Annotated in this window: 44 protein-coding genes (1 of these 44 cut by a window edge); 23 read left to right on the forward strand and 21 right to left on the reverse strand. The window is 45.9% G+C overall.

The window, feature by feature from the left end:
• The 6 genes in view from flgG to flgB are tightly spaced (at most 22 nt apart) and all read right to left on the reverse strand, a layout consistent with a single transcriptional unit that may run on beyond the window.
• On the reverse strand, positions 1-778 hold the 5' portion of the coding sequence (gene flgG / locus L5M49_RS18195; protein ID WP_006083393.1) for a flagellar basal-body rod protein FlgG. The gene continues 8 nt to the left of window position 1, outside the view; the window shows 778 of its 786 coding nt (coding positions 1-778); its start codon is at positions 776-778; its stop codon lies off the left edge, out of view.
• Positions 779-789: 11 nt separating this feature from the next.
• Entirely contained in the window at positions 790-1,524 is a 735-nt protein-coding gene (locus L5M49_RS18200; protein ID WP_131523393.1) for a flagellar basal body rod protein FlgF, read from the reverse strand.
• Between the two features lie 14 nt (positions 1,525-1,538).
• The gene (flgE, locus tag L5M49_RS18205; RefSeq protein WP_263266601.1) at positions 1,539-2,741 is read right to left on the reverse strand and encodes a flagellar hook protein FlgE; all 1,203 of its coding nucleotides are present in this window, start codon (positions 2,739-2,741) and stop codon (positions 1,539-1,541) included.
• Between the two features lie 22 nt (positions 2,742-2,763).
• The gene (locus L5M49_RS18210) at positions 2,764-3,426 is read right to left on the reverse strand and encodes a flagellar hook assembly protein FlgD (RefSeq protein ID WP_263148206.1); all 663 of its coding nucleotides are present in this window, start codon (positions 3,424-3,426) and stop codon (positions 2,764-2,766) included.
• A gap of 2 nt (positions 3,427-3,428) precedes the next feature.
• Entirely contained in the window at positions 3,429-3,845 is a 417-nt protein-coding gene (gene flgC / locus L5M49_RS18215; protein ID WP_113940825.1) for a flagellar basal body rod protein FlgC, read from the reverse strand.
• Between the two features lie 8 nt (positions 3,846-3,853).
• Positions 3,854-4,204, reverse strand: coding sequence for a flagellar basal body rod protein FlgB (gene flgB, locus L5M49_RS18220; protein ID WP_113940826.1), 351 nt, complete (start codon positions 4,202-4,204; stop codon positions 3,854-3,856).
• A gap of 96 nt (positions 4,205-4,300) precedes the next feature.
• Here flgB and flgA point away from each other — a divergent pair, with 96 nt between their 5' ends.
• The 3 genes from flgA to L5M49_RS18235 all read left to right on the forward strand — a co-directional run bounded on the left by flgA (position 4,301) and on the right by L5M49_RS18235 (position 5,868).
• Entirely contained in the window at positions 4,301-5,038 is a 738-nt protein-coding gene (gene flgA, locus L5M49_RS18225) for a flagellar basal body P-ring formation chaperone FlgA (protein ID WP_131523391.1), read from the forward strand.
• A 100-nt stretch (positions 5,039-5,138) separates the two neighbouring features.
• A complete protein-coding gene (flgM, locus tag L5M49_RS18230; protein WP_113940828.1) occupies positions 5,139-5,420 on the forward strand; it encodes a flagellar biosynthesis anti-sigma factor FlgM in 282 nt (93 codons plus the stop codon).
• Complete coding sequence (locus tag L5M49_RS18235; RefSeq protein ID WP_028761850.1) at positions 5,413-5,868, forward strand: flagellar protein FlgN; 456 nt, start codon at positions 5,413-5,415, stop codon at positions 5,866-5,868. The genes flgM and L5M49_RS18235 overlap by 8 nt, the downstream gene beginning before the upstream one ends.
• 85 nt (positions 5,869-5,953) lie before the next feature.
• On the opposite strand, the gene L5M49_RS18240 is transcribed toward L5M49_RS18235, so the two are convergent.
• Genes L5M49_RS18240 through L5M49_RS18270 form a run of 7 tightly spaced genes read right to left on the reverse strand, consistent with a single transcriptional unit; the run spans position 5,954 to position 12,763 of the window.
• On the reverse strand, positions 5,954-6,379 hold the full coding sequence (locus L5M49_RS18240) for a hypothetical protein (protein ID WP_263266602.1): 426 nt from the start codon (positions 6,377-6,379) through the stop codon (positions 5,954-5,956).
• Positions 6,357-7,706 (reverse strand): FliI/YscN family ATPase, encoded by a 1,350-nt coding sequence (locus L5M49_RS18245; protein ID WP_113940831.1) that lies wholly within the window; start codon positions 7,704-7,706, stop codon positions 6,357-6,359. The genes L5M49_RS18240 and L5M49_RS18245 overlap by 23 nt, the downstream gene beginning before the upstream one ends.
• Positions 7,684-8,394, reverse strand: a complete 711-nt coding sequence (gene fliH, locus L5M49_RS18250) for a flagellar assembly protein FliH (RefSeq protein WP_113940832.1) — start codon at positions 8,392-8,394, stop codon at positions 7,684-7,686. Before fliH ends, L5M49_RS18245 begins: the two co-directional genes overlap by 23 nt.
• Entirely contained in the window at positions 8,394-9,380 is a 987-nt protein-coding gene (locus tag L5M49_RS18255; RefSeq protein WP_049821660.1) for a flagellar motor switch protein FliG, read from the reverse strand. The genes fliH and L5M49_RS18255 overlap by 1 nt, the downstream gene beginning before the upstream one ends.
• Positions 9,381-9,396: 16 nt before the next feature.
• Entirely contained in the window at positions 9,397-11,073 is a 1,677-nt protein-coding gene (gene fliF / locus L5M49_RS18260; protein WP_263183104.1) for a flagellar basal-body MS-ring/collar protein FliF, read from the reverse strand.
• 12 nt (positions 11,074-11,085) lie between these two features.
• Positions 11,086-11,424 carry a flagellar hook-basal body complex protein FliE gene (gene fliE / locus L5M49_RS18265; protein WP_113940834.1) on the reverse strand — a complete coding sequence of 113 codons (339 nt, stop codon included), beginning with the start codon at positions 11,422-11,424 and terminating at the stop codon, positions 11,086-11,088.
• A gap of 28 nt (positions 11,425-11,452) precedes the next feature.
• Positions 11,453-12,763 (reverse strand): sigma-54 dependent transcriptional regulator, encoded by a 1,311-nt coding sequence (locus L5M49_RS18270; RefSeq protein WP_113940835.1) that lies wholly within the window; start codon positions 12,761-12,763, stop codon positions 11,453-11,455.
• A 1,066-nt stretch (positions 12,764-13,829) separates the two neighbouring features.
• Here L5M49_RS18270 and L5M49_RS18275 point away from each other — a divergent pair.
• The 14 genes from L5M49_RS18275 (at position 13,830) to L5M49_RS18340 (ending at position 26,575) form a co-directional block, all read left to right on the forward strand.
• Positions 13,830-14,711, forward strand: coding sequence for a FliM/FliN family flagellar motor C-terminal domain-containing protein (locus L5M49_RS18275; RefSeq protein WP_263164614.1), 882 nt, complete (start codon positions 13,830-13,832; stop codon positions 14,709-14,711).
• Complete coding sequence (locus L5M49_RS18280) at positions 14,704-15,063, forward strand: FliM/FliN family flagellar motor switch protein (RefSeq protein ID WP_263164617.1); 360 nt, start codon at positions 14,704-14,706, stop codon at positions 15,061-15,063. Before L5M49_RS18275 ends, L5M49_RS18280 begins: the two co-directional genes overlap by 8 nt.
• Complete coding sequence (fliP, locus tag L5M49_RS18285; protein WP_131523383.1) at positions 15,060-15,794, forward strand: flagellar type III secretion system pore protein FliP; 735 nt, start codon at positions 15,060-15,062, stop codon at positions 15,792-15,794. Before L5M49_RS18280 ends, fliP begins: the two co-directional genes overlap by 4 nt.
• 4 nt (positions 15,795-15,798) lie before the next feature.
• The gene (locus L5M49_RS18290) at positions 15,799-16,068 is read left to right on the forward strand and encodes a flagellar biosynthetic protein FliQ (RefSeq protein WP_006083412.1); all 270 of its coding nucleotides are present in this window, start codon (positions 15,799-15,801) and stop codon (positions 16,066-16,068) included.
• A 1-nt stretch (position 16,069) separates the two neighbouring features.
• The gene (gene fliR, locus L5M49_RS18295) at positions 16,070-16,849 is read left to right on the forward strand and encodes a flagellar biosynthetic protein FliR (protein ID WP_168825895.1); all 780 of its coding nucleotides are present in this window, start codon (positions 16,070-16,072) and stop codon (positions 16,847-16,849) included.
• The gene (gene flhB / locus L5M49_RS18300) at positions 16,846-17,976 is read left to right on the forward strand and encodes a flagellar biosynthesis protein FlhB (RefSeq protein ID WP_173496194.1); all 1,131 of its coding nucleotides are present in this window, start codon (positions 16,846-16,848) and stop codon (positions 17,974-17,976) included. The genes fliR and flhB overlap by 4 nt, the downstream gene beginning before the upstream one ends.
• A gap of 15 nt (positions 17,977-17,991) precedes the next feature.
• Positions 17,992-20,073 (forward strand): flagellar biosynthesis protein FlhA, encoded by a 2,082-nt coding sequence (gene flhA, locus L5M49_RS18305; protein ID WP_263266603.1) that lies wholly within the window; start codon positions 17,992-17,994, stop codon positions 20,071-20,073.
• A 390-nt stretch (positions 20,074-20,463) separates the two neighbouring features.
• Positions 20,464-21,015 carry an NAD(P)H-dependent oxidoreductase gene (locus tag L5M49_RS18310; protein WP_263266604.1) on the forward strand — a complete coding sequence of 184 codons (552 nt, stop codon included), beginning with the start codon at positions 20,464-20,466 and terminating at the stop codon, positions 21,013-21,015.
• Entirely contained in the window at positions 21,012-22,217 is a 1,206-nt protein-coding gene (locus L5M49_RS18315; RefSeq protein WP_263266605.1) for a NupC/NupG family nucleoside CNT transporter, read from the forward strand. The genes L5M49_RS18310 and L5M49_RS18315 overlap by 4 nt, the downstream gene beginning before the upstream one ends.
• Before the next feature lie 70 nt (positions 22,218-22,287).
• The gene (locus tag L5M49_RS18320; protein ID WP_263266606.1) at positions 22,288-23,013 is read left to right on the forward strand and encodes a nucleoside phosphorylase; all 726 of its coding nucleotides are present in this window, start codon (positions 22,288-22,290) and stop codon (positions 23,011-23,013) included.
• 264 nt (positions 23,014-23,277) lie between these two features.
• Positions 23,278-23,994 (forward strand): Crp/Fnr family transcriptional regulator, encoded by a 717-nt coding sequence (locus tag L5M49_RS18325; RefSeq protein WP_248068817.1) that lies wholly within the window; start codon positions 23,278-23,280, stop codon positions 23,992-23,994.
• Between the two features lie 303 nt (positions 23,995-24,297).
• The gene (locus L5M49_RS18330; protein WP_198573127.1) at positions 24,298-24,801 is read left to right on the forward strand and encodes a hypothetical protein; all 504 of its coding nucleotides are present in this window, start codon (positions 24,298-24,300) and stop codon (positions 24,799-24,801) included.
• 382 nt (positions 24,802-25,183) lie between these two features.
• Positions 25,184-25,939 carry an iron-sulfur cluster repair di-iron protein gene (gene ric, locus L5M49_RS18335; RefSeq protein ID WP_263266607.1) on the forward strand — a complete coding sequence of 252 codons (756 nt, stop codon included), beginning with the start codon at positions 25,184-25,186 and terminating at the stop codon, positions 25,937-25,939.
• A gap of 132 nt (positions 25,940-26,071) precedes the next feature.
• Positions 26,072-26,575, forward strand: coding sequence for a helix-turn-helix domain-containing protein (locus tag L5M49_RS18340; RefSeq protein WP_105250431.1), 504 nt, complete (start codon positions 26,072-26,074; stop codon positions 26,573-26,575).
• Positions 26,576-26,592: 17 nt separating this feature from the next.
• Here L5M49_RS18340 and L5M49_RS18345 read toward each other — a convergent pair whose 3' ends face one another.
• The 7 genes from L5M49_RS18345 to lptM all read right to left on the reverse strand — a co-directional run bounded on the left by L5M49_RS18345 (position 26,593) and on the right by lptM (position 32,028).
• Positions 26,593-27,171, reverse strand: a complete 579-nt coding sequence (locus L5M49_RS18345; protein WP_263266608.1) for a HupE/UreJ family protein — start codon at positions 27,169-27,171, stop codon at positions 26,593-26,595.
• Positions 27,172-27,295: 124 nt separating this feature from the next.
• Entirely contained in the window at positions 27,296-28,027 is a 732-nt protein-coding gene (locus tag L5M49_RS18350; protein ID WP_263266609.1) for an HAD-IA family hydrolase, read from the reverse strand.
• Entirely contained in the window at positions 28,027-28,947 is a 921-nt protein-coding gene (gene xerC / locus L5M49_RS18355; RefSeq protein WP_212601590.1) for a tyrosine recombinase XerC, read from the reverse strand. The genes L5M49_RS18350 and xerC overlap by 1 nt, the downstream gene beginning before the upstream one ends.
• A gap of 57 nt (positions 28,948-29,004) precedes the next feature.
• Positions 29,005-29,634 (reverse strand): DUF484 family protein, encoded by a 630-nt coding sequence (locus L5M49_RS18360; protein WP_131523371.1) that lies wholly within the window; start codon positions 29,632-29,634, stop codon positions 29,005-29,007.
• Positions 29,631-30,458 carry a diaminopimelate epimerase gene (gene dapF / locus L5M49_RS18365; protein WP_105250436.1) on the reverse strand — a complete coding sequence of 276 codons (828 nt, stop codon included), beginning with the start codon at positions 30,456-30,458 and terminating at the stop codon, positions 29,631-29,633. Before dapF ends, L5M49_RS18360 begins: the two co-directional genes overlap by 4 nt.
• Positions 30,459-30,534: 76 nt before the next feature.
• Entirely contained in the window at positions 30,535-31,779 is a 1,245-nt protein-coding gene (lysA, locus tag L5M49_RS18370; protein ID WP_173496191.1) for a diaminopimelate decarboxylase, read from the reverse strand.
• A gap of 57 nt (positions 31,780-31,836) precedes the next feature.
• Entirely contained in the window at positions 31,837-32,028 is a 192-nt protein-coding gene (lptM, locus tag L5M49_RS18375) for an LPS translocon maturation chaperone LptM (protein ID WP_168825920.1), read from the reverse strand.
• A gap of 79 nt (positions 32,029-32,107) precedes the next feature.
• Between lptM and cyaY the strand changes: the two genes are divergently transcribed.
• Entirely contained in the window at positions 32,108-32,437 is a 330-nt protein-coding gene (gene cyaY / locus L5M49_RS18380; RefSeq protein ID WP_105250439.1) for an iron donor protein CyaY, read from the forward strand.
• An 83-nt stretch (positions 32,438-32,520) separates the two neighbouring features.
• On the opposite strand, the gene L5M49_RS18385 is transcribed toward cyaY, so the two are convergent.
• Entirely contained in the window at positions 32,521-34,932 is a 2,412-nt protein-coding gene (locus L5M49_RS18385; protein ID WP_105250440.1) for a class I adenylate cyclase, read from the reverse strand.
• Positions 34,933-35,134: 202 nt separating this feature from the next.
• Here L5M49_RS18385 and hemC point away from each other — a divergent pair, with 202 nt between their 5' ends.
• The 5 genes from hemC to L5M49_RS18410 all read left to right on the forward strand — a co-directional run.
• Positions 35,135-36,067, forward strand: coding sequence for a hydroxymethylbilane synthase (gene hemC / locus L5M49_RS18390; RefSeq protein ID WP_131523367.1), 933 nt, complete (start codon positions 35,135-35,137; stop codon positions 36,065-36,067).
• A gap of 4 nt (positions 36,068-36,071) precedes the next feature.
• Positions 36,072-36,812 (forward strand): uroporphyrinogen-III synthase, encoded by a 741-nt coding sequence (locus L5M49_RS18395; RefSeq protein WP_263142975.1) that lies wholly within the window; start codon positions 36,072-36,074, stop codon positions 36,810-36,812.
• Between the two features lie 60 nt (positions 36,813-36,872).
• Positions 36,873-38,054, forward strand: coding sequence for a uroporphyrinogen-III C-methyltransferase (locus L5M49_RS18400; protein ID WP_263197086.1), 1,182 nt, complete (start codon positions 36,873-36,875; stop codon positions 38,052-38,054).
• Complete coding sequence (locus tag L5M49_RS18405) at positions 38,051-39,217, forward strand: heme biosynthesis HemY N-terminal domain-containing protein (protein WP_263266610.1); 1,167 nt, start codon at positions 38,051-38,053, stop codon at positions 39,215-39,217. The genes L5M49_RS18400 and L5M49_RS18405 overlap by 4 nt, the downstream gene beginning before the upstream one ends.
• Positions 39,218-39,655: 438 nt before the next feature.
• Positions 39,656-42,055, forward strand: a 2,400-nt coding sequence (locus L5M49_RS18410) for a retention module-containing protein (protein WP_263266611.1), incomplete at its 3' end; no start/stop codon positions are given.

Below are 42,055 nucleotides of genomic sequence, written 5' to 3' on the forward strand. Positions count from 1 at the left end.
ATTGATTGAGGAACTTGAGCATATCGTCTGAGGCTGACACAACTTTGGCATTCATCTCATATGCTCTCTGCGTGGAAATCATTTCGACCATTTCTTCCACCACGTTGACGTTTGCGCCCTCTAGCGCACCCTGTCTTAAAGCACCTAAAGCTTGATCACCCGCCACACCTTCAACCGCCACACCCGATGCCGCCGTTTCACGGTAAAGGTTGTCACCTCGAGCTTCTAACCCTGCTGGATTAGTAAAGTTAACAAGCGTGATTTGACCTAAATCTTGAGGTTCAGCTTCACCCGCCATTTTCGCTGTGACTACACCATCGTTGGCAATAGTAACGGTTAGCGCATCTTCAGGGATCACGATATTAGGCACTAAAGGTAAACCTTGTGATGTGACCATCATGCCTTCGCTGCTGCGATAAAACTGACCGTCACGGGTATAAGCAAGATCGCCATTTGGCTCTTCTACTTGGAAAAAACCATGACCTTCGATCGCTAAATCCAACTGCTGACTGGTATTTTGCATATCCCCAGTAGTGAATATTTTTTGAGTACCAACGACTCTCGTTCCTGCACCTAATTGCAGACCCGATGGCAGATTATTCAGTGCATCAACCTGTCCACCTGGCTGACGTTGAACCTGATAAAACAGATCATTAAACGCAACACGGTCACGCTTAAAACCAGTGGTATTCACGTTTGCCAAGTTGTTGGCAATCGCAGTCATTTTCGTATCTTGTGCTGTTAGGCCGGTTTTACTTACCCATAACGCTGATTGCATACCAATAATCCTTAAACATTGCCCAGCAGACGATTACCAGCCTCGGCCAGCTTTTCTGCACTTTTCATTAACTTAACTTGAATCTCAAATTGACGACTCAAATCCATAGATGCAATAAGCTCTGACACGGCCTGCACGTTACTCGACTCAAGGAAGCCACTATCCACTAACACACCTTCATCTTGTGGCACTGCTTGGCCATCACGACGATAGAGCAACCCATCTTGCCCCTTTTGCATTAAGGCAAAGTCAGGATTCACTAGCTTTAATCGGCCCACTTCCTCAATGATCCCGCCTTCAGAGGGTAAAACACTGACTGTGCCGTCTTCACCCACAAAGACATCTTTATGCTCAGGCAACGCTATCGGCCCATCAACGCCTAATACAGGTCGGCCATCGATAGTCAGTTGCCCCTCGGCATTTGTCTCAATTGCACCTGAACGGGTGTATGCTTCAACACCGTCAACAGCCACACTGAACAAGCCACGATCGCGGATCGCTAAATCCAATGAACGGCCCGTAGGATTGATCACCCCACTTTGCTGGCTAAAACCACTACTTTCAGTCTGTGCCATGACCCTTGTGTTCAAACTATTACCTTGAACAGCTAAAGGCACTGCATTAACACGCTCAAGGTCGGCTTTAAATCCTGCAGTTTCAGCGTTAGCCAAGTTATTCGCGCGAATACTTTGCGCCTCAAGAATACGAACTGCACCACTGGCGGCGGTATAAAGCATCTTCTCCATGTCAGTGTCTCTTCTTAAATGGCATTAAGTAATGCTTGTTGCATAGTCGAGTTCACATCAAGAACTTTGGCGTTAGATTGATAATTACGTTGTGCCGACATGAGGTTAACCATTTCAGCGGTCGTATCCACATTCGAGCCCTCTAAATACCCCCCCGTTACAGTGCCCATAGTTCCTGTAGATGGCGCCCCCATAATCGCTTGCCCAGCGGTATTTGTAGCCACCCAAGCATTGTTACTCACGGCCGATAAACCGTTGGGATTACTAAAGTTTGCGAGGACGACCTGACCTTGTAATTGATCTTGGCCGTTAGTATAAGTGCCATACAACATGCCATTGTCATCCAGACGCACACCTTTCAATTCACCCGAGGTGTAACCATCTTGAGATAAGCTGGAGTTGTTGTATTTGGCTGCATACTGAGTGCTTTTATCGAAGTTGATATCAAATTTAAGCGGTGATGCCCCATTACCCAATGTAAGGTCGAAGGTATCCTTTGTTGTAGTTGGATCTAAAATGCCTTTTGAATCAAATTTTAATGTTGTTTGGTCTGGCAGAAGAGTCCCATCCAGAGTGTAATTAATCGTCCACTCATTCGGCGCTGTTTTTACATAATACTGAGTCACCACATGCTCAGTACCCAAAGAGTCGTAGACACTGGTGGTACCAATAGAGTGATAACTATCAATATTTTTAGGATCAAATGGCACGGCTGGGACAGCTGGTGGAATAACATCGACTCTCGCATCGAGATTTAAAACCATGCTGACATTCGTTGTGGCTTTGGCCGCTAAAGAAGCCGTTTGTACCTGTAAATCACCCGCATTACCAGTTTGCAATCTTCCCGTCGCATTCACAGAATATCCCTGTAAACGATTACCGACTGGATCGGTTATAAAGCCTTGATTGTCCTTATGGAACATCCCTGCTCTAGCATACATGGCGCCGCCATCATTCCCCTTGAGAACAAAAAAGCCTTCGCCTTGGATCCCCATATCAAGCTGACGACCGGTATAAGTTAAGCTGCCACCTTTAGAGAAGTTTTGGCTCGTTGACATCACGCCAACGCCACCCGCCTGACCACCATTATAAATTGATGCAAATTCACTACGGCCACCGCGAAACCCACTCGTTGATGCGTTAGCAATGTTATTACTGATAGTGTTGAGGTCTTGAGTCGTCGCCTGTAAACCACTTAAAGCTATGTTAAATGACATCTTAATATCCTATAAAAATAATTTACGAAACTTCAGAAATATTGAGCACAGAAACAACCCCAACACCATGACCCATTTCAGCCATCATCATGCCGGATGCACTGGAGAAATGGATTCTCTCGATCGGTGCCTTAATATACGTTGGCGCAACTAAACTATTTTCACCTAGTGTCGCCTTAGCTTTGATTTCATATTTGCCTGCAGACAACCCCAGCTCAGCAGGATCGATAGAGAACCGAACATCACCAACATCCTGAGCACCGAGTTGAATAGTGCTAACGACCTGACCTTGTGCATCGATAATTTCAAGATCTAAGCCTTCAGCTGCATTCTCTAAATACACTTTGCCTTCAACCGCTTCACCATCGAGCTGAAACTCAGACACAGGCACCATGGCATTCTTACCAATCAAAGATGCCGACTGTACTATGCCCAAATTTTCCATCATGACCATTTGGCTTGATTGATTCTTCCGCATTCCCTCTAAGCTTTCGACCTGCGAAAACTGCGCTAATTGAGAGATATACTCAGCACTGTTAAGCGGTTTAGTGGGATCTTGATTCTTGATTTGTGCAATCATTAAGGTCATAAATTCATTCTTTAATGACGCAGCATCATTCCCTGGTGCCGCTAATGCACCTGCAGGATTCTGAATCGAGTTGTTACCAGAGCGAGCCAATTCCATTGCTATTTATTCCCTAGTTGCAATAAACCTTGCTGCATAGAACGCGCACGATTCATGATTTCAACACTGGTTTCAAATGAACGACTTGCCGCCATCATGTCAGCCATTTCTTCAATCGTGTTCACATTAGAGTAAGCAACATAGCCTTGTTCATTGGCAAAGGGATGATTCGGCTCATAACGCATATCCAATGGGGCATCCGCTTGGACTATGTCGCTCACTTCAATCGAAGCACCAATCGCACCTTGTTGAGTCGCATCGTAAATAGTCGCAAATACGGGTTTTAATGCTCGATAGGCCGACTCAGGGTTTTCGGCGGCAGTTCCAGCGTTAGCTAAGTTACTCGCGACCGTATTTAAACGTATGGTCTGAGCATTCATGCCAGCACCCGCTATTTGATAAATATCGCCAAATGACATACAGGCTCCTAACGACCTTCAATAGCAGACTTTAGACCGGCTATTTTCATGTTTAAAAATGTCAAACTCGTTTGATAATCCATCGCATTCTGTGAATATCTTGCCTGTTCCTTACCGAGTTCCACGGTATTATCATCGGCAGAATTTTGATAAGGCATGCGATAAGCGAGGCTGTACTCTTGATTCATCTGCATGCCTGCTTCAACTTGCTTCATGGCCGCTTTGAAATCCAAATCTCTCGCTTTGTACCCCGGAGTTTCGGCATTGATTAAATTACTCGCTAATACCTTGCTTCTCTCCACTCTAAAATCGAGTGTCTGAGGATGTATTCCTAATGCTTTATCAAGGTTGATAGCCATCTCAACTCCTAGTACTGTATGCGTAATTAATTTAGATGGCCGAGCAGCTTACAATTAGCATGCCAATATACTTATTCATATAAAACAGTTGGTTAAATGAAATCGCTATTGATATACGGAAAGTTCTTTTCCCTCACTTTCTTACTGAGCATAGGGTTACTTCCGCTCAATGTGCACGCGAAAGGGAAGATCACGGCGACAGAACAAATATCTCAGCAAATGACAAACTCCGTAGCCGCAGAGATAGCTAAGTGGCAACAATCGCAAGAGATAAAAAAAGTCAGCAAAAAAATCACACTGCACATTCCTTCCAGCACTGCCAAGCTAAAAACGTGTAGCACAGCGCTCCAAGTCGAGGCTGCTAAAGGGCTCCCATTCGGTCGGATCCAACGAAAAATAAGCTGTGCCTCTGAAGGCTGGTCACTCTATGTTCGGGCCAAGGTTGCTCTCAGCGCCTACATTCCTGTTGCCAACAAAACGCTTAAGAGAGATGAAGTTGTCACATCAGAAAATCTACAATGGCAAATGTTGCCCTTAACTGCGTCAGATCAAGACATTATTACTGATGAAAAACACATTTTAGGGCAAGCGGTTGCCAGAAAAATAATCAAAAACAAACCCATAAGAGCAAGCAATTTAAGTGCACCAGAACTCGTGAGCATAGGGGATGAAGTGATTATCGAAGCAGTCAGTGCCACCTTTTATGCCAATATGATTGGGATTGCTATGGATGCGGGTAAACAAGGTGATGCCATTAGAGTGAGGAATAGTAGTTCAGGGAAAATCATTACCGCTTACCCCATAGCTAAGGGGAGAGTTGAAACCCGTTTTTAACATTTAAGCCACCTTAGAATAAATTTAAAAATTTATTTTAGATTTATCCTATTTAGGTCGCCTATATCTAATATCTAGCCATTTATGACGATGAACATCTATGGAAATTAATAAAATTAGCAGTGCCTTGAGCACTGAGTTCAGCACGAGTAAGAGCGCTAATACGCCCAGAAAGCCCGTTGAATCAGAAAATCTATCAACGCCAACACGACAAGATATTAGTCACGACTGGCAATTGTTAGAACAAACCCAGAAAGAGTTACATACCATCTCCGACGTTGACACAGATAAAGTTGCTGCTATACGTCAGGCTTTAAGTAATGGCAGCTTTGAGCTGAGCTTAGATAAAATTGCAGATAAGATATTGATACAGCATGGATAATAGTCAAGTAAATAAACGCGAACTTGTTCAAAGTTTAATTCGCGATATTCGTCAAGATCTTGAGGGATATAGTCAATTAAAATCAATGCTTAAGCACCAACGTGAATTAATGCAACGCAGGGATAATGATGCGCTCTTAGCCCATAACGAGCGTCAAACTGCACTGTGTAACAAGTTGGCTTTGAGAGCCAAACAGCGAAGCGAAAATCTCGCGACACTAGGTTTTAATAGTGACAATAGTGGCATGAGACGCTTAATCACGGCGCTACCTGATCACCTAAGACCGCAAATAAAAATGTCATGGGACAACTTGCAGCTGTTAGTTAAAGATAGCCAAACAGCCAATGAAACCAACGGCAGATTGCTCGTAATACAGCAAGAAACGATTAACCGTATCCTGAATCAAGATGGCCAACACCATGAAATTGATTACGGTGCCAAACGCTAATTAAACTGAATTATTGAGAGTTACCAAAGCCCTCGCTAATGGGACATAGTTTAAAAGGTGGCTCTCAGCTGTAATGACACAGCGCCTATTGGCCTTTATTCTTGTAATAGAAACCCGCCATATCATCAACAATAGCCTGTTCACGGCGCGCCACTTGTGCTTGTTCTTGTATATGTGTTTGTTTTTCAAGCAACTTCAAACCTTGCTGACGCCCTAATTGCTTACGCCATAGGCGATCAATACGCAGTTGTTCCTGTTGTAGAAAAACCTCCTTTTGAGCTAACTTCACCCGCATAGGCTCTAACACTTGCGCCATACTTGCGGAATTTTGCCAGAGCAAAACATTTGAGCCCTCTTTCGCACCACGATAAGTCAATATCATTTGGGCTAAGGCTTGATTTTGTTGTTGATTTAGTTGGACGCTTAGGCTGGAATCATCGCGTTTTTGCCCTAGCTGCGCTAATTTCTTTTCAGCTTGAACACGTAACTTAGAGAGATGACGCTGGCTCATATCCCATAACTCCCATCAACTGTTCCAATTGCACTAAACTTTCAGCCAGATTGACTTTACTGTGTGTGGTCTGGCGTAAAAATCGTGCCATTTCTGGATACACTCGCACAGCAAGATCCATTTCAGGATCTTGGCCAGCTTGGTACCCACCTAAAGGTAATAAGTCTCTAACCTCATTGTAACGACTCAAAAGATGTCTAAAGATCTGACTCTGTTCAATACTGCTAGAGGTCGCTATGTGCATGGCTAAGCGGCTCACTGACGCATTAAGATCAATCGCAGGGAAATGTCCTTGCTCGGCCAATTTACGACTTAGCACTATATGGCCATCTAAAATAGCTCTCGCTGCATCTGCAACAGGATCCTGCTGATCATCACCCTCGGCCAATACGGTATAAAACGCGGTTAACGTTCCCGTCGGATGTTCACCATTGCCCGCCATTTCCACCAGTCTAGGTAACTGTGCAAATGCCGATGGCGGATAGCCTTTGGTTGCTGGAGGCTCACCTAAACTCAAGGCGATTTCACGCTGTGCCTGAGCATAACGAGTCAATGAGTCGACTAATAGCAACACTTGCTTACCTTGATCTCTAAAAGCACAGGCAATTGAGTGGGATAACCGCATTGCACGTAATCGCATGAGCGGTGTGGTATCTGCAGGGGCTGCAATAATCACAGCCCGTTTACGCCCTTCTTCACCGAGTGTTTCTTCAATAAACTCCCTGACCTCACGGCCACGCTCACCAATTAAGCCAACCACCACGACATCTGCTTCAGTAAAACGAGTCATCATGCCTAATAACACACTCTTACCCACACCAGAGCCCGCAAAGAGCCCGAGTCGCTGGCCTCTACCGATGGGCAACAAACTATTGATGGCGCGAATACCGACATCTAGCGGCTGCCGAATAGGCTGGCGCAGCAAAGGATTGTAACTCGTGTGAGATTGCGGGACTTGTGAAACACCGGTTAAATCGCCCAGTAAGTCGAGTGGCTGTCCAAGTCCATCAAGCACCCTGCCAAGCAAACCATCACCAATAGCAATTGTTTGCTCATCCGTAATAGGCAGCACTCTGGCACCTGGCATCAAGCCCTGTGTAGGCTCAATCGGCATAAGGCACAATACGTCCCGATGAAAGCCAACGACTTCAGCCTCAATTAAACGACCATTTCGCCCTTCAATCTGGCAACGATCCCCCATGCCAAGCTGACAGCCAACAGCCTCAAGCAATAGACCATTAACTCGAATGAGACGTCCATAAACCCTTGCAACTGGAACCTGAGGCCAATCGTCATGAAATACATCAGACTCCAATCTCAGCCTCATTCAACTTGGTTTCAACCTGCTTCATGCAAGCATCGAGTCGTGTCTCGACTGAAGCATCTGCATCGGATTTATCACTCACAATTCGACAACTGCCCGCTGAAATACTGCTATCAGCGATGAGATTCCAGCCACGGATTTTATCTTCCGAGAGCTCTTTTAATTTAGTCACGGCACTCGGCTCTAAATGGATTTTGATATCCGCTTGGTCATCGGGCAACGCACTCAAGGTTTCTTCAACGAGTTTAAGAATTTGTTGTGGCTGCAGGGTTAGCTCGCAGCGAATCACTTGTTGTGACACTCGGCGTACTAATTCAAGGATCAAATTTTGCTGTTCACGAACCTGCTTTGCATGACCATCTTCGAGTAGCTCTCTCAAAGCACCTAGCGGTACGAGTAAACTGTTGAGCTGCTCATCGATGGATGCTCTACCCGCTGACTGCCCATCTAACCGACCTTGATGAAAACCAGCTGCATGTCCAGCAATGCGCCCTTCTTCTATGCCAGCCTCATAACCCGCACTCTTACCTTGAATAACACCTTCGTCATAACCCTCATCGAATGCTTGTTGATAACTTTGAAAATCACTGCCCGCATCGGAATTTGATTCCACCGCATCGTGTAATGCAGGAAAACGATAACGACGAGCGAGATTGGTATTTAGACGCCAACGAGAATGCTTGTTTTCCATTAAACAACGACCTGTTCTTCAAATAGCTGCAATTCAATTTCACCTTCTTGCATTAATTGCTTCGCCAGTTCCATTATCTCTTTACGCGCCCCACTCGCTCGGCTAACAGGTACACCACCTAACGCTTCAATTTGCGTTTCAATCGCTGACGACATACGTTTAGGCAAGGCATTGAGCAAGGCATCTTTCAATTCAAAATCAATGCCTTTTAATGCTAACGATAGGGTTTCAGAAGGTACTTGTCCTAATAAGGTCTGCAACGTTTCTTGCTTTTGTCGCCCAAGAATAATGAAGTCAAACATGTTATCGGTGACATCAATCGCCATCTGCTTATCATGGAGTTTGATCATTTCCATCAACTGTTCTCTGTCGCCTTCGAAGCGATTGAGGATATCGGCAACCTGTTTGACACCCGCCACTTGCGTGTGACTTTTCTCCATTGCCATCAACATGCAGCGCTCAACCAGTTCTCGCAGTTCCTCAACAACATTACGATCCAATTCGCCAAGTTGCGCGATACGAACGAGCACCTCATCTTGGCTATCACTAGGCAACATTTTTAAGATTTTAGCGGCACTTTCTGGTGGTAATAATCCCAACAATACCGCTTGTAACTGGCAGTGCTCATGGGTGATTTCACGGGCAAGTAATTGGGGGTCAACCCATTCAAGACGCTTAACGAGCACTTTAATCTCATCACCATAAATGCTATCGATAAGACTTTTAGAGACTCTGTCTCCCAAAGCGATATCGAGTGTCTTTTGTAAATAGGACCGTGAGGCTCTGGCGATACCCGATTGTTCTTTATAGCGTTGGAAAAAACGGCTGAGTACTGCCTCGGCTTCTTGCTGGGTAATACTCGATAACCGTGCCATTTTATGGCTTAAGTGTTGCACATCGTTACGATCCAAATGCGCCATGACCATGGCAGCACCTTCTTCTCCCATACTCAGTAATAACATGGCCGCTTGGGCGTAATTGTCCATCTTAATTTCGATTGAATTATTCACCGTCTTTATCGCCTATCCAATGAGCTATCACTTCTGCAACACGCGCGGGTTCTTTGTTTGCGAGCAAGGCTAAATGCTCCATTTTAACGGTCAAAGGTGAGCCAGGCTCGGGTAAACCTTGACTGCCTAGCCAGTCGGCACTCGGTAACTGATGTGCTTGATTTGATAAAGTTTCGGCGGAATGCCCATCGAGTGCAGCAGCGGAAGCGGCACTTAATGCAACGGGCTCAATTCTAGGCGCGGTAATTTGAGCGGTTCGGGTCAAGTGCTTAACCAGCGGCCTTAATACGAACAAAATAAGTCCAAAGCCAAGGATGCCGCCTATGATGTAGCGTAAATAAGCTTGGTAATTTTCTGATTGCCACCAAGGTGACGGCGTAAATTCGGCAGCGACGGTTGGGGTAAACTCAAAGGCATTAATGGTAAAACTATCACCTCTCGCCGCCGAAAAGCCGATGGCATCCTTGACCATATTGCCAAACTTAACCAGTTGAGCCTCTTCATTGAATGCTCCTTGACCCGTAGCACTATTAATAAGCACTGAAACTGAGAGGTTTTCGAGCTGCATTTGTTGATAACGAACATGACGCACAGAACGACCAACGTCATATTGACGACTTTCTTCCTGCTTCAAATTACGGGTCTTATCATTCGTCGCCTCTTTCCCTGCTTGGGGTGGCTTATTACTTAAAGCTCCAGGAATTCCCGCGGCAATAGTATTACTTGAATCATCGACACTCGTGCGCTCTTGAGTCACGACATTTTGCGGATCGAGTGACTCCTTAGTTTCTTCAACCTGATTGAAGTTTACTTTTGCAGTCACCCGCACTTGGAAATTATCTTGACCAAGCACAGGCTCGAGCATAGAGGCGGCATTAGCCACTAAGCTATTCTCAAGTTCACGCGTGTACTGTAACTGCTTGTTTCTAGACTGACTAAGATCTTGATTGCCTGAAATATTCTCACTTAAATATCGACCATCTTGATCGACAACTTTGATATTACTGGCCGTTAGTCCAGTCACACTGCCAGCAACCAAATTAACAATAGCCTCAACTTGTGTTTCAGAGAGTCGAGTATTCGGGTCTAGCTGCAGCATGACGGAAGCCGTCGGCAGTTCAGGCTCCTGACGGATAAACAGAGTTTGTTTAGGTATCGCCAAATGAACTCTTGCGGCACGGACCAACTTTAACGACATGATAGTGCGAGCTAATTCACCTTCTAAACTATGGCGATACTTAGCTTGTTCCATAAATTGACTCGTGCCGAGCGCGGTATTGTCGAGTGCCTCCATACCCGAAGGTACTTTCGCTTTTACCCCTTTTGCGGCCAAAAGCATACGCGCATTACCGACTTGCTCTTCTGCAACGAGGACTGCCCCAGTATTAGCCTCGAGGCGATAATCAATGCCTTCTGCATCCAAGACATTTAACACTTGAGAGGTATCGACATTTTCTTGGCTGCCATATAAAGGTCGATACCCTGCAGTAGCAGTCCATAACATCAACACTATGACACTAGCGACAACCACCGCAAGTAAAGCTAAGGCGATAACCTGACGATCACCACGGTTAAAACGATGCCATTTTTGGGTCATGCCAGCAATGAATCCTGACGAAGATTCAGTCCCGGTAATATCCTGACCTGATTGAACAAAAGTGGTAGACATTCACACAATTCCTTAAATAGGCATCTTCATTACATCGTCAAATGCTTGCACAAGACGATTACGAATTTGGAGCATAGTCGCAAAGGACAAACTGGCCTTTTGCGAAGCCACCATAGCACCGACGAGATCATCACTTTTTCCACTATCGACAGCCGCCATCGCCATAGAGGATTGGTTCTGATCTTGGTTAACGGCAGAAACTTTACTCTTAATCAAGTCAGTGAATGACCCATAAGCCATACCATTATCGGCAGGGTTTGAAGTGATGTTGATCGCCCCTTTAGCCACTTCACGATGAATGTTTAAGGTTTCCATTAACATATTTGAGCTAACAATCGCTCCATTAGACATATTCCATTCCTATTACTTTTTGATTGCTCTAAGCTGCTCGACCCGCTTGCTCTAATAACATTTCAATATCAATACCCGCTTCACGCATTTGTACGAGGCGATATCTTAAGGCTCTAGTCGTCATCCCTAGCGCCTCAGCACTTAATGTGCGTTGTCCATTAAAACGTTTAAGTACATCAATAATATATTGAAACTCTGCCTGTTGTTTTGACGCTTTAAGCCCATCTGAGGCGCCTAAAGGCTCCAACTCAAGCATCTCTTCTTGAATGTTTAACCCGAGTTCCGCAACTTGAATCGCCTGACCTCTACGCATCACTAATGCACGTTGAATACAATTTTCTAGCTCTCTTACATTTCCGGGCCAATCATAGTTAACGAGCACTTGTCTTGCGTGCTCACTGAAATAACAGCGACTTGAGCAATCAGATTGGCCATATAAATTTAAGAAATGTTCAGCGAGAGGCAGGATGTCAGCCTTTCGTTCTCTTAAAGGCTTAATTTTCAGAGGTAAAACATCTAATCGATAGAACAAATCCTCCCTAAAATGTCCAAACTCCACGGCTTGTCTTAAGTCGCGATTGGTAGAAGCAATGACTCTGATATCCAGTGGTATAACATGCTGGCCACCAAGTCTTTCGACTTCACGCTCCTGTAGTACCCGAAGTAACTTCGCCTGTAACGGCAAGGGCATTTCACCAATTTCATCGAGTAATAAAGTACCGCCATTGGCCTGCTCAAATTTTCCTGCCTTATCACAAATGGCACCAGTGAAGGCACCTTTGACATGCCCAAAGAGAACGGACTCTAGAATACTTTCAGGGATGGCAGCGCAGTTAATCGCAACGAAAGGCTTATGTGAACGGGAGGAGTGGCGATGAATATAACGAGCAAGCGGTTCTTTACCAGTACCACTTTCACCCAATAATAAAACACTGGCCTCAGTGGTTGCGGCGCGATGGGCCAACATCAACAATTGTCGACTAACAGAAGCCGCGACAACCAAACTAGAATCAGGTAACTCTAAACGGTGTAATCGTTGAATTGAGGCAAGTAACTGCTCAGTTTCTACGGGAATTAATAGATAATCCTGTACGCCAGCTCGCATTGCTGCGGCTGCCAACTCACCTTGCTCTGGTGCTAATAAGGCGACGATATTACGGCCAGGAAAACGGGCAAGATAGGACTTCACATCACAAGGACTACAATCCGATAAGTTAACGATAGTGAGCCAAGGTAATTCCATTGCATCACTCCACAGATAAAAATCCTCATGTGTTATTTTGCATGCAAGTTCCGCAGATATGTTTAACCCTTCAATCCGTATACTTAGGCCACCCACTCACTAACTCCCTTTCGTTTACAGTACATTAAATAACACCTTTATTTAGACCGATTAAGTATCTGTGCATGAATGTATATAAAAGCTATTACAGCTTATAACGCTATTATCTCGATAGATTGAGTGACTCATTACTATGCTTCCTAAACAGATTAAGAAAAGACGGAAGCCAGAAAGCGGAAGCAGAACTTCCGCAATGAATGTAAAAACACTGATAACACTGTTCACTCGAAAATTAGCATTCGCAATCCATAAGGTCATACCGCCAACTTAAATCAGGTTTAAATGTGTTCTTTCGCAATTATCGATAAAAATGTGACCAGCACCAAAATTTAAGATGCCATGCTCAAACAAATCTATTCTCATCAATTAAAAATCACAGTGAAACACTTGGAAATATAAAAGACCACCTGCAAAAAAGTGATACATATAACTTAGGACTGACTTATACCAAATATATTTGTAAAATAACATATCATAATGATAAAAATACAACGATGCTAATAACCATAGTGATGAAAAACTTAGCCACTTAGTATTTACAACAAATAAGACACAAAATAAATTTACAAAAAAGCAATAAAAATCAAAAGCAAGTGTAAATAAGTACACAAAGTAATCATTGATGACAAACATGTAAGCACTAGAATAAATATAGTCACGCCAAAATATCGACAAACGTCAAAATAATACTATTCCGACTATTTATTGACGCTGAAATATAAGACTAAAAAGCATTAATATCTTCTTACACAATCTCAAAATAAACATTTTGTTTACAAACTCAGTCACCCTAGAATTCTATTCACATATATTTCAGCTTTTCTTATAATTATTATTGAATACTTTAGCCTTATTACCTTATCATCCTCGTCGTTTAAAACAGCTTCCAACCTTATGCCTATGTGATAGGACGCTCAACTGTTTTAAGAAATTCATTAATCCTTAACGATAAAGAAATAAAAAATCAGGCTCTCTGTTTGTGTATATTTTTTATGCACCAACTGAATCGCGGAGGTCGCCAAGCAGTATTCTAGCGGGAAAAATACGTTTAATAGGAAGTAAAATGAAGACGACAGCGAAAGCTAGGCTTATAAAATCAAATTCTGATGAAATAATTAGACCTATTATGCTAGTTCAAGAAAAGCTAGCGAGAACGCGATTATTGCAACAGCTAGAAAAGCTACATCGTCCACTTATCGATGCCATAAATAATATCCTATCTCCGCTACTAAGACAGGGTCATCCCGCTGTTTCGGGGTCAACGTTAACAGAACCTAGAACACCTGTCGTTCCAGAACATTGCTATGCATGGTTTGTATTAAAACATCATCAAAATACCCTCGGTTATTGGAGAATTGATCGCTGTACGCTCGATCAATTGGCGAGTAATTATTACGGTAATACCTCAACACCATTAAGTTCTCCTTTGAGAAACCCCAGCCAATCTGAATTTAGGTTAGCCAAAAAGTTGCTACTTTCCGTAGTGGAGGAGCTACCTAATAGCACGATTGAAACCAATAATCTTGAAGTTGAGCTCATAAAAGGCCATATGCCACTCGCAGTATCGGCAGTATGGTCGTTCAATTTTACCAATGGCCCACTAACCCCTCCAATGCTCTTTTGCTTAACTGAGCATTTACTGGGGCATCTGGCCGAACAGCCTAAGAAATCTGAAGTATCTGCGGATTTACCCGCAAAACTAGCCGTCTGGCTAAAAAGTCTCCCCATAAAAATGCAGCTGACATTAGGGCAACATAGCATCCCGGTGCAATCACTCAGCCAATTAAAAACTGGGGATATTTTACCTATTAATCTCTATCCAAAAACCTTGTTATCAATCGGAAACACACCGCTATTTCATGCCTCAGTGCATAGTCATGAAGGACAGATGGTAGCGAAATTGACTCAAGATATTTATCAGCATGAGGAGCATGACATTGGCTGAACAATCTATTTTATCGGATGATGATTTTCTATTAGAGGACGATATTTTCTCTGAGAGAGCATTTTCAAAGCCGGCCCCCCATAACCGTAAATTGAAAAATAATAATTTTTTTCAACAACTTCCTGTTCAAGTTACTCTCGAACTGGCCAGTGCTGAAATGTCTTTAGGCGAACTGAATCGTATGGGAGAAGGTGATGTTATCGCACTCGACCGTATGGTGGGTGAACCGCTGGATATCAGAGTAAATGGAGCACTATTAGGAAGAGGCGAAGTCGTAGAAGTGGCTGGCAGATATGGCGTACGTTTGCTGGAAATAGAGAGCATTACTCTCGATGGGACAAGTAACGAATGATAGTTCGGGTATTGTTACTGGCGATTCTATTGTTTGCTCCCCAAGCCCTCGCATCGGAAGGACTGACCTTATTCACACTGGATAGCGCTCAAGACAGTCAAGCAGTTAACATTAAACTCGAAATTTTAGCGCTCATGACGGCCATTAGTTTCTTGCCCATCATGCTGATGATGCTAACCAGTTTTACTCGTATTATCATTGTATTAGCAATCCTCCGACAAGCTCTAGGACTACAACAAAGTCCCCCTAACCGAGTGCTTGTTGGGATAGCATTAGTACTCACTATCTTTATTATGCGCCCAGTGGGAGACAAAATTTATAAGGAAGCTTATTTGCCCTATGACCAAGGTAAGATCGAATTGATGGAGGCTGTCTCAATAGCCAAAATCCCTTTAACTCGATTTATGCTGGCGCAGACAAGAGAAACTGATCTTGAGCAAATGCTGAAAATAGCTAACGAACCCACACACATGAAAGCAGCAGAGGAAGTCCCCTTTTTTGTCCTTATGCCCGCATTTGTACTGAGTGAACTCAAAACAGCTTTCCAAATTGGCTTCTTACTTTTCTTACCTTTCTTAGTTATCGACTTGGTTGTCGCAAGTGTCCTCATGTCTATGGGGATGATGATGTTGTCACCGTTAATTATTTCTCTCCCATTTAAACTGATGGTTTTTGTATTAGTCGATGGTTGGGCTATGACGGTAAGCACCTTAACCGCAAGTTTTGGGTAGCTAGATGGACATCAATGAACTGACCTCGCTCTTTGCTGACTCAATGTTTCTCGTCATCATCATGGTTTCTGTGTTGGTGACACCGGGACTCATTCTAGGCTTAATCGTTGCGGTATTTCAGGCTGCGACACAGGTCAATGAACAAACCTTGAGTTTTCTGCCAAGGCTTATCATTACTCTACTTATGGTTCTGTTTTCAGGCCATTGGCTCATACAACAGCTAAGTGATTTATTTGACAGGCTGTTTATGAATATTCCTCATATTATCGGTTGATATGCTTTCCCTCACCTCAACCGAACTCAGCATGTTAATCGGCAGCCTTTGGTGGCCATTCTGCCGGATCATGGGGGCATTTATGATAATGCCCTTGTTAGGTAATTCTTATGTGCCTGCAACAGTAAGAATTTTTCTTGCCTTAAGTATTGCAGCGCTTATTGCACCTATGCTGCCACCCGTTCCCGCTGTCGATGCGCTCTCGCTTGGATCATTATTTTTAGCCATAGAACAACTACTGATTGGATTTATGCTCGCGCTATTTTTAACCATTTTAATCCATGTGATGACCATGCTTGGCACTATTATGTCGATGCAGATGGGTCTAGCGATGGCGGTGATGAACGATCCTGCTAATGGCGACACCAACCCCATTCTCAGTGAATGGTTACAAATCTTTGGTACATTGATTTTTCTGGCTCTTGACGGTCATTTAGTCGGTCTCAACATCATTGTTGATAGCTTTCGTTTATGGCCAATTGGGAATGGGATTTTTGACTTACCGCTAATGGGATTGGTTAGTCGAATGGGCTGGCTATTTGCTGCATCGCTGATGCTCGCCATACCCGCAGTACTCGCCATGTTAATGGTTAACATCACTTTTGGTGTATTAAGCCGTGCTGCGCCGTCATTAAACATCTTCTCGCTCGGGTTTCCCATGACCTTGTTGATGGGCTTAATTTGCGTCTTCCTTTCGTTAAGCGGCATTCCAACTCGTTACAGTGATCTGTGCTTAGACGCATTAACTGCAATGTACCAATTTATCGGAGGGATCTCATGAGTAAAACGCCCCAACAAGATAAAACAGAAGAAGCTACACCGCAGAAAAAGCGTAAAGCGAGAGAAGAAGGCCAAGTTCCACGCTCTAAAGATCTTGCCTCCGCAGCACTGGTCGTTGGTTGCTCTGCCATGCTGACCAGTAATGCGGATTGGTTTGCGACGAGAGTCAGTGGATTAGCTAAATACAATATGCTGCTCACGCGGGCAGAGTTAGCTCAACCTGACATCATGATGCGCCATCTTGGCGCCAGCCTAGTCGAAATGCTAAGCATCTTAGGCCCACTATTCATCATGGTTGCTCTGTTGGCCGCAGTTGCAGGAGCCTTACCTGGGGGGCCGATATTTAATTTTGGAAATGCTAATTTTAAGTACAGTCGAATCGATCCTCTTGCCGGTGTCGGAAGAATATTTTCCGCTCAATCTCTTGTTGAGTTACTCAAGTCATGCCTAAAAATTGTGTTACTGATCGGAATTATGTTGGTTTTCTTGAATGGTCACTTACAAGAACTACTTAGCTACAATCAACGCCCTATTGATGAAGCGGTTCGTGATGGCATCAATCTACTGTCGCAAGGCATGTTTTATCTTGGTACTGGGCTGCTCGTGATCGCCTTTATTGATGTGCCTTACCAATATTGGCATAACAGCAAAGAATTACGTATGTCACGCCAAGAGGTCAAAGACGAGCATACCCAGCAAGAGGGTAAGCCAGAGATTAAAGCTAAAATCCGCCAAATACAGCAACGAATGGCTCGCTCTAGGGCAGATACCACCATTCCAAAAGCGGATGTTCTCTTGGTTAATCCCACTCACTATGCCGTGGCATTAAAATACAATCCTGACTTAGCGGATGCGCCTTACGTCATCACTAAAGGCACCGAAGAACTCGCCCTCTATATGCGAGAACTCGCTAAAAAACATGATATTGAAATTATTGATATCCCACCGCTCACGCGGGCTATTTATCATTCAACGCAAGTCGATCAACAGATACCCAGTGCCCTTTTTATCGCCATAGCGCACGTATTAAGTTATGTCATGCAAATAAAAGCATCTCGTAAGGGCTTACAGCAGAAACCTGAGCCTTTACCACATTTTTTTATTCCCCCTAATTTACGTCACGATTAAAGGATTGCTTAACCTATGAATTGGCTTTCTCGCACCTTTTCAGGAAATTACAGCTATATCGGCATTCCAGTCATGCTGCTCGCTATTCTGGCAATGGTGATTTTACCGCTGCCTGCATGGCTACTGGACATTTTGTTTACATTTAACATCGTCCTTGCCGTCATGGTGCTGCTGGTGAGCGTCTCGATCCGGCGACCATTAGAGTTTTCTGTATTCCCAACCTTATTGCTCCTTGCGACCTTAATGCGTTTGACCTTAAACGTTGCATCGACGCGCGTAGTACTCATTGAAGGTCATGAAGGAGGCGATGCTGCGGGTAAAGTGATCCAAGCCTTTGGTGAAGTCGTCATTGGCGGAAACTATGTCGTCGGTGCTGTTATCTTCTTAATTCTAATGATTATTAACTTTGTTGTAATCACTAAGGGTGGCGAGCGGATCTCTGAGGTATCGGCGCGATTTACATTGGATGCTCTACCGGGTAAACAGATGGCGATCGATGCCGATCTCAATGCTGGCACACTTACACATGAACAAGCCAGCCTACGTCGCCAAGATGTCGCCAGAGAAGCAGACTTTTATGGTTCCATGGATGGAGCCTCAAAATTTGTGAGAGGGGATGCCATCGCAGGACTCTTGATCTTAGCAATCAACATTATTGGCGGGATCAGCATAGGCATCTTTATGCATGATCTGAGTACAACAGAAGCCTTTAAAACCTATGCACTATTAACCATTGGTGATGGCCTAGTTGCACAAATTCCATCATTACTACTCGCCACTGCTGCCGCAATTATTGTGACTAGGGTATCCGATGCAGAAGAAATGCCGACCCAATTGAGTCGACAGTTACTGGCTAACCCTAGAACCTTAGCCACTGCAGCCATTGTGATGGCGATTCTCGGTCTCACCCCGGGCATGCCAGCACTGGTATTTTTATCTTTTGCAATACTACTAGGCTTTGCGGCGTGGAAACAAAACCAGAATAAGGCCTCCTTTACTGAAGAGAAAACTGAAGAACTCATAGAAACCAGCCTGACAGAACCTTCAGCGCCAAGCTGGGAATCCCTGCCTTTTACCGACATCATCGAAGTACGATTAGGCTATAGATTGGTTCATCTAGTCGAAAAAACCAAAGGAGCAGAATTACAAAAACGCCTAACAGGGATCAGACGTACCCTTTCAGAACAAATCGGATTTCTGCTATCGGAAGTAAGAGTGCGCGACAATCTAGCCTTAGCACCACATGCATACCAAATTAACTTTATGGGCACTCAAGTGGCTATCGCCGAACTAGAACCTGACCTGCTGCTCGCAATAAAAAGTGGTCCTGTTTACGGTAAAATTGATGGGATTTTAACCAAGGAACCCGCTTACCAAATGGATGCCATTTGGATTGCACCAGAGTTAAAGGCCAAAGCACTTAACTTAGGTTATTCGGTCGTCGATAATGCGACAATCATTGCCACTCATGTCAGTAAGTTATTGCGCGAATCACTGCCTGAATTATTGCAACATGATGATATTATGCAATTAACTGACAGGCTCAGTAAGCAAGCCCCCAAACTGGCGGAATCACTCAGTACCTGTTTAACCCCCATACAGTTACTCAAAGTTTTCCGCTTGTTACTCAAAGAGCAAGTGCCGCTAAAAGACATACGCACCATAGCAACGACCTTGCTGGAATGCAGCGAGCAAACCAAAGATCCCGTTCTACTCGCCGCCGATGTGCGCTGCGCTTTACGCAATAGTATTTTGCATCAAATCGCAGGCAGCAGTCCGCAGTTGAATGTACTTACGCTGACCGCAGAATTAGAACAAACCTTAATGACAGCGTTAAATCAATCGCAGCAACAGGGCCGAGTTGCATTGGATAGTTTCCCTATCGAACCTAATCTACTGGCGCAGCTACAACAAAGAATGCCCCAATTACTCGCGGAGACAAAAGAGAAAGGCTATAACCCTATCCTACTTGTTTCTCCACAACTCAGGCCTTTCCTCGCGCGTTATGCATTAGCATTCGCCCGTGGACTTCATGTTTTATCCTATAATGAAGTCCCTGAAACAAAAGAACTTATGATTGCGGGACAACTAGGGTAATCAAACGCATTAAGCCCTATCGCTTTATTAAGTTTTCATCGTGCAAGAAGCATCAATGACAGAATGCTAACCAGCGTTCGACATTGGTGCCGCATGCACTTAGCACTATTTTACGCAGTCAGGATGAAAAGATTGGGAGCAGAGCTGAGCGCTTAATAAACGTTAGCATTCAGGGATGACCCGACATTGCGCTTATCACTTCATTCATTTTTACATCGATATGTTAATCAAATTTTCACAATAGTATGAGCTGCATCAGGTGCTAGGAGACAAATGTCCTCTTGTATTCACCCTTCCCTCCCTATAATCCACGCCATGACTTCGTAACTCGGTGCTTGAGCCTCTGGTTTTGGCTGCATGGCGGCACCGTTTCCTCTCAGGAGCTAGCTAATGAACATACTCGTGCTAAACGGGCACCCCAACTTAACTCAGTCTGTGGCCAATGCCTGCATACTTGCCCTTGAGGCTGAGCAACCGAGCTGGCGTATCAATTCAGTGGCTCAGTTTGATGGGGATACCGCCACGGAGCAGCAACAGTTGCTCGATGCCGATGTTATTGTGGTGCAATTCCCGCTCTATTGGAGCACCTACCCCGCCGTGCTCAAACATTGGATTGATGAGGTATTTACCTATGGTTTTGCCTTTGGCCCTAATGGTAGCCAGCTCCAAGGTAAACCTGTCCTGTTTTCTATCACTGCGGGGGCGACTGAGGACTCCTACAGCGAAACAGGCTTTAACTTTTTACCCTTTAACGTATACCAACAAGCTTACGAACACCCATTTCGCGCAGCCGCTGTCGAGATTATCGATACCATTATTAGCTTTGAGATGAACTCCACTGCCGCCGAAGGTGGCAATAAGTCCAACACCCTTTCCCTTGCAAAGGCCCACGCCGAGCGTGTGATTGCAGCCGTTAATTCATATAAGGACCACTCAGTATGATCCAGTCCATCCTTGGCATTTTTGTACTCTTAGGCATAGGTTTGCTGTTTTCTGAGAACCGCCGTTTGATCAGCTGGCGCGCCGTTATCGGTGCATTTGGCATTATCATCGCGCTCGGTTTTTTTGTGCTGGCAACCGAGATCGGTGCCGATGTACTGCTGGCCGTATCAAATACTGTAGGCAAAGTCTTTGGTTATGGTACTGAAGGGATCAAATTTGCCTTTGGCAGCTTAGTCAATTTCAGCGTTGAAGGCATAGGTTTTGTCTGGGCGTTACAGGTATTACCGCAAATCATCTTTACTGCCGCACTCACCTCTTTGCTGTACTACTTAGGCATTATGCAGTGGTTTGTGTTAATTATTGGCGGCAGCTTGCAAAAGGTACTCGGCACGTCACGGGCGGAGTCAATGAATGCGGCGGGCAATATTATTCTCGGCCAAACCGAAGCACCGTTACTGATCAAGCCCTACCACCGCGTTCTCACCCGCGCGCAAATTTTTGCGGTAATGGTTGGCGGATTGTCTTCGATTGCTGGCTCCATTTTAGCGGGCCTTGCGGGGATGGGCGTTGCGCTTAACTATCTGATTATGGCTTGCTTTATGTCAGCTCCAGCTGGTTTGATGTTCGCTAAGTTGCTTATCCCAGAAACCGAGCCAACCGTTAATGAAGTGCCAGAATTACCCGATGATGAAAAGCCCAGCAGCTTTATTGATGCCATAGCCAAAGGCGCTATTGCTGGTATGGGAATCGCTGCCATCGTCGGCGCAGTCATTATTGCCTGTATTGGCCTCATGGCATTGTTGAACGGCGGATTAGGCGCGATTGGTGAACTGTTTGGCATGCCAACCTTAACCGTAGATATGATCCTCGGCACCTTGTTTGCGCCAGTAGCTTGGTTGATTGGTATTCCATGGGCTGAAGCAAGCACTGCCGGCGCCTTCCTAGGGCAAAAAATCGCCATGAATGAGTTTGTTGCCTTCGCCAATATGGGCAATGTGGAACTCTCTGCACGTAGTAATGCCATTATGACCATTGCCCTTTGCGGCTTTGCCAATATCGGCTCAGTGGCCATGGTGTGTGGCGCCCTGAGTCAAATGATACCGCAACGCGCGGGACTGATTGGTCAGCTCGGGATGAAAGTACTGCTAGCGGCGACGTTAGCAAACTTGATGAATGCTGCAATTGTCAGTTTGTTTATCTAAGTTTTCCCTTCGCGGTAGCCCGATACAATTCGGGGCTACCGCCAAGCTAAGTAATTGATAAAGGTCAACAATGAGTATTCAACCCCATATTCTCGTCGCGCCCCATCAAGTCAGTGAAAAAGCCGTCGTCTGCGGCGAACCCAATCGAGTCAACCGCATCGCGGCGCATCTAACGGATGTCGAATCCTTGGCGGATAACCGCGAGTTTCGACTGATGCGTGGCCGTTATGGCGACACTATAATCACTGTTTGCAGCACAGGTATTGGTGCTCCCTCGGCGATCATTGCCCTTGAGGAACTGTATCAATGCGGTGTTAAACAACTTATCCGCATCGGCTCCGCCGGTGCGCTACAACCGCAAATAGCCATAGGTGATGTGATTATTGCCGAGGCCGCAGTGCGTGATGATGGCGGCTCTGCCAGCTATGTAAAGCCCGGTTTTCCGGCCTGTGCCAATCATCGTTTGGTCGGCAAACTGCAAGCATACTGCGCGCTGTATCATATTATTGCCCATAGCGGCGTAGTGCGCTCCCACGACAGTTTTTATACCGATCAAGAACAGGAGCTCTGCCACTATTGGCATCGCCAAGGCGTGCTCGGGGCCGATATGGAAACCGCTGCGTTATTCACCGTCGGCCGACTGCGCCAACTTAAAGTGGCGGCGATTCTAACCAACGTAGTGCTATTTGAGCAAGATGTTAAAGCAGGAGTTAATGACTATGTTGCATCGTCCAAAGCAAGCGCCCAAGGTGAGCAACATGCCATTTTAGCCGCGCTCAACGCACTGTGTGATTAGAGCTTGTTGAGGTTAATTAGCAGTAAGCCTTGCCGCTAAACGCAGCATCCAGATAACCACCAAGTCATCCTCTTAATGGCGCAGTCAATGCGCCATCATTCTCACTAAAGCTCACACTCACACCGACCTGTCATAACACACGTTTGCAGCGTCACAACAACGGCGACACACAATGCGATCGACCATCTACCGCCGCCAAAGTGCCAGCCCGCACGCAGGGATTTACATATTTTATGATCGAATGAGTATCAATCCTGCGGCGAAATGCGTACCTTAATCGCATCAATATCCACAACTATCATCAACATGCAGTTACATCCTGAACTCTCTAGCCGCTTTGGCGACACATTAAGCGAGCAGCGCGAACTCTTTAAGCAGGCCTTATTTCAGTGCCAAACGGCCAGTCGACAATTTTCCCCCGGTGATATCATGTTGCAACAGGGGCAAAATGTGCGTGAGCTTTATGTCGTGTCCGTAGGAAAAGTCGCCATGTATACTAGCGCCCACAATGGTCGGCGCTTTCAGTTAGGTGAGCTAAATTGTGATCAGCATATTTTTGGCGAAATTGAGTTTTTTACCAAACTGCCCTGCCAGTGGACAGTGATGGCCGAAGATCAGATGGAAGCCGAGGTAATTTGTGCCGCCAAACTGCAGCAATGCATAGTCACTCAACCGCAACTAGCGCTCTTTTTTGCCTCAGCGCTGGCATGGGATTATCAAGACTCAATGGCAATCTACACCAACCGCCTATTGCACCCCATCGCCGTCAATATTGCCCTCGATCTGCTACAACGTAGTCAAAACAATATCGCCCTCGGAGCCTTTAACAAAGTCGAGCAAGAAGCCGAACGCTTTGGCACCAGCAGTCGCGTCTACCGCCGCGCACTCAACTCCCTCATTGAACTCGGCCTTGTCGAAAAACGCGATCAGCAGCTGCATATTATCGACCCAAAGGCGCTAGTAACTTTTATTGCGGAGTAGATCAAAAGAATGCTGCATCAAGCATAGGGCTATGCAGGGATTCACAGGCAAACCACCCAATTTGCATCAGCTTTGCTATCGACACTCTGCATCAATCAACGTATTTATCGTTAAGGGCGATAAATCCAATCCTAAATATGGAGACCATAATCCAATCTGATGGATCTAAAAAGTGTTAGATTTTGATAATGAGTGAATCAGACTTACCTAGTCTGGTTCTCGCACAAAATCCTGCCATTTTGCGCTGGCTTCGGGCTAATGCGCATGCGCACTATATAAATATTAGGGAAGTCAACAGAACTCATGTACTCAAAAAATACACAAAAGCTTGTAGAAATACATATATCTGAAGCTAAAAAACATGCATTACAGTTGTTCGCTTTCACCAGCGCCGTATTCCCAGCAGAGTGGAGTAGCTCTTGGAATGAAGTAGTTACTTTTAGCCTTCTAGAATTTTCATTTCATGCCAGGAAAGTTAACGAGTTATGTGAGTTTAAAAATGAGGCTTTTCCTAGCATTAATCAGTTAATGGTTAAAATATCTGAGAATGACCCTGGGAATTGGGAAACCAATTACCATTTTGCCTTAAATGCTTTTATACATATTAAGTCTTTCATAATTGGCCAAGCGCACGCTGACCATAGAGTTATATTTCCGAGTTCATCGGCCAACTTACAAACAACGTATGTAAAAATTGAAACGGACAAGCATCCAGAAAAAACCATCAGCATTTGTGGTTTAGTCTTTTGTTTTTTAAATCATGTAATACCTTTGCTAAGGAGTAAGTATCCTGATTTAAAGTTTTAATCGCGGCGTTAGCGATAGATTTCCTCATGGTCGTTTAATCCGTGAATCACTCTGTACCAGACTGATTCACGCCAACCACTAACACCCGCCCTCGTGCCTCTTTTTTGGCTCTTTGAGGGCGATTTCCCCCCCTTAGGATGAATCAAATCTCCAGCGAACTGATTCAACGTCAACTTGATAAGGTTACAAGGTCAAAATAACGGGCTAGCCATCTTAGCTTCCTGTTGCTTGTAGCTCAGAACAATCAGATAGCCTTCCTTCTATTTGACTCCATTTATGTGACTGGCACTGCAAAACCTGACTATTTTAGTCGGGTTTAGTTGTCATGGTTAAAAGCTGCAAATAATATGAATGTAAATTTATTGCTGCTCTGGAGCTACTCATGTCTGCTACTTCTGTCTCAAAAGATGCACAACTCCCACCCCATGGGTTTAATTCTCAACACAATCATTGGCTAGAACGAAAAATTGGTGAGCTAGTGGCGGAAGACTTTCGCCGCGCACATGTGTTTAGTCAATTTGGTATCGATTTTTGTTGTGGCGGGGGTAAATCACTGGTGGTCGCCTGTGAGCGTGCAGATGTAGATCCCGCAAAAGTGGTTGCTGCGCTGAATGCCGCAACACTTACCGGTGGCAAAGAAGATGAATTAAATCAATTACCCTTAGATCAACTTATCGAATATATAGAATCAACGCACCATCAATACGTGCGCGAAAAAGCCCCTTTATTGGTCGAATATTCCGAGAAAATGATTCGCGCTCACGGTGAGCACTATGCCGAAATCGTTCCCTTTGCGGGTTGGGTACGAGCCTTAGTTGAAGACTTAATGCCACATTTAATGAAGGAAGAAAAAATACTGTTTCCGGCGATCCGCGCCATGAGTCATGGAGAGCAGGTTGAGGCTTGCTTTGGCCATATTGGCAACCCCATCAATGCGATGCAACATGAGCATGAAGAAGTCGGTTTGATTTTGCAAAAATTACACGAGCTCACTAACAACTTCACACCACCTGAATATGCGTGCACTACATGGCGTGTTTGTTATGCCACTCTGGCGGAATTTGAGGCGGACTTACATCAGCATATTCACTTAGAAAACAATATTCTTTTTCCTAAGGCATTGGGTCTGACTCAATAATTGATTAAATGTTTATCCCGTAGCGGCTCCAAATTACAGATTTTCCGCTTAACCTTGAGGCCAGACCTAAGTCTGGCCTTTCAATTGTTGACGTGCTACAACAAGTCATGTGTCGCTGACGGATAAGCTGCCATGACATTTCAATCATTTGCACTCGATGATATTGCCAATTTGCACGAATCGGCCCAAGTAGAATTTAAACTCGCAGGTGGCCGCGATGGCCAAGGTCAATTACCCGAAGACATTTGGGCGACTTATAGCTCTTTTGCCAACACTTTGGGTGGTGAAATCATCCTAGGTGTGCGGGAAGAGCGTGGCCATTTCAGTATTGAAGGCATTCCCAATCCGCTTCCTGTTTTACAAGAATTTTGGGAAATCCTCGATGACCCGAGTCGCACGAGTCACAATCTTTTAGCGATTTCAGATGTACAGATTATTGAAATTATGAACAAAAAACTCATTCGTATCCGCGTACCGCTGGCGCCTGAGCAGCTAAAACCTATCTACGTCGGCAGCGATCCTTACACTGGGAGTTATTTTAGGGTGGGAGATGCCGACATGCATGCGAGCCGTCGGCAGGTCAATCTACTGTTACGCCGCGCCCATCTTTGCATGAAGCAGCTCAAGGCGCGTTAATCCGACATGTTATTACGTCAAAATCCAGCTAACAAACAACCGCCCATGGCAGCAATCGCTGCGCCCGTGACACGCATTAGGTTACGTTGTCCTGTCATCCGCTGCATTCCAAGGCCTATCATTACGCCGCCTAAATGGATGACCGCAGTGCCAAATAAAAATCCTAGGGCATACAAGACCGGGCTTGCCAATTCAGGCATTTCTGCGCCGTGGGCATGCCCATGGAAAATCGCAAATACGCCCACAAATGCCATGGCAAATAACAATGGGATTTGACGATCAAAAGCGATGGCAAGGCCGAGTAACAATACCGAGAGGGCAATGCCGATTTCAACGAAGGGAACGGCAATAGCGTATAAGCCTAAAATCCCGCCCACTAACATAAAGGTGACAAACGCTAAGGGGACAGTCCAAATTGCGCGGCCACCGAGCTGGGTGCTCAACATGCCTACGCTCAACATAGCCAGCAAGTGATCGAAGCCCAATACCGGATGATTAAAACCCGACATGAAACCGCCACCCGAATGGATCTCATGGGCCGATACCGGCGCTGTCCAACATAAAGTGAGCAGTAATAACAACCCGATACGCGCCATAACACAGCCTTAGTCAGTGACTTCAGTAATATTAGGCTTAACTCTAGTGCAAATTTAGGAGGCAAACCTTGATCTCAATCACCCTTAGATTAGCAAAGATGCAGATTCAACAATGCTCGCGGGATTAGTTTGCGTCGATAGCCAGCACTTTGATTAACGCGTCGAGAGCATTAATTTCTAAATGAGGCAACAAGGCAGCGATAGGTAAGGAATCGACTCGGCCAAAACTCGGATTCAACCACACAGACTGGCACCCCGCCAGCCGCGCTCCGCGCACATCGGCATTCATACTGTCACCAACATGCAATAAATGTTGCGGTGCAATATTTAACCGCGAGCAAGCTAATTCGAACATGTCTTTAGCGGGTTTCATATGCACGCCATTGCCAGGATGCAACACAAACTCAAAGGCATCGCCCAAACCAATTCGCTCGGCATCCACATTGCCATTGGTGATGCCGATTAATCTAAAATGCTGCGATAAGCGTTTAAGTAACAAGAGCACTTCGTCAGATACTTGAAAATGGCTGCGATGAAAATAAAAACACGCTAACCCTTGCTCGGCGCCGCGCTCGGCTTCCACTGGCGAATACCCTAGCTGTATTAACCCTTGGCGAAGCGTAGCTAAACGGGCGGCGCTGGTATCGTGGGCAAGCTCGCGATTTTGCTGCAAAAGTTGCAGTTTTAGCCTGCGCCAATCATGGGGTTGCCACGCCTGCGATAATGGATAAGTCTGCAACAAAAACGTCGCCAGCTCTGCCTCGGCATTTAAAATATGCGGCAGATTGTCGTACAGGGTATCGTCAAGATCGAAACTGATCGCTTGAATATGTTGAGGTCTAAGATAGCAACGCATTATTTATCCTGTGTTTTTTTCGCTCTAGGATGGGCGTTATCATACACCTTCGCTAAGTGTTGGAAATCCAAACTGGTATAAATTTGTGTGGTCGCTAGGTTCGCATGACCCAATAATTCTTGCACCGCCCGCAAGTCGGCGCTCGCTTCTAACATGTGAGTGGCAAAGGAATGACGCAGCTTATGGGGATGTACTCGCACCGATAATGCCTGCTCTTGACCCCATTTAGCCATGCGCGCCTGAATACTGCGATGGGAAAGTCGCTTGCCTTTTTCTGTCACAAATAAGGCGTTATCTTCACAGGGGATCTGCTTTCGGCAATTGAGCCAATTCTGCAGCGCAGTAATCGCTAAACGACCGACTGGGACGATACGCTCCTTATTACCTTTACCTAAGACTCGCACTTCTTTCAAATCATATTGCACACTGGATAAATTAAGCGCGGCAAGTTCCGCCAAACGTAAGCCACTGGAATAAAACAATTCCATCATGGCTTTATCACGCAGACTCAGCGGATCTGTACCTTCAATGTCCAGCAAGTGACTGATGGCATCGACATCGATATTCTTCGGCAGAGGTTTGGTCTGTTTGGGAGCACTTAAGCCTTTGGCGGGATTAAGCTCAATCACGCCTTCGCGCAGCAAAAATTCACCCCATTGTTTTACCGCCGATAAACACAGAGAAAGCGATCGCGGGCTTAAACCTTTGCGGTGCAATTTGGCTAACACTTGCTGCCAATGCTCGCGGCTCACATTGAGTAAATGCACGCCTTCGGGCAAGAGATCACTACCACGATTAAGCTCATAAAGGTAATTCCGTACTGTATGGGCAGACAACTGTCGCTCGGTACTCAGATAACGTTCAAAGGTGTGTAACCATTGAGTATTTAATGCCGACACTTCGCCTGTTTGCGTACTCATATCGGTTTCCTCATGGGTTTTGCCAAGCCTTGGGTGAGCACTATAGCTCAACAGCCGTTACAGCTTGGCAAGCATATGCGCCAGTAAACGCCGCAACTGTTCCAGCAGCATGTTATCCATATCAGGATGAAAATGGGTGACATCTTGACTAGCAATGGCAAAAATCACCGGGTTGTCTTCCGACAATTTAGTCAGTGCCACCGACCCAACTTCGCTACCAAATAGGCGTTTGGCTTCTTGTTGCGTTAGCCGACCAAAATAGTGACCTTTATGCAGCCTTTGATCCCATATTGCCTTCATATCGGCATCGAGAACGCTGATCAAACGCACATGACTGAAATTAAACTGTAATTTCAAACTATCGGCCAACACTTCTTTAAGTGACACAAGATCGGCACAATTCAGTAGCTGGAAGGATAACTCAGTGTTGAATTGGTAAATTTTCTCGTTGCGCGCCGCCATCGTTAACAGACTGGTGATCTCTTCTTCCAACTGGCTGACTCGCTGGCGTAGCATTTCTTGACGACGTTCCACCAAAGAGATGGCGCCGCGCTCCAGATGGGGCAGACGCATTGCCAGCAATAGTTCGGGATAGCGATTGAAAAAATCAGGATTATCCAGTAGATACTCGCGAATAATCAACTCATCAAAGGGCACATTCGTCTGCGGCATCAAGGGCTCTGTCATAACTGAATTTGTCCATCATAAACGTGCTGCGCTGGGCCCGTCATCCACAAAGGTTTCCCCTCGCCTTCCCAGTTGATGGTTAAAGTACCGCCGGGTAAATCCACCCGCACTTGCTGGCCGAGCTTCCCTTGCACTTGACCTACAACCACAGCTGCACACGCGCCAGTGCCACAGGCCAAAGTTTCGGCCGCACCACGTTCATACACCCGCAGCTTAATGTGGCCCGAATCTACTACTTGCATAAATCCCACATTCACACCACGGGGAAAGCGCTCATGCTTAGTGAGCATGGCACCAATTTCAGCAACAGCGGCGCTCGCCACATCTTCAACGTCGAGCACACAATGGGGATTGCCCATAGAAGCCGCGCCACATAAAAAGGTTTGCAGTGGTGTTTGCAGTAAATAGGTTTTTTCGGCTTTCTTGGCTTTAAAGGGGATCAGACTTGGTTCAAGAATAGGCACGCCCATATTCACGGTGACTGTGCCATCTCGCTCTAAACGCAGAGTCATCTTACCTGATGAAGTGCTAACACGGATTTTACTCTTATTGGTCAATCCTTTATTGCGCACAAAACGGGCAAAACAGCGGGCGCCATTACCGCATTGTTCGACTTCAGTGCCATCGGCATTGAAGATGCGATAATGAAAATCTAAATCGGGATCATAGGGCGGCTCAACCAACAGTAATTGATCGAAACCTATGCCAAAGTTACGGTCGGCTAAACGGCGGATCTGCTCAGGCGAAAAGAACACGTTCTGCGTGACCCCATCGACCACCATAAAATCGTTACCCAGTCCGTGCATCTTAGTGAATTGGATCAAGATACTTATCCTTTAAGCCGAGGCGCCGCTCATTAAGTATGAAACCAAGCGCCTGAATCAATATAATTTTTCTAGTTTACGGCAGGAGTTGCTCACCTTGCCAGAGCTGAGACAATTTTTCTCGCTCACGCACTAAGAAAGCGTGCTCACCATCGACCATGACTTCGGCCGCACGAGGACGCGTGTTGTAGTTAGAGGCCATCGCAAAACCATAGGCACCACTCGAACGCACAGCCAGTAAATCCCCAGCCACTAAAGCCAGCTTGCGATCTTTACCTAAAAAGTCACCGGTTTCGCACACTGGACCAACAATATCAAACTCATAGGCCTCAGAGTCCCTTGGCACGACTGGGATAATATTTTGCCATGCGCTGTAAAGTGCTGGGCGAATTAAGTCATTCATCGCGCCATCGACAATCGCAAAACGCTTGTCGCTGTTTTCTTTCAGATACAGCACCTGAGTAACAAAAATCCCCGCATTAGCGGCAATCGCACGGCCCGGTTCGAAGATCAGCTTCAGTTGACGGTCGCCCATACGCGCTAATATGGCGGCGGCATACACATCAGGATGCGGCGGAGTTTCAGCATCATAGGTCACACCTAAACCGCCACCCACATCAAAATGCTCAATGACAATACCTTGTTCAGCCAGACGATCGATCAACGCTAGCATACGATCCATTGCATCGAGGAAAGGTTGAATTTCGGTTAATTGCGAACCGATATGGCAATCGACACCTTTCACTTTTAAATGTGGCAAAGCATGGGCACGGGCAAAGACGGTTTCGGCCTCATCCATAGCGATACCGAATTTATTTTCTTTAAGGCCAGTCGAAATATAGGGATGAGTACCCGCATCCACATCGGGATTGACTCGCAAGGAAACTGGCGCCACTTTACCTAAACGACCTGCGACCAAATTTAACTGCTCAAGCTCGGCGCTCGACTCGACGTTAAAGCAATAAATGCCCAGATTAAGTGCCTGTTCCATTTCGGTCGCAGTTTTACCCACGCCAGAGAACACCACTTTAGCGGGATCGCCGCCCGCTTCAATCACTCTTGCTAACTCACCACCCGAAACGATATCAAAACCACTGCCTAAACGTGCCAGCACATTCAGTACGGCCAAGTTCGAATTAGCTTTAACCGCGTAACAAATCAAATGTGGATGATCTGCCACGGCGTTATTAAAGGCATGCCAATGGCGCTCTAGCGTGGCGCGTGAATAGATATACAGCGGCGTACCATAAGTTTGAGCTAAGTCGGCGACCTGGCAGCCTTCTGCATGCAGGGCATTTTGTTGGTAGAGAAAGTGATCCAATGTCTGATTCCTTACTGCGCTTTATCGCTGCGATAGTGATGATAGTTATAGCTGCTATTATTGTTGTGTTTTTTGTACTTCGATGGCTCGAATTTCGGTTTTAATCTCTTCTACTTCAGGCTCAGGTTTAGACGCCTCAACCTTTTTAGGCTGATTCACCTCTGTGGCCGGAGATCGATAGAGGGGGCCCTTCTGGCCGCATGCAGTAATGAATAGGCTACCAAGCAATAACAATAAAAACAGTCTCATTTTTCTCAACATCTGTGCATCTGGGGACTAATGGCCTTATAATCGCACCCATCTTGACGAAAGCAAAGGACAGAAATGCATGGCCATGACAGATACAGAATTTCACCAGCTCGCCGATGACATGTTCCAAGCCATAGAAAATGCGATTGAAACTGCGATTGATGAGCAAGATGCCGATCTTGATATCGATGCCAGTGGCAACGTATTGCAATTAGAATTTGTTGATGGCTCTAAGATAGTGATCAACAAGCAAGAACCTTTGCATGAGATTTGGGTCGCCACACGCTTTGGTGGATATCACTTTGGTTTTGTTGAAGGTAAATGGATGGACGGACGAAATGGCGGCGAATTTATGCCATTCGTGCAAGAGTCTATCGAGCGCCAAGGCGGCATTAAGCTTAGCTTCTAATCTAAGCCTGTCGTAGTGCAAAACCGTAATAGTACAAAACAATAATGGGGGCCTTGGCTCCCATTATTTATGTTAAAAACCAGCTAAAACTCAGTGTCTTGATCGCTAACATCGATACCGAAAGGTGCCACCGTTAACTCTCCGGCTACCCGCACTAAATGGAAAAATTGCGGAATATTAAACCGCGCCCGTGAAGCATAATGCTCATCGAACACATAGTGATGGCTCACTTTATTTACCAACTCGGCCATGTTTGATCCCGCCTGCACGTAATGGCTTAGTTGATTTTCCTCATCGAGGATAAATACATCCAAGTTATCGACCCGTTGGCGTAGAAAATACTGAATCGCGCCTTTAGCCGCATAGTTTTGCACCACTTTCGGCATACTCGAAAAGGGATCGTCACCTAATTCAGGCCGCGGCAATAGTACAAGATGACTGCGGGATAACTGTTGATAAAATGACTTGGCATCGCTCAAGTCCTGATAGGCCATGCCTAAGGGATTAAAAAAGATCCCATAGCGAGTACGACTTATCTGCAGTGGCTGCACTAAGGTGCTGGATTGCTGCACTTGTTGGCACAAACGCATGGTTTGTTTTAGTAGATTTTTCACTGCTAATTTAAGCTGTGGGCGTAACTTCTGTGAACAGCTGATCACATCCATATCCACAGGTAAACTGGCTCGTCTTAGCCCCGGCGTCACAAAGGCTAAGGCTTGCAATACCGCCGTATCGCCTTCGAAGCGATGACACTGCCATTCACCCCAACTATTCAAGCAAATCGCATCTAACGCACCAAGCATATTGGCTTTTTTACGCCCGAGTGAGAACACGTTCGCATTCATCACATCGACCATCATTTCCTGTCCTTGCCATTCAATGGTGGGATCGCAATCCAGATTGAGCACGAAAATCAGCTTACGAAAATGCCATGGCTGGCATAAGTCACGTTTAGATACACGCCAATCGTGGTCGATAAAATTCAGTAACCGCTTAGAAGCTTCGGTAAGCCGTTTCGACTTTGCCTTACTCTGACCATATTCATGCCATTGAGTACTCGGCGTCGAGATCCCATTTAAACATGCCCAAATCATTAAAGCTGAAGGGGTTTTTCCCTTACATATTGCCGACTCGCCTAACAAATTTTGTGGCTGAGGCCCTTGTCGATACAGATAATATTGGCGCTCGCGGGAGCTTGAGACCATAGTCACTTCGGACTCAGCGACTGAAGCACTCCACAGTAAATTTAGCTTAGCGATTTGGTCTTCATCTTGACTAAAATAGGTATGCAACTTGCGAGTCAGCATTCCCAAATCTTCGATCCGCAAACCTTCATTTAACTCATGTGTCGATGCGAAGCGTAATAAGGTTTGGTAGCTCGCTAATAACAGTTCATTCAGTTGCTCGTTAAACCAATTGAGCTGGCCACTATGCCAATGTTCACAATTGTCTAAAGTGCTAATCAGACTATCTGGCCATTGCCAATCCTGCACCAGCTTTTGCAATTTAGGATAACGCCAATCTTTGCCCTCTTGGGTTCGACTCAAGTGCACGCCACATTTTAAATAGAAGCAGCGCCGCACTATCTCTAGTCGGCGAGTATCATTCTGCTTAAGTAAATAGGTTTCGATAATCTCATAGATAGAGTAATAGGCATCATTCGACGTCGAAAAATCACCTGCAAGCGTTTTCTGCCATAAGTGATCACAAAGCAGAGTTGAATGGGGATAATCACTGGCATAAGCCTCGAGTAGCAATACTTTAATCAGCGCCTTATGGGGCTTTTCTAAGCCCTTGTAGAGCTGCCATAACGAAGCACCAAAGTACTCACTCGCAGGTAATTCATGTACATCGCCTAGGGACAAGAGCGCAGGATTGAGTTTAGCGTCTGGCCACCATGCAATCGTTTTACCCGCCAAACGAATTTGACTGCGATAAAACTCTTCAAGTAATAACCAATGTTGCATACTACCGCTATGCTCATGGGCCATTGCTGATTGACATCCACGAACGGCTTTACCGCCACAAAACTGCTGCGGATGAACTAAGTAAAAATTCACCTCAAACTGATACTCGGCAAACCAAGCAGTCAATCGAGTCGCTTTAATCTTGATTAGCGCCAAATCCTCAGCACACAGATCGGCCCTATGTACTAACCAAACATCGACATCGCTCTTGGCATTTTGGCCAAAACTGCCAGTACTCCCCATCGCATAAACACCTTCAAAGGCATTGATATCCGCTTCTTGAGTAGTAAAAGGCAGCGAGAACACATCGCAGGCCTGGGACTCAGTCTCACCAACCTGATACTCGTTGATTCCGCAGGGCGTATTGGCGGCATGATAGCCAGGATACTGAACACCGTTCTGGTGAATTAAAAAAGGGATCAAATGGAATAAGTGTTTTTGTAGCGGCGATAGCAAAGCTAGGGCGCGTGCAATACGTACCTTATTAAGTCTTTCTGCTATATCAGGAAACTGTATTTGCCGATCCATTCAAAAACACAACACTTAAGCACTTATGGGAAATGTGCTCATGTTAACACTTTTACAAACTCGAGCAACTAAACGTGAAGCCCGTCACACTTTCACGGTATCTAGAACATCGCCAACTTCAAAGAATCGATACGGCTTCCTTACATAAACGATTTGCCAATGTTAGCATTGGCGCAACTAAGATCTTTGATGGAAACTAGGCATGTCTGAGAACCGCATACGTATCGCAACCCGCAAGAGTCCGCTGGCCATGTGGCAAGCTGAATTTGTTAAAGCCGAATTAGAACGCATTCACCCCGGTATTGTGGTGGAATTACTGCCAATGAGCACTAAAGGCGACGTTATCTTAGATACGCCGCTAGCCAAAGTGGGCGGTAAAGGTTTGTTCGTCAAAGAGCTTGAAGTCGCCATGTTAGACGATCTTGCCGATATCGCGGTGCACTCGATGAAAGACGTGCCCGTCGACTTCCCCGAAGGCTTAGGCCTTGAAGTTATTTGCGAGCGCGAAGATCCACGCGATGCCTTTGTATCGAATTTATATAAATCCATCAGCGAATTACCATTAGGCGCAACTGTGGGCACCTCGAGCCTACGTCGTCAATGCCAACTGCGCGCATCACGCCCTGACCTTATCATCAAAGATTTACGCGGTAACGTAGGCACTCGTTTAGCTAAACTTGATAACGGCGAATACGATGCCATTATTCTTGCCGCTGCAGGCTTAATTCGCCTGAAATTGTCTGAGCGGATTGCTAGCTTTATCTCTGCCGAAGAATCCTTGCCCGCCAACGGCCAAGGCGCTGTGGGTATCGAATGTCGCACCAACGACGCACGCGTTAAGGCCCTACTGGCACCATTAGAACATTTAGAAACGCGCTACCGTGTGATTGCCGAGCGCGCGATGAACACGCGCCTAGAAGGTGGATGCCAAGTGCCGATTGGCGCATTTGCCGAAATCAATGGTGATGAGATGACATTACGCGGCCTAGTCGGTAACCCTGATGGTAGTGAAATCATCGAAGGCGTGATCACAGGTCCAAAAACCGACGCCACGCAATTAGGGGTTGCCCTTGCCGAAGAGCTATTGAGCAAAGGCGCAAAAAGCATACTCGACGCTGTTTACGCTAAAGCATAAGTCGATGAAAGTCTTACTGACGCGCCCTGAAGGGCGCAATCAGTCCATGATCGATGCCTTGAATCAGCAAGGCATTAGCCATTGGGTTACACCTCTACTGTGTGTCGAAGCAACGCCGCCCATCACAACGAATAACTCGCACCCACTGGCACACGCCGATATGATTATCTGTATCAGCGCTAATGCAGTCAGCTTTGCCGACTATGCCTTAACAACCGCTCATTCTCGAATAAAAGGCTGGCCTCAAGCTCAATATTTCGCAGTAGGTCATGCGACTTGGGAAGCATTAAATCAGCTCGGCATTGAAGCCCTCGAAGCCCCAGATGATTGTCAGCAGACCGAAGGTCTACTCACGCTCGCGCCTTTGCAAGATATTAAAGGTAAGCAGATTACGATCATACGTGGCGTTGGTGGCCGTGAAGCCTTAGCTGAACGACTGGCTGAGCGCGGGGCAACAGTGCGCTATTGGGAAGTATATCAACGGGCTTGTCCACCACTCAATGGACAACAGATCGCACAACAATGGCAAGAGTTTGGCATTGACACTATTGTCGTCACCAGCGGTGAAGTACTGGATAACCTGATTAATCTAGTGCCAAAAGAGTTATTTGCATGGCTGCGCTCATGTCATATCATAGTCCCAAGTAACCGAGTAGAAGCTCAAGCTCACGCCTTTGGTATAACCCAAGTCACCAATGCCAATGCCGCCAACAGCAAAGCCGTGCTAAACGCCCTTAAACTCTAAGCGCTATTTAGCCCGATTTAACTCGAATTTCGGCAGTAGCATGTTTTCAAGGACTGTTAAATGGATAACAACAAGCACGACGCAAAGAGCCCTGAATCACAGGCTACCTCTATTATTGAACCATCAATAACGACTGATGACACGCCCATAACTTCAGCGCCATCAACTGAATCCCAAACAGCCAAAGCCACACCTTCAAGCACGTCGAGTCAAACGCCAGCATCCAATAGAAGCTCGTGGGCGATTCGCTTTGGGGTGTTATTAGCGCTGGGTTTAACCGCTTGCACCCTTGGCGGCGGTTTTATGTTATACCAACAGATGCAACAGCAACTGCTGGCGCAGGATGCGAAAAATATCGCCCTGCAGGACCAATTACAGCAAGCCCTGCTACAACCCAATCAACGTATTGGCCAGCTTGAACAGCAACAACTGAATGATGCTAAGACCTATCAAGAATTAACAAAATTGGCAGAAGACCAAAATCAACTGCAGGACAGGATCAATAAACTTGCCCAGCGCAGTCCAACGCATTGGATGGCGTCAGAAGCCGAATATCTAGTAAACATGGCGGGCCGTAAACTTTGGTTAGAAAAAGATCCCCGCACCGCCACCGATCTATTAAAGTCGGCGGATGAAACCATCGCCGCCATGAACAATCCCGCTTTGCTACCTATTCGTAAGGCTCTGGCAAAAGATATCGCCGCGACTGCAAGTATTAAAACCACAGATATTGATGGTAGTGTATTAGCCCTCGATGCCTTAATTGAGCAACTCGATAAACTACCCCTTAATCGCACCGATGCAGAAACCGATGCCCCTGAAGATACAAACATTACTGGCGATTTAAATGACTGGCAGAGCAACTTAGGGAAGACGTGGAAAGCGTTAACCCAAGACTTTATCACCATACGTCATAGAACCGCCGATGCACCCGCTTTACTTGCTCCTGAGCAACAGTGGTATCTGGTTGAAAATATTCGTCATAAACTGCTGCAATCTCAACTTGCGTTATACCGCTACGACAGAGCCGCTTATCACCAATCATTAATGATGGTGCGTAAGTGGATTCAAACCTATTTTGATACTCAAGATCACAGCACTGCTGAAGCCATCGCCAAAATCGATACATTGGCGACATTAGAACTTGATCCTATTACTCTGAAATCCTTTGCTGCAAAACCTCTGCTATTACAGCTGACAAGCTATGGTGAGCTGACCTCATCAGAGGATGTGCCATTATGATCAAGATATTAATTTTCTTAGGAATAATACTAATAGGGCTCTGCATTAGCCCTTGGTTGGTGGGCAACACAGGTTATGTATACATTGCGGCAGGTGACTACCAGGTTGAGACCAGTTTAGTCTTTGGGATCATTGCCTTAATTGTATTTTATGCCATGTTCCAAGTACTAGAATGGTTGGTGATTAGCGTCATTAATCTCATGCTGCGTAGCCGTTTTATTCCTCGCCACTGGCGCCGTCGCTCCGCGAAAAAGCATACCTTAATGGGTGCACTGGCTCTGGCAGAAGAAGATTGGCCAGCAGCGGAACGCGCTATGATAAAAGGCGCCGATAATGGCGAACTCCCTGCACTTAATTTACTTGCAGCGGCTCGTGCTGCCCAGTACCAACAGAAAATAGCAGAGCGTGATCAATATCTTGACCGTGCAGCAACACAACCGCTGGCCGCGAATGCCGTCGCAACCACGCGTACTCGATATCTGTTAAAACAAGGAGAGTTAGCTTTAGCCCGCGCCGAGCTCGATAAATTAGCCCCCACAAGTAAGAGCAAAGCACCGGTACTCAAACTCGCCCTCGAGTTATATCGAGCGCAAGAGGATTGGGATGCGCTCAAGCTATTATTACCTATTTTGAAGAAACGCCAGATCCTAGATGACACCCAGCTAAATGAACTCAATGTAATCACTCACTGCGCTTTACTCAAAGCCGCAACCATTAAAGGCGAAGAAGCCTTAGAACAATGCTGGCAGTGGTTATCTCGCAGTGAGCGCAATCAGTCTGAGTTTTTGGCGATTTATGCTGTGGGTTTATACCGCTTTAATCGCAAAGAGCAAGCGCTGAAGCTACTCTCGAAAAAATTACGCACTGCTCCTGAATCAGCACTTTTAGAAGTCATTCCAGAAATAACGACAGCCCAAGATACAGAAATCCGTAAGCAGTTACTCAAGCATGAAATCACCCATGAGAATAATGCCGACTACCAGATGTGCTTAGCTAAACTTTATCAGCAAACACGGGATATGAAAGAAGCTAGAACCTGCTGGCAAAATGTTTGCCGACTCGAACCCACAAAAGCCTCTTGGTTGGCGCTTGCACGGATTCAAGAACAGTTAGGTGAACAAGGTAACGCAAATCAAAGTTATCGTCAGGCGGTTAATCTGTAGTTCTACAATGCCTGCAACCTAGTCGCCGTGATTTGAGTAACGAAAGATCACGGCACTTGCCAATGCTGGCATATTAAAACCCACTTAACTTGCCAAAAATGTTAAAAACTAGATCGTGTCGCTTCTTTTCCGTAAAAACCACTCTCCCAACCCAATCCAGATTAATTTCTTATAACTATGCTTAATCTTAGAGTTAAAAAGTACTAAATACGGCCCTTTTTATAGATATAGCTACTACATCTAGTTATAGGTCTAAAAATTGTCACTTTTGCGCATTAAGATCCGTAAAACCGCATAAGAGCAGGCAACACAAGAGCGTCAAAAAATTGACTTAAGTCGTTTCGTTAGCTAAAATTCCACCACTTGTATCACAGTGCGACATATTTGTTGGACTTGTGCGTCTATGGATTAACACACTTTGGCTGTTGGGAGCTTACTATGGGATCGGTAATTACATCAAAGAAAGGTTTGCTTAAGTTAGTAAAAGGGCAAATCAATGTCGAAGTTGATGGTTCAAATCAACCCGCTAAGGATGGCGAACAACTCCCTAAAGGTGCTGTGCTCCATATTGGCGAAAACGCAACCTATGAAATTACCTTCGATGATGGCACTAAGCTATCAAATGAAGTCGCGCCCAGCGAAACTACTGCAGCAGCCTCTGGCACGGCTAACGAAGCAGCCCTAGATGAAATTCAAGCATTACAAGATCTTATTGCATCCGGTGAAGACCCAACTCAGAACCTACCAGAAACCGCAGCAGGCAACACACCAGGCAGTGATGGTAACTCGGGCTATGTCACTCTAGCCCGTAGCGGCACAGAAACCATTGCAGCTTCAGGCTACTCAACAAGCGGCCAAGCACTGACTGGAACGACGGTTAATATTCCACAATTCACCATTGCAGCAGACTCACCTTCAGCACTTGCTAATGACAGCAACACTTCCAATGAAGATACTGTAGCGACTGGCAATGTGCTCGATAACGACACTGATGTGGATTCCACTCTAAGTGTTGTGAGCTTCGAAATCAGCGGTACCACCTACGCAGCAGGCACAGAAGTGACTCTCGAAGGTGGTGTTTTAATTTTAAATATCGATGGTTCTTACACCTTCACGCCGAATGAAAACTGGAATGGCCAAGTACCAGTCATCACCTACACCACTAACACGGGTTCAACGGCCACATTAACCATTAATGTTACCCCTGTTGATGATGCCTCTGCGTTAGCCAACGATACTAATACCGTTGATGAAGATACCGTTGCCACTGGTAACGTGCTCACCAATGACAGCGATGTGGATAACACTTTATCAGTCGTTAGCTTCACCGTGAACGGCGATACAGTTACCGCCGGCACCACGGTCGCCTTAGAAGGCGGCAGCTTAGTCATTAATGCCGATGGTTCTTACACCTTCACGCCGAATGCAAACTGGAATGGCCAAGTACCAGTCATCACCTACACCACTAACACGGGCTCAACAGCCACATTAACCATTAATGTGACCCCGGTTGATGATGCGTCTGTGTTAGCCAACGACACCAATACCATTGATGAAGATACCGTTGCCACCGGTAACGTGATCACCAATGACAGCGATGTGGATAACACTTTATCAGTCGTTAGCTTCACCGTGAACGGCGATACAGTTACCGCCGGCACCACCGTTTCCCTAGAAGGCGGCAGCTTAGTCATCAATACCGATGGCTCTTACACTTTCACACCAAATGAAAACTGGAATGGCCAAGTACCTGTCATTACCTACACCACTAACACAGGCTCAACTGCCACATTAACCATTAATGTGACCCCGGTTGATGATGCTTCTGTGTTAGCCAACGACACCAATACCGTTGCTGAAGACTCGATTGCCACAGGCAACGTGCTCGCCAATGATAGCGATGTGGACAACACCTTATCGGTCGTTAGCTTCACCGTAAACGGCGATACCGTGGCCGCAGGCACCACAGTTGAACTTGAAGGCGGCAACTTAGTCATCAATACCGACGGCTCTTACACTTTCACACCAAATGAAAACTGGAATGGCCAAGTACCTGTCATCACCTACACCACTAACACAGGCTCAACTGCCACATTAACCATTAATGTGACCCCGGTTGATGATGCGTCTGTGTTAGCCAACGACACCAATACCGTTGCTGAAGACTCGATTGCCACAGGCAACGTGCTCGACAATGACAGCGATGTGGACAACACCTTATCGGTCGTTAGCTTCACCGTAAACGGCGATACCGTGGCCGCAGGCACCACAGTTGAACTTGAAGGCGGCAACTTAGTCATCAATACCGATGGCTCTTACACTTTCACACCAAATGAAAACTGGAATGGCCAAGTACCTGTCATCACCTACACCACTAACACAGGCTCAACAGCAACGCTAACGATTGAAGTTACCCCAGTGAACGACGCACCCGATGCCATCGATGACACTTACGAGGTTGCTGAAGGCGGCAGCGTCACTGGCAACATCATCACTGACCTACTCGGACGCGATACCGACGCCGATGGCGATACGCTGACGATCACCCAAATCAATGGTCAGCCCGTCACCTTCGTGAATGGCGTGGCCACGGTGGCAGTGGCAGGCGGCTCTTTGGTCATCAACCAAGACGGGACTTTCACCTATACCCACAATGGCAGCCAACCGGCGCCAACCAGCTTCACCTATACCATTACCGACGGTAATGGCGGCAGCGATACCGCTACGGTGACCCTGAATGTGGATAACGAGAACGACGCACCCGATGCCATCGATGACACTTACGAGGTTGCTGAAGGCGGCAGCGTCACTGGCAACATCATCACTGACCTACTCGGA

This window comes from Shewanella sp. SM74, from assembly GCF_025653725.1.
GTDB lineage: Bacteria > Pseudomonadota > Gammaproteobacteria > Enterobacterales > Shewanellaceae > Shewanella > Shewanella oncorhynchi.

Excerpts from the sequence above, each read along its gene's own strand:
- flhA (WP_263266603.1), top strand. The coding sequence starts at position 17,992 with ATGAATTGGCTTTCTCGCACCTTTTCAGGAAATTACAGCTATATCGGC.
- xerC (WP_212601590.1), bottom strand. The coding sequence starts at position 28,947 with ATGAGTACGCAAACAGGCGAAGTGTCGGCATTAAATACTCAATGGTTA.
- L5M49_RS18255 (WP_049821660.1), bottom strand. The coding sequence starts at position 9,380 with ATGGACAATTACGCCCAAGCGGCCATGTTATTACTGAGTATGGGAGAA.
- L5M49_RS18290 (WP_006083412.1), top strand. The coding sequence starts at position 15,799 with ATGGACATCAATGAACTGACCTCGCTCTTTGCTGACTCAATGTTTCTC.
- L5M49_RS18275 (WP_263164614.1), top strand. The coding sequence starts at position 13,830 with ATGAAGACGACAGCGAAAGCTAGGCTTATAAAATCAAATTCTGATGAA.
- cyaY (WP_105250439.1), top strand. The coding sequence starts at position 32,108 with ATGGCCATGACAGATACAGAATTTCACCAGCTCGCCGATGACATGTTC.
- L5M49_RS18325 (WP_248068817.1), top strand. The coding sequence starts at position 23,278 with ATGCGTACCTTAATCGCATCAATATCCACAACTATCATCAACATGCAG.
- fliP (WP_131523383.1), top strand. The coding sequence starts at position 15,060 with ATGATAGTTCGGGTATTGTTACTGGCGATTCTATTGTTTGCTCCCCAA.
- L5M49_RS18245 (WP_113940831.1), bottom strand. The coding sequence starts at position 7,706 with ATGAGGCTGAGATTGGAGTCTGATGTATTTCATGACGATTGGCCTCAG.
- L5M49_RS18395 (WP_263142975.1), top strand. The coding sequence starts at position 36,072 with ATGAAAGTCTTACTGACGCGCCCTGAAGGGCGCAATCAGTCCATGATC.
- L5M49_RS18320 (WP_263266606.1), top strand. The coding sequence starts at position 22,288 with ATGAGTATTCAACCCCATATTCTCGTCGCGCCCCATCAAGTCAGTGAA.
- flgA (WP_131523391.1), top strand. The coding sequence starts at position 4,301 with ATGAAATCGCTATTGATATACGGAAAGTTCTTTTCCCTCACTTTCTTA.
- L5M49_RS18340 (WP_105250431.1), top strand. The coding sequence starts at position 26,072 with ATGACATTTCAATCATTTGCACTCGATGATATTGCCAATTTGCACGAA.
- L5M49_RS18210 (WP_263148206.1), bottom strand. The coding sequence starts at position 3,426 with ATGGAATTGGCTCGCTCTGGTAACAACTCGATTCAGAATCCTGCAGGT.
- L5M49_RS18235 (WP_028761850.1), top strand. The coding sequence starts at position 5,413 with ATGGATAATAGTCAAGTAAATAAACGCGAACTTGTTCAAAGTTTAATT.
- L5M49_RS18330 (WP_198573127.1), top strand. The coding sequence starts at position 24,298 with ATGTACTCAAAAAATACACAAAAGCTTGTAGAAATACATATATCTGAA.
- L5M49_RS18350 (WP_263266609.1), bottom strand. The coding sequence starts at position 28,027 with ATGCGTTGCTATCTTAGACCTCAACATATTCAAGCGATCAGTTTCGAT.
- L5M49_RS18310 (WP_263266604.1), top strand. The coding sequence starts at position 20,464 with ATGAACATACTCGTGCTAAACGGGCACCCCAACTTAACTCAGTCTGTG.
- L5M49_RS18360 (WP_131523371.1), bottom strand. The coding sequence starts at position 29,634 with ATGACAGAGCCCTTGATGCCGCAGACGAATGTGCCCTTTGATGAGTTG.
- flgM (WP_113940828.1), top strand. The coding sequence starts at position 5,139 with ATGGAAATTAATAAAATTAGCAGTGCCTTGAGCACTGAGTTCAGCACG.
- flgE (WP_263266601.1), bottom strand. The coding sequence starts at position 2,741 with ATGTCATTTAACATAGCTTTAAGTGGTTTACAGGCGACGACTCAAGAC.
- L5M49_RS18345 (WP_263266608.1), bottom strand. The coding sequence starts at position 27,171 with ATGGCGCGTATCGGGTTGTTATTACTGCTCACTTTATGTTGGACAGCG.
- flgB (WP_113940826.1), bottom strand. The coding sequence starts at position 4,204 with ATGGCTATCAACCTTGATAAAGCATTAGGAATACATCCTCAGACACTC.
- L5M49_RS18385 (WP_105250440.1), bottom strand. The coding sequence starts at position 34,932 with ATGGATCGGCAAATACAGTTTCCTGATATAGCAGAAAGACTTAATAAG.
- flgC (WP_113940825.1), bottom strand. The coding sequence starts at position 3,845 with ATGTCATTTGGCGATATTTATCAAATAGCGGGTGCTGGCATGAATGCT.
- ric (WP_263266607.1), top strand. The coding sequence starts at position 25,184 with ATGTCTGCTACTTCTGTCTCAAAAGATGCACAACTCCCACCCCATGGG.
- L5M49_RS18315 (WP_263266605.1), top strand. The coding sequence starts at position 21,012 with ATGATCCAGTCCATCCTTGGCATTTTTGTACTCTTAGGCATAGGTTTG.
- fliH (WP_113940832.1), bottom strand. The coding sequence starts at position 8,394 with ATGGAAAACAAGCATTCTCGTTGGCGTCTAAATACCAATCTCGCTCGT.
- L5M49_RS18240 (WP_263266602.1), bottom strand. The coding sequence starts at position 6,379 with ATGAGCCAGCGTCATCTCTCTAAGTTACGTGTTCAAGCTGAAAAGAAA.
- L5M49_RS18200 (WP_131523393.1), bottom strand. The coding sequence starts at position 1,524 with ATGGAGAAGATGCTTTATACCGCCGCCAGTGGTGCAGTTCGTATTCTT.
- lptM (WP_168825920.1), bottom strand. The coding sequence starts at position 32,028 with ATGAGACTGTTTTTATTGTTATTGCTTGGTAGCCTATTCATTACTGCA.
- fliR (WP_168825895.1), top strand. The coding sequence starts at position 16,070 with ATGCTTTCCCTCACCTCAACCGAACTCAGCATGTTAATCGGCAGCCTT.
- fliF (WP_263183104.1), bottom strand. The coding sequence starts at position 11,073 with ATGTCTACCACTTTTGTTCAATCAGGTCAGGATATTACCGGGACTGAA.
- hemC (WP_131523367.1), top strand. The coding sequence starts at position 35,135 with ATGTCTGAGAACCGCATACGTATCGCAACCCGCAAGAGTCCGCTGGCC.
- L5M49_RS18400 (WP_263197086.1), top strand. The coding sequence starts at position 36,873 with ATGGATAACAACAAGCACGACGCAAAGAGCCCTGAATCACAGGCTACC.
- fliE (WP_113940834.1), bottom strand. The coding sequence starts at position 11,424 with ATGTCTAATGGAGCGATTGTTAGCTCAAATATGTTAATGGAAACCTTA.
- L5M49_RS18405 (WP_263266610.1), top strand. The coding sequence starts at position 38,051 with ATGATCAAGATATTAATTTTCTTAGGAATAATACTAATAGGGCTCTGC.
- flhB (WP_173496194.1), top strand. The coding sequence starts at position 16,846 with ATGAGTAAAACGCCCCAACAAGATAAAACAGAAGAAGCTACACCGCAG.